The 57671-nt window shown below is 37.2% G+C and carries 51 protein-coding genes and 1 tRNA gene (2 of these 52 running past the window's edge); 18 read left to right on the plus strand and 34 right to left on the minus strand.

Annotated features, from left to right (window positions below; all coding sequences use genetic code 11):
• On the plus strand, window positions 1–438 hold the 3' portion of the coding sequence (locus LOK78_RS02025; protein WP_232633336.1) for a M23 family metallopeptidase. The gene continues 189 nt to the left of window position 1, outside the view; only the last 438 of its 627 coding nucleotides appear in the window; the start codon falls outside the window, past its left edge; it ends in the stop codon at window positions 436–438.
• 67 nt (window positions 439–505) lie between these two features.
• On the opposite strand, the gene LOK78_RS02030 is transcribed toward LOK78_RS02025, so the two are convergent.
• Window positions 506–577 (minus strand) — tRNA-Arg (locus tag LOK78_RS02030).
• 491 nt (window positions 578–1068) lie between these two features.
• Between LOK78_RS02030 and LOK78_RS02035 the strand changes: the two genes are divergently transcribed.
• Window positions 1069–2724, plus strand: a complete 1656-nt coding sequence (locus LOK78_RS02035) for a sodium/sugar symporter (RefSeq protein ID WP_166957864.1) — start codon at window positions 1069–1071, stop codon at window positions 2722–2724.
• A 239-nt stretch (window positions 2725–2963) separates the two neighbouring features.
• Complete coding sequence (locus LOK78_RS02040; RefSeq protein WP_232633337.1) at window positions 2964–3536, plus strand: hypothetical protein; 573 nt, start codon at window positions 2964–2966, stop codon at window positions 3534–3536.
• Window positions 3537–3768: 232 nt separating this feature from the next.
• Here LOK78_RS02040 and LOK78_RS02045 read toward each other — a convergent pair whose 3' ends face one another.
• From LOK78_RS02045 to LOK78_RS02105, 13 genes are all read right to left on the minus strand, one after another.
• The gene (locus tag LOK78_RS02045; protein WP_232633338.1) at window positions 3769–4413 is read right to left on the minus strand and encodes a hypothetical protein; all 645 of its coding nucleotides are present in this window, start codon (window positions 4411–4413) and stop codon (window positions 3769–3771) included.
• A gap of 291 nt (window positions 4414–4704) precedes the next feature.
• Window positions 4705–6060 (minus strand): glycoside hydrolase family 28 protein, encoded by a 1356-nt coding sequence (locus LOK78_RS02050; RefSeq protein ID WP_232633339.1) that lies wholly within the window; start codon window positions 6058–6060, stop codon window positions 4705–4707.
• Window positions 6057–6941, minus strand: coding sequence for an alpha/beta hydrolase (locus LOK78_RS02055; protein ID WP_232633340.1), 885 nt, complete (start codon window positions 6939–6941; stop codon window positions 6057–6059). Before LOK78_RS02055 ends, LOK78_RS02050 begins: the two co-directional genes overlap by 4 nt.
• A gap of 40 nt (window positions 6942–6981) precedes the next feature.
• The gene (locus LOK78_RS02060) at window positions 6982–7776 is read right to left on the minus strand and encodes a rhamnogalacturonan acetylesterase (protein WP_255673731.1); all 795 of its coding nucleotides are present in this window, start codon (window positions 7774–7776) and stop codon (window positions 6982–6984) included.
• Window positions 7763–9781, minus strand: a complete 2019-nt coding sequence (pelA, locus tag LOK78_RS02065; RefSeq protein ID WP_232633341.1) for a pectate lyase — start codon at window positions 9779–9781, stop codon at window positions 7763–7765. The genes LOK78_RS02060 and pelA overlap by 14 nt, the downstream gene beginning before the upstream one ends.
• 20 nt (window positions 9782–9801) lie before the next feature.
• Window positions 9802–10926, minus strand: coding sequence for a sialidase family protein (locus LOK78_RS02070; RefSeq protein ID WP_232633342.1), 1125 nt, complete (start codon window positions 10924–10926; stop codon window positions 9802–9804).
• Window positions 10927–11000: 74 nt separating this feature from the next.
• Window positions 11001–12611, minus strand: coding sequence for a glycoside hydrolase family 43 protein (locus LOK78_RS02075; RefSeq protein ID WP_232633343.1), 1611 nt, complete (start codon window positions 12609–12611; stop codon window positions 11001–11003).
• Complete coding sequence (locus tag LOK78_RS02080; RefSeq protein ID WP_232633344.1) at window positions 12608–13651, minus strand: Gfo/Idh/MocA family oxidoreductase; 1044 nt, start codon at window positions 13649–13651, stop codon at window positions 12608–12610. Before LOK78_RS02080 ends, LOK78_RS02075 begins: the two co-directional genes overlap by 4 nt.
• Before the next feature lie 9 nt (window positions 13652–13660).
• Window positions 13661–14890 carry a glycoside hydrolase family 88/105 protein gene (locus LOK78_RS02085; protein WP_232633345.1) on the minus strand — a complete coding sequence of 410 codons (1230 nt, stop codon included), beginning with the start codon at window positions 14888–14890 and terminating at the stop codon, window positions 13661–13663.
• 1 nt (window position 14891) lies between these two features.
• Window positions 14892–15317 carry a cupin domain-containing protein gene (locus tag LOK78_RS02090; RefSeq protein WP_232394120.1) on the minus strand — a complete coding sequence of 142 codons (426 nt, stop codon included), beginning with the start codon at window positions 15315–15317 and terminating at the stop codon, window positions 14892–14894.
• Window positions 15317–16333: a DUF4861 family protein gene (locus LOK78_RS02095; protein ID WP_232633346.1), complete on the minus strand. Its 1017-nt coding sequence runs from the start codon at window positions 16331–16333 to the stop codon at window positions 15317–15319. The genes LOK78_RS02090 and LOK78_RS02095 overlap by 1 nt, the downstream gene beginning before the upstream one ends.
• A gap of 5 nt (window positions 16334–16338) precedes the next feature.
• Window positions 16339–17247: an alpha/beta hydrolase gene (locus LOK78_RS02100; RefSeq protein WP_232633347.1), complete on the minus strand. Its 909-nt coding sequence runs from the start codon at window positions 17245–17247 to the stop codon at window positions 16339–16341.
• Window positions 17248–17352: 105 nt separating this feature from the next.
• Entirely contained in the window at window positions 17353–18789 is a 1437-nt protein-coding gene (locus LOK78_RS02105; protein ID WP_166957890.1) for a glycoside hydrolase family 28 protein, read from the minus strand.
• 301 nt (window positions 18790–19090) lie between these two features.
• Here LOK78_RS02105 and LOK78_RS02110 point away from each other — a divergent pair, with 301 nt between their 5' ends.
• From LOK78_RS02110 to LOK78_RS02130, 5 genes are all read left to right on the plus strand, one after another.
• On the plus strand, window positions 19091–20101 hold the full coding sequence (locus LOK78_RS02110) for a LacI family DNA-binding transcriptional regulator (protein ID WP_232633348.1): 1011 nt from the start codon (window positions 19091–19093) through the stop codon (window positions 20099–20101).
• A 323-nt stretch (window positions 20102–20424) separates the two neighbouring features.
• Window positions 20425–23685 carry a SusC/RagA family TonB-linked outer membrane protein gene (locus LOK78_RS02115; protein WP_232394125.1) on the plus strand — a complete coding sequence of 1087 codons (3261 nt, stop codon included), beginning with the start codon at window positions 20425–20427 and terminating at the stop codon, window positions 23683–23685.
• A gap of 18 nt (window positions 23686–23703) precedes the next feature.
• Window positions 23704–25491, plus strand: a complete 1788-nt coding sequence (locus tag LOK78_RS02120) for a RagB/SusD family nutrient uptake outer membrane protein (RefSeq protein ID WP_232633349.1) — start codon at window positions 23704–23706, stop codon at window positions 25489–25491.
• A gap of 25 nt (window positions 25492–25516) precedes the next feature.
• Complete coding sequence (locus LOK78_RS02125; protein ID WP_231628652.1) at window positions 25517–27070, plus strand: DUF5123 domain-containing protein; 1554 nt, start codon at window positions 25517–25519, stop codon at window positions 27068–27070.
• A gap of 72 nt (window positions 27071–27142) precedes the next feature.
• Window positions 27143–28462, plus strand: a complete 1320-nt coding sequence (locus LOK78_RS02130; RefSeq protein ID WP_232633350.1) for a pectate lyase family protein — start codon at window positions 27143–27145, stop codon at window positions 28460–28462.
• Window positions 28463–28473: 11 nt separating this feature from the next.
• Here the strand turns inward: LOK78_RS02130 and LOK78_RS02135 are convergent, their stop codons facing one another.
• From LOK78_RS02135 to kduI, 12 genes are all read right to left on the minus strand, one after another.
• On the minus strand, window positions 28474–29946 hold the full coding sequence (locus LOK78_RS02135; protein WP_232633351.1) for a right-handed parallel beta-helix repeat-containing protein: 1473 nt from the start codon (window positions 29944–29946) through the stop codon (window positions 28474–28476).
• Window positions 29947–29969: 23 nt separating this feature from the next.
• The gene (locus tag LOK78_RS02140) at window positions 29970–31586 is read right to left on the minus strand and encodes a UxaA family hydrolase (protein ID WP_232633352.1); all 1617 of its coding nucleotides are present in this window, start codon (window positions 31584–31586) and stop codon (window positions 29970–29972) included.
• Between the two features lie 14 nt (window positions 31587–31600).
• Window positions 31601–33067: a tagaturonate reductase gene (locus LOK78_RS02145; RefSeq protein WP_232633353.1), complete on the minus strand. Its 1467-nt coding sequence runs from the start codon at window positions 33065–33067 to the stop codon at window positions 31601–31603.
• Window positions 33068–33077: 10 nt separating this feature from the next.
• The gene (locus LOK78_RS02150; protein WP_053971177.1) at window positions 33078–34373 is read right to left on the minus strand and encodes a TRAP transporter large permease; all 1296 of its coding nucleotides are present in this window, start codon (window positions 34371–34373) and stop codon (window positions 33078–33080) included.
• 2 nt (window positions 34374–34375) lie between these two features.
• Complete coding sequence (locus LOK78_RS02155) at window positions 34376–34837, minus strand: TRAP transporter small permease (protein WP_053971176.1); 462 nt, start codon at window positions 34835–34837, stop codon at window positions 34376–34378.
• Between the two features lies 1 nt (window position 34838).
• The gene (locus tag LOK78_RS02160; protein ID WP_232633354.1) at window positions 34839–35819 is read right to left on the minus strand and encodes a TRAP transporter substrate-binding protein; all 981 of its coding nucleotides are present in this window, start codon (window positions 35817–35819) and stop codon (window positions 34839–34841) included.
• Between the two features lies 1 nt (window position 35820).
• A complete protein-coding gene (locus tag LOK78_RS02165; RefSeq protein WP_053971174.1) occupies window positions 35821–36489 on the minus strand; it encodes a bifunctional 4-hydroxy-2-oxoglutarate aldolase/2-dehydro-3-deoxy-phosphogluconate aldolase in 669 nt (222 codons plus the stop codon).
• Between the two features lie 86 nt (window positions 36490–36575).
• A complete protein-coding gene (locus LOK78_RS02170) occupies window positions 36576–37616 on the minus strand; it encodes a sugar kinase (protein WP_053971173.1) in 1041 nt (346 codons plus the stop codon).
• Window positions 37617–37634: 18 nt separating this feature from the next.
• Window positions 37635–37973, minus strand: coding sequence for a cupin domain-containing protein (locus tag LOK78_RS02175; protein WP_232394133.1), 339 nt, complete (start codon window positions 37971–37973; stop codon window positions 37635–37637).
• A gap of 14 nt (window positions 37974–37987) precedes the next feature.
• Window positions 37988–39388, minus strand: coding sequence for a glucuronate isomerase (gene uxaC, locus LOK78_RS02180; protein ID WP_232633355.1), 1401 nt, complete (start codon window positions 39386–39388; stop codon window positions 37988–37990).
• A gap of 13 nt (window positions 39389–39401) precedes the next feature.
• The gene (locus tag LOK78_RS02185; protein WP_232633356.1) at window positions 39402–40184 is read right to left on the minus strand and encodes a gluconate 5-dehydrogenase; all 783 of its coding nucleotides are present in this window, start codon (window positions 40182–40184) and stop codon (window positions 39402–39404) included.
• A 4-nt stretch (window positions 40185–40188) separates the two neighbouring features.
• The gene (gene kduI, locus LOK78_RS02190) at window positions 40189–41025 is read right to left on the minus strand and encodes a 5-dehydro-4-deoxy-D-glucuronate isomerase (RefSeq protein ID WP_232633357.1); all 837 of its coding nucleotides are present in this window, start codon (window positions 41023–41025) and stop codon (window positions 40189–40191) included.
• A 163-nt stretch (window positions 41026–41188) separates the two neighbouring features.
• Here kduI and LOK78_RS02195 point away from each other — a divergent pair, with 163 nt between their 5' ends.
• The 10 genes from LOK78_RS02195 to LOK78_RS02240 all read left to right on the plus strand — a co-directional run bounded on the left by LOK78_RS02195 (window position 41189) and on the right by LOK78_RS02240 (window position 46721).
• Complete coding sequence (locus LOK78_RS02195; RefSeq protein ID WP_232633358.1) at window positions 41189–42004, plus strand: SDR family oxidoreductase; 816 nt, start codon at window positions 41189–41191, stop codon at window positions 42002–42004.
• 258 nt (window positions 42005–42262) lie between these two features.
• Complete coding sequence (locus LOK78_RS02200) at window positions 42263–43597, plus strand: DUF5723 family protein (protein ID WP_232633359.1); 1335 nt, start codon at window positions 42263–42265, stop codon at window positions 43595–43597.
• A gap of 13 nt (window positions 43598–43610) precedes the next feature.
• Complete coding sequence (locus LOK78_RS02205; protein WP_232633360.1) at window positions 43611–43805, plus strand: hypothetical protein; 195 nt, start codon at window positions 43611–43613, stop codon at window positions 43803–43805.
• A 20-nt stretch (window positions 43806–43825) separates the two neighbouring features.
• Window positions 43826–44242 carry a hypothetical protein gene (locus LOK78_RS02210; protein WP_232633361.1) on the plus strand — a complete coding sequence of 139 codons (417 nt, stop codon included), beginning with the start codon at window positions 43826–43828 and terminating at the stop codon, window positions 44240–44242.
• 106 nt (window positions 44243–44348) lie between these two features.
• The gene (locus LOK78_RS02215; protein WP_232633362.1) at window positions 44349–44702 is read left to right on the plus strand and encodes a DoxX family protein; all 354 of its coding nucleotides are present in this window, start codon (window positions 44349–44351) and stop codon (window positions 44700–44702) included.
• 10 nt (window positions 44703–44712) lie between these two features.
• Window positions 44713–45285, plus strand: coding sequence for a TMEM175 family protein (locus LOK78_RS02220; protein ID WP_232633363.1), 573 nt, complete (start codon window positions 44713–44715; stop codon window positions 45283–45285).
• 6 nt (window positions 45286–45291) lie between these two features.
• On the plus strand, window positions 45292–45498 hold the full coding sequence (locus LOK78_RS02225; protein ID WP_166958176.1) for a (4Fe-4S)-binding protein: 207 nt from the start codon (window positions 45292–45294) through the stop codon (window positions 45496–45498).
• Window positions 45499–45505: 7 nt separating this feature from the next.
• Window positions 45506–45790 carry a GNAT family N-acetyltransferase gene (locus LOK78_RS02230; protein ID WP_232633364.1) on the plus strand — a complete coding sequence of 95 codons (285 nt, stop codon included), beginning with the start codon at window positions 45506–45508 and terminating at the stop codon, window positions 45788–45790.
• Window positions 45791–46014: 224 nt separating this feature from the next.
• The gene (locus LOK78_RS02235; RefSeq protein ID WP_232633365.1) at window positions 46015–46287 is read left to right on the plus strand and encodes a hypothetical protein; all 273 of its coding nucleotides are present in this window, start codon (window positions 46015–46017) and stop codon (window positions 46285–46287) included.
• A 56-nt stretch (window positions 46288–46343) separates the two neighbouring features.
• A complete protein-coding gene (locus LOK78_RS02240) occupies window positions 46344–46721 on the plus strand; it encodes a hypothetical protein (RefSeq protein WP_232633366.1) in 378 nt (125 codons plus the stop codon).
• A 37-nt stretch (window positions 46722–46758) separates the two neighbouring features.
• Here LOK78_RS02240 and LOK78_RS02245 read toward each other — a convergent pair whose 3' ends face one another.
• The 8 genes from LOK78_RS02245 to LOK78_RS02280 form a co-directional block, all read right to left on the minus strand.
• A complete protein-coding gene (locus LOK78_RS02245) occupies window positions 46759–47400 on the minus strand; it encodes a hypothetical protein (RefSeq protein ID WP_232633367.1) in 642 nt (213 codons plus the stop codon).
• Between the two features lie 333 nt (window positions 47401–47733).
• The gene (locus LOK78_RS02250) at window positions 47734–48984 is read right to left on the minus strand and encodes a T9SS type A sorting domain-containing protein (protein WP_166957938.1); all 1251 of its coding nucleotides are present in this window, start codon (window positions 48982–48984) and stop codon (window positions 47734–47736) included.
• Window positions 48985–48999: 15 nt separating this feature from the next.
• The gene (locus LOK78_RS02255; protein WP_232633368.1) at window positions 49000–50865 is read right to left on the minus strand and encodes a cellulase family glycosylhydrolase; all 1866 of its coding nucleotides are present in this window, start codon (window positions 50863–50865) and stop codon (window positions 49000–49002) included.
• A gap of 26 nt (window positions 50866–50891) precedes the next feature.
• Window positions 50892–51239 carry a hypothetical protein gene (locus tag LOK78_RS02260; RefSeq protein WP_166957942.1) on the minus strand — a complete coding sequence of 116 codons (348 nt, stop codon included), beginning with the start codon at window positions 51237–51239 and terminating at the stop codon, window positions 50892–50894.
• Window positions 51240–51287: 48 nt separating this feature from the next.
• Complete coding sequence (locus LOK78_RS02265; RefSeq protein WP_232633369.1) at window positions 51288–53012, minus strand: Calx-beta domain-containing protein; 1725 nt, start codon at window positions 53010–53012, stop codon at window positions 51288–51290.
• Between the two features lie 151 nt (window positions 53013–53163).
• Window positions 53164–54636, minus strand: a complete 1473-nt coding sequence (locus tag LOK78_RS02270) for a sulfatase (RefSeq protein ID WP_232633370.1) — start codon at window positions 54634–54636, stop codon at window positions 53164–53166.
• A gap of 87 nt (window positions 54637–54723) precedes the next feature.
• The gene (locus tag LOK78_RS02275; protein WP_232633371.1) at window positions 54724–56409 is read right to left on the minus strand and encodes a sulfatase family protein; all 1686 of its coding nucleotides are present in this window, start codon (window positions 56407–56409) and stop codon (window positions 54724–54726) included.
• Window positions 56409–57671, minus strand: the 3' portion of a protein-coding gene (locus LOK78_RS02280) for an endo-1,4-beta-xylanase (RefSeq protein WP_232633372.1). Its footprint extends 495 nt past the window's final position; 1263 of the gene's 1758 nt are visible here — the last part of the coding sequence; its start codon lies off the right edge, out of view — the gene reads right to left on this strand; it ends in the stop codon at window positions 56409–56411. Before LOK78_RS02280 ends, LOK78_RS02275 begins: the two co-directional genes overlap by 1 nt.

Genomic DNA, 57671 nt, shown 5'->3' on the forward strand with positions numbered 1-57671 from the left:
CCAGATGCAAAAGGTTATTACAATGCTCAAAAATTTACTAAAAATAATCACCTTGGGGATGATTGGAATGGTAATAAATATGGAAACACTGATTTGGGAGACCCTATTTACTCAATAGCAAATGGATATGTGGTTTTTTCTGAAAACATTGGTGGTGGCTGGGGCAATGTTATAAGAATTGTTCATTTTATTGATGATGACAAACAGGTTGAATCTGTTTATGCTCATTGTCAGGAAAGATTAGTAAAGGTTGGTGATTATTGCGACAAAGGGAAATTAATAGGAACCATAGGTAATAATGACGGAGCATATTATGCCCATCTTCATTTGGAAATTAGAAACCGTGTTGGAATGCCCATTGGTAGTGGATACTCAATTAACACTGATGGTTATTTAGACCCAACTAAATTTATAGAAGAAAACAGAAAACGACACTAAAAACGCCGCATTTTTAAAAACCTAAAACATATATATTTGTTTTACAGTGTCTTATGTTTTTTATTTGTAGCCCCACCAGGACTCGAACCTGGATCTAAAGTTTAGGAAACTTTTATTCTATCCCTTGAACTATGAGGCCGAAAACAAAAAAGCATCCCAATTCTCTCTAAGAGAAGAAAAGGAAAGCTTTCCATTGGCGTTGAGCTCATTACAAACTCTCCAACCTTTTACCCCATCTTAGACGGGATAAACAACACAACTTCTTTATATTGGAATATTTTCGTCAACCAATTGAATAACAAATATACTTCTAAATATTAAATAAACCAATTTCAAACTTCCACTATTTACCTCCTGGTAGAAATGCTTTTAAAACAAAATCGAGATTTCCTATGACCTTTGAGTATTAAAACTGGTTTAATAAAATCTACATTTGAAATTCCTAATAACTAAAGTGCTAAAATCCTCTATTTTTCAACAATAATGCCTCATGATATTTTATCAATTAATTACAATAACATACATTTACAAATTATAAAACATATGCAACACTTGGGGCAGCTACCCATTTCCACTAGGTTCATTGCATTGGAAAACTTTTTCTAAACCATTTTAATTAATTAAAAACAGATGAACACTACGCACTTTGAATTTTTAGATTACGCAGTATTTATCGCCTACGCCGTACTGATTTTAGGAGTAGGCCTTTGGGTTTCCAGACGCAAAAAAGGAGAATCCAAGAGTACCGAAGATTACTTTTTAGCAGGCCGATCACTGCCTTGGTGGGCTATTGGAGCTTCCCTAATCGCAGCAAACATCTCTGCGGAACAGTTTATTGGGATGTCTGGGTCTGGTTTTGCCGTAGGATTAGCGATAGCTTCCTATGAATGGATGGCCGCCTTGACCTTAATAATTGTTGGAAAATACTTTCTTCCCATTTTTATTGAAAAAGGAATTTATACCATTCCTGAATTTGTTGAACAGCGCTATTCTACCAACTTAAAAACCATTTTAGCTATCTTTTGGATAGCCCTTTACGTATTTGTAAACCTAGCTTCTGTACTATATTTAGGAGCTTTGGCGCTTGAGACTATTATGGGAATCCCTATGATGTATGGAGTTATAGGTCTTGGCTTATTTGCTGCAGCCTATTCGCTTTATGGTGGTCTTTCAGCTGTAGCTTGGACTGATGTGATTCAAGTGGTCTTCTTAGTTTTGGGAGGACTAGTTACAACATATCTAGCTCTTAATACCGTATCTGGAGGGGAAGGTGTTGTTGCAGGATTTGAAACTATTTTTGATCGTGCGCCCGAAAGATTTGCCATGATCTTAGATAAAAGCAATCCGTATTATAAAGATCTACCTGGAATTGGGGTCTTGATTGGTGGAATGTGGATTGCCAATTTATATTATTGGGGATTCAACCAATACATCATCCAAAGAACTCTTGCTGCAAAATCATTGAGAGAATCTCAAAAAGGAATCGTATTGGCAGCCTTCCTTAAATTAATCATCCCATTAATTGTTGTGATTCCTGGTATTGCAGCTTATGTAATGGTTAATGACCCAGAAATCATGGCCAAATTGGGAACCATGGCTCAACATAATATTCCTTCATTAGACCAAGCAGACAAAGCATATCCATGGTTGTTGCAGTTCTTACCTGTAGGACTTAAAGGTGTAGCGTTTGCAGCTTTGGCTGCAGCCATTGTTTCATCTTTGGCATCTATGTTGAATTCTACCTCAACCATTTTCACAATGGACATCTACAAGCCTTATATCAATAAAAATGCCAGTGGAACTTCCTTGGTAACCGTTGGTAGAATATCTGCTGCAGTAGCCTTGGTTATTGGAGGTATTATGGCACCATTATTAGGTGGTATAGACCAAGCCTTCCAATTTATCCAAGAATATACGGGAGTTGTGAGTCCTGGTATTTTGGCGGTGTTCATTTTAGGATTATTCTGGAAAAAAACAACCAATCAAGCGGCTATAGTAGGGGCTTTAGTTTCTATTCCTATTGCTATGTATTTTAAAGTTGCACCTAAAGGCTGGTCTGACAGTTCCATTTTTGTTGACCTTCCGTTTATGGATCAAATGGGAATCACCTTTTTATTGACAGCTATCGTAATCATTGTCATTAGTATGTTACAGAACAAAGGACAAAATGATCCTAAGGGCATCAAACTTAATAAAGAGTTATTTAAAACATCTCCTTTATTCAATATTAGTGCCTTTGCCGTTATGTTGGTGCTAGTGGCCCTATATGCCTATTTCTGGAAATAAAATTTATTTCTAATTATAATAAACTCAAAAGCCCAAGTATTAACTCTTGGGCTTTCCTTTTAATAGCACATTTTTAATTTACCCTTAAAAGACCAAATATCTTGATAATTGAATCAATTTAAATATTAAATACTGGAATTAAGTGGTAGGGAAAAAGTCACTAAACTTCAACTTTGATTTAAGAAACATATTTAATTGCTAGCTACAAAAACATATATTTATGTAATCATATAAATGAAATGAAAAAGTCAATAAACCTCATATATTTCATCCTACTGATAGTCTCCTCTTGCCATACGGCTACCTATATACATGACTTGGAATCCACACCTTACGGAATAGACTACAGAGAGGGTAAATGGCTACTTAATGATCCGAATGTGCCTTACAGCATTCAGAGAAAACAAACTAAAATAGCCTATAAATTCTTTTACAACCAATTAGGAAGTCACCTCGTTGTTGCCGATAGCCTTCCTTATGCTTTACCACATTTACCAATTAACCCGGATACCCTTCGCCTCGAAAACTTTAAAAAAATAACCCATTTTGACTATGTGATCAATATTGAAAGTAAAAGTATTGAAGATGACATAGGCAGTTTTAAAATTGGCAAACCCTATGGAAAAAGCAAGAATAGAGCCTATACCATACTACAAGTTTACGATTTGAATACTTTGGAAACCATCTACTCGAGGAAAGTCTTAGGGCAAGTTACCTTAGATGAAAAGGACAATAATGACTTAACTATAGTAAAAAGCACTAATGGTTTAATGGTAAGCGCCCTAAAAAAGATCCTCCGGAAAATCAAATAACAAGCTTGTTTTAATGATCTTCTAAGGATTGGATCAAAGACTTAAACCCACCATAAATCATCCTACTCGCATCAAAAATCAATTTCCCAGGTAATACCAATGGCGCAACAAGATCTTCCATTCTGGGGTCCAATGGGACTTTTTCATTGGCTTGGTCACGTATTATTTTGGAGGGAAAAACCGCCCTTTCTGATGGGAAGAACATCTTACTCTTACCTGTACATTACTTCCATTACAAAAAGCATTCTCCAACACCACCTTCATCTAAATAGATACTCTTAACCTGCTGATTGTCATCAAGAATGACTACAAAAGATTCAAAAATAGCAACATTCAGCAATTTATTTTTCAAAAGATATTGATAACTATAAGGGCGTTTTAAATCAAATTTCCGTTGCCTTTTCTCAGGTTCAATCAACCTTAAATAATGAAGGAAAAAAAAGTGATCTGTCATATGAGAAAATACATATATCGTTTTAATGCTATCATACTCCTCTAATAAAAGTTTCTTATCTACCCAATTTTTCCTTCTTGCATCCATCAATTTATCATAATCATCATAGGTTAGATCAATTTCTTTTAAAACGGAGTCTTTTATTTTGATACCATAACTTGTAGGATTAGAATTATGACCATCCCTATTATTTGAATAATACCAAAATTCAGGTGGAAACGCATCGTAAAAAACTTCGCTACTGTCTAAATAAATTTTATAATTTGATTTCTCAATTAAAATATCCTTTACTTGATTTAAGTAATCTGTTTTTTTTGAAATATTGGTTTTCTTTTCAAGATTATGACATGAAAATGTCAAACCAAGAAAGAGCAGAAAGAAAAGAATCTTCCTACTCAAAATACCTTGGTGATCTGTATTCATACTTAACTTTAGTTTCATAGCTGGCGCGAGCATCTTGCTCGTACCTTCCTTTTTAATTCACATTGGAAAGTAACAAAAAATCCCTCAATCACCACCAAACTTGGGCAAGTCATTATAGAAACACTGTAAATGGTATCAGGATTTATTCAATAACCTGTATAGCTATTTTAGGACGGGTCAAGGACGGGTCAACCCTACGGATATGCCATGGATAAAGTATGGATAGTGTATGACAAAGGCATCATGGAAAGAACAAGACAGAACGGAAGCATGTGGCAGAAATGGCAAAAATCAATTCACGGCACTAGGCACCGTTTGCTTTTCACCAATCACCACTTCGTTCACTTGAACGTTCTTACTTTTTGAAACGGTCATTCCGTTTTTCGAAGAACCCACCTCAACAAAATCAAAATAGATGTTTTCAACAGGTTTTTCTGGGTACCCCTCCACAACAATAGCTGTATTAGAGGCTTTGGTAAAACTTAAATTGGAAAAATAAAGATTGGAAATTTCCGAAGGAAACAATCCGCTTCCTTCCCCATGGTAATTGGAGGTAATGTAAATAGCATCCTCTACATCTTGAAAATCCAACTGATTGAAATGGATGTTTCTTATATATCCACCACGATCGGAATTGGTTTTGATATAAATGCCTCTTTTTAAATAACCACTCGCTTTACAGTTATAGGCATAAACATCTTCCACGCCAGAAGACATTTCACTACCAATCACCAAGGCATGAAGTCCTTTGAATGTGCAATCTCTTACTATAATTTGCTTAGAGGGCATATTGGCATTCCTACCATCATGATCCCTTCCTGCCTTAATAGCAATATTATCGTCACCATTATCAAAGCTCACCTTTTCTATAAGTACTAATTTGGAGTGCTCTATATCAATACCATCATTATTTTTGTTATGTGCATTGTATTTTAAATCTCTAAGGGTGATGCTGCTGCTTTTCAGTATATGGACACACCAAAAAGGAGCATCCTCAATGGTTATCCCTTCAATTAATATATTTTTGGATGAGACAAATTGAATCAATTGCGGTCTTAAATAAAAACCCTCACCAAAAACACGTGCCTCAAGCGACTGTTCTTCATGGTTCATCTTTCGGCTCAAATCCTTTCCATCGCCTTCCTTAGACTTCCAAGTTGCCCAAACACTGCCGCCATCTCCATCTATGGTTCCTTTTCCAGTAATACTGACATCTGTTAGATCTATTCCATAAATGAAGGGACTGTGATTGTATAACATGGTGCCTTCCCAACTAGTCAAAACATTGGGATAATCTTTCGGATTGTCTCCAAAAGTAATTTTTGAACCCTCTTCCAAATGAAGATTCACATGACTCACAAAATGAATGGGCCCATTTACCTTGAAGTTTCCCTTCGGAACAACTAACATACCTCCGCCATGTTTAGATAGATAAGCCATGGCCTTATCAAAGGCTTTTTTGTTATTAAACTTTCCATCTCCCTTAGCGCCGAAATCCAATACATTAATTTGATAATTTGGAGTTTGAGGCAGTTTAATCTGCTTTTCTATATTGACAATCACAGAATCCTGCACATTTGTTTGTGAATAGCATAAATTAATCATGCCAATCCAAAAAACAAACACAAATGACTTGAATGCCTTCATAAAGATTTTGTATCCAATAAATGGTTTGCTTTCATCCAGGCTTCACATTGCTTTGGCCAACTTGTGTGCGTTCCTTCCCTGCCCAATCCAAATCCATGACCACCATCCTTATACACATGCATCTCAGCTGAAATGCGATGCTTTCTTAGCGCCATATAGTAATTGATACTGTTTTCAACAGGCACAGAACCATCATCGGTGGCGTGTACTAAAAAAGTCATGGGCGTGTTGGCAGTTACTTGTAGCTCATTTGAATATTGCTCCACATCCACTGCTGAAGCATTGGCACCTATCAATCTCGATTTAGATCCGGCATGGGTAATACCATCCTTCATTGAAATAACCGGATATATTAAAATAGAAAAATCTGGTCTAGCGCTTACATTATCATGTTTATAAACCTCTCTATCATATTGTGTGGACAAAGTAGAAGCCAGATGTCCCCCGGCTGAAAAACCTATTATCCCGATCCTTTTTTCGTCTATACCCAAATCAGCGGCATGCTTTCTCACATACCTTACAGCCTCCTGAGCATCTTGTAAGGGGCCAATTCGTCTATCAGTCATAATCGCATCTGAAGGTAATCGGTAATTTAAAATGATAGCGGTGACTCCCAAGTCATTAAGCCAATGGGCTATTTTCACTCCTTCTTTCTCACTAGATAAATACTCATATCCACCTCCTGGAAAAATGATAACAGAAGTACCATTTGCCTGCGCTGGTTTAAAAATTTGAAGGGTGGGCGTAGATACTTTAAAAGTTTTCGTCTTCACCGTGTCTTCAAAATCATAAGTTTCTTGATAGTTGTTATCTTCTATGGAATTTGGGACTTCCTGAGCCCATAAATTAACCTCTTCGGTTTGACTATTCACAAGATTCATAAATATCATAAAAAACAATATAGAAATTCGTCTAAACATCTTACTCCTCTTCTTTTATAAAATTAGTAAACTCTGGAACCTTATTTTTTAATTCCGCCACTGCCAATCTTGCAACCTCTGTTGCTCCTTCAATTGATAAATGGGTATCGTCCTCTTTTCCTTCTGGATAATAAGCGATTTCGTTTGGCGCATAATATAAATGTAATTTTTTGGATGCTTCAACCCCATAACGTTCTTCCATCTGTTCGGTGGCATATTGCAAGTCGATAAATGGCACCTCAAATTCTTGGGCAACTAATCTTACTTCCATGGGATAATCTCCATGGGTATCGACCAAGGTGCCATCTTCATTAAAATTACGTCTTACTATGGAAGAAAACAATACCGGATGAGCTCCCTTTTCTCTTGCCTCTTGAACAAATTTGATTAAATTATATCTATAAGCGGTATGCGGATTTGTATATCGTAGTGAATCATTTTCCTTCTGGTCGTTATGGCCAAATTGGATAAAAACGTAATCACCTCTATTTAATTTGGAATATACTGAATCCCAGCGTTTTTGTTGGATAAAGCTTCGAGTACTCCGCCCATTCACCGCGTGGTTTTTCACAACCGCTTTGTCATTCAAGAAAATGGGCAGTAACTGACACCAACCCCTTTCAGGGTTTTCTTCCGGATTCACTTTATCGGCCATGGTGGAGTCACCTATGGTGTGAATGGATACCGTTTCTTGGATTTCCTCAGTTAAAACTGGTTCAGGAACTTGCTCTTGTTTACATGCTATAAAAAGTATCAACACCAATAATAAGCTCCATTTATAATTATAATATTTCATACCATTCTTTTTTGTCGTTGGGGAGTCCGTTCCCCAAAACATGTTTTAATGTATATTGTTCTGCTTCCTTACTTGTTAATTGATGTGACCATTGCACACGCTTTTTAGGTGCAAATCCTTTTCCTGAGTTGCTATATTCCCCATAAAAAGCTGTTTGCTCCGCTTCTGGTTTGGACCAATTGTGCCAACCTTCTGGTAAAATATGGCTTCCCAATGTGCAATTGATGAATACGGTTTGCGCATAAATTCGCCAAGGCCTGCCTAAATAAACCTCTGTAACTCCGGCGTCGGCAGTTAACTTACAGTCTTTAAAAACATATCCAAATTCTGATTCTTGAGGCGTGGAAGCTGCAGTCACATAAGAATTCTTTTTGCTATGAATTTGACAATTTTCAAAATAGGCGGTGGCACTTCCAAAGATAAAGTCTGTGGTACCCTCTATATAACAATCCTTATAATATTGTTTCCCTTTGCCAGAAGCATAAAGGGTATCCTGATTTCCTAAAAGTTTGCAATTGATAACAGCTACCTCATCAGAAAAAACAGATAAAGCCACGGCTTGTCCTACTTCGCCTGAAGAATTTTCAATAGTCAAGTTTTTAAGCACTACATTATTGGCTTCCACCAAAAGCGTATAAGTATAAAAAGTGCTATTTCTACCAAGACCTATTTTATTAAAATAATCATCATAGGTAATAATGGTACCTTCCTTACTTTCTCCAATAATTGATAAGTTGGTGTTCCACTCATGTACCTTAATTTTTTCCTTGTACACTCCATTTTTGATAAAAATTGTTAGTCGATCATAAGGAAATGCCTTGGTATTGTTTATAGCCTCTTGAATGCTTGTATAATCTCCAGTACCATCCTTTGAAACTACTATCTCATGTGAACTTTGAGTTCCTTTAGATTTGGAAAACACATATTTCTTTTTCCAATTTGGGTAAACTTCCAATACCATTGAAGGCGCATCTGTATACCATCGATAACCATTTCTTCTTTCAGCACCAATTTCTGAAAGCTTATATTTTTTAACACCATCCCGATCGCAGAAAAAAGGTGTATTGTCATCCAACTCCATAAAACGTCCCCATAATGGTGGAGCATCCTTATCAGCAATCATGACTTTATCAACTACCCGGCCATTGGCATCATAGGTTCGTTCTTGGCGAAGTCCCAAAACTTTATTGTTTTCAAACCAAGTGACTGCACTGTTTACTGCGTTAATAACTTCTATGGAAGGATTTTCAACTGACATTAATAGCTTTACAATTCCCACAGACTCAGCGCCACTCAAAGAAGGTAATTCATAGGCTCTCGCTTTGGCAGGTTCCAAAGTCACCGCATCATGTTGGGCACACCAACCTGTAAGAATCCCATTTTGTTTGTATTGCGTGTTGAGAATACAATCAATACCCTTCTTAAAGGCTTCATTTACCCTTTCCAATTGTTCTTTTGAAGGTTTAATAGAGTAATAATCGGAGTTATTTCGTAATTCCAATAACAAATTCATGATATGAACCATGGAGTCGTCATTATAGGTAATATGTGAATAATACCCTTTTTTTAAGGGATAAAATTGTGGCCACCCCCCATTCTCATACTGCGCTTCCAAAATATAACCCAATCCCTGCAAAAAGCTCTTCTTATAACGCTCATCAGCAGTCTGAGCATACATCTTAGAGAGGAACAACATCTCTTGGGTTGTTGCTCCATTATCCGTGGTGGCTTCCAAACCGGTAGATTTTAAGGCTTCCAATTCCTTCTTTTCTGCATTGGAAAGCGTTAAATGCATGGGTACATTTTTAGGCCACCCACCTATATCCCTTTGATAAAGCAATACATTTTCAGCAACCTGTTTGGCTTCATTGGTGGCAAACCAAGAAACTTCCTTTTGGTAAATAACCTGTTTCCATAAGCGATCATGTACTTGAGCCATCAAGCTTGAAACACCCATAAAACCAAATATTAAAAGCCATATATATTTTGTGAATTTCACTTTCATGTTCTGTTTTTAAAGTTAAGCTAATTGCGGCTTTCAATCATTTCCAAACTCCCAATAGGAACCCTGGTAAATTCCACTTCTTCTTTATTGACTGAATAGGACACATAAAGAAATCCTTCATGTACCATAGATTTGGGATAATGATATCCCAAGCGCTTGTATTTTCCTTGATAACGTAGGGGCTGAATAACACCTTCTCCCTTTCGCAATAAAAAAGCTGTATCAAAATGCTTTCCATTTTTGCTCAAAGTGATTACTAAAGGCATGCGCACTTTGGAACGAACAGGATTATTCACCAAATAGGCTGTACCGTTAGGTAAATTCCCTGCACTCTGTTTTGAGCGCGAATCCGGCATAATCGTTAATTCTGGCTGAGACCAAGTTTCTCCAGAATCATCACTGAAGGATGCCATAGAATAAAAAGAACTAAACTGATCTCTAAACATCATGACCAAGGTGCCGTCTTCTTGTACAAAGGCACTAGGCTCAATTTCTCTAGAAACATCATTTTTAATTGCATTATTTGTAAACTCACTGCGCTTCCAACCACCAACACCAGAAGCATCATCTGTATAAATGGGAGAAGCATTTAATCCAGGTTGAAAGTGAGCTGCATTGATAATACGACCATTTTCTAAAGCAAACGGATCTTGCTCAAAAATTCCTTGAATAGGTTCTCCATCGCTCATCAAAACGGGCTCTCCCTCAGACCAATGAATCCCATCCAAACTAGTTTTATAATAGGCATATCCTCCTTCTGGAGTCAACTTAGATGGCCAATAATTAAAATAGGCTATCAAGGTATCTCCGTGTTTCCACCAGCCTCCAGATGTACTGTAACCTTCGTCTTGGGATTCTTGAAGGACCATAGGTTCAGTCCATGTTTTTCCATCTAAACTTCTACTATAGGCCACCCACGTATCTTCGGAATCTTCACCCGTTTGGGAACTTTGCCATTGACAGTACAAATACCCTTTGAATGCAGTCATCACGGCTCCATTGCTGAAGTGATCTGAGCTATCTGATGGTTTAAACACTGTAAAAGTTTCAATTTCTTTGGGATAATTCAATCCTAAATCAGCCACCTTTAAAGAGTCAAACAAATCCTCCTTCACGGTAAATGCAAGCTCTTTTGGTTTATGCATTTGACAACTTTGAAACAAGAGAAGACAAACTAAACAAATTGTTATGCTATATATAATACGGTGTGACTCCTTCATTATTTTGTAAATCGAATCCAGTCAATATCTAGACTCCCCGAGTCATTAATAATGCCCTCACGCAATGCCATGAAACCTACCTTGGCTCCTATCCATTTACCTTCTCTAGCCGTAAACGTTTCTCCAAGTTTTGTAAACTTTTTATTATTTAAACTGTAATAAAAATCACAGTGACCTCCTTCACTCACTCGCACCTGCAGATATATGGTATTCGTCTTCAATTTTACTTTTTCACCAGTTCTCTCCTTAGTCCCTTTATCAGCATCCATGCAAGTTACCTGAGACAGAAATAAGTCTCCATTCTCCTGTTTCATTTGAAGATAACTGTAATCCAACCCCATAACCAGGAAACCAACTTTTTCGCCATCGTGACGTGCATTAAAAGTCACTTTTGAAGTAGCTGTAAAAGTTTCCGCCGGGAATTTTTGTAATAATAAATTGGGCACCTCATGGATATTGTTGGCCTCTTCAGAAAGGGGTCTACAATACATGGTAAAATGTCCCATCGATGTTGGAAATCCCCAATACACCTGGTTATTTGCCTGCCACTGCCATTGCAACCCTACTTTTGGTGTGTTAAATTCATCTGAATCTGGCGGTGTAACAATGTTATATGTCTTACCTACATTGGGCTTTTTATACGTAGTTACAGGCTCCCCAACACCATCCTTGGATTGATTGACTCCCATTACTGGCCAGTCCTTTTCCCAATGCATGGGTTGCATGTGTACAATACGTCCGTAAGCCCCTTTATCTTGAAAATGGATAAACCAATCCTCTCCAGTTTGGGTTTCTACCCAAGCTCCTTGATGCGGACCATTAATGTCTGTTGCTCCTTGATGTAGAACTTTCTTCTTCTCATAAGGTCCGAATACGGATTTTGACCTTAAAATGGTTTGCCAACCGGTAGCTACCCCTCCTGCGGGTGCAAAAATGTAGTAATAGCCATTTCGTTTATAAAATTTAGGCCCCTCAATGGTATCTTCTCCATCATGGCCATCAATAATCATCACTTCATCATCATTGGTTTTGGTTCCTTCATCGTTCATAGAAGCGATAACCAAAAGGCTTTTAATTCCAGCGCGACTTCCTGCAAAAGCATAAGCCAAATAAACCTGACCATCATCATCCCATAGCGGGGTAGGGTCAATGAGTCCGCGACCTCCTTTAACCAAAACAGGTTCAGACCAAGCAGCTTTTGGGTCTTTGGTTTTAATCATATAAATTCCAAAATCGGGATCTGGATAATAAATATAATACTCCCCATTGTGATATCTAATACATGGTGCCCACACGCCTTTACCATGTTGGGGTTTGTCAAATACATCCAATGGCACTTGTTTAGGAAGTGCATAATTCACCAAATCCCAATTCACCAAATCCTTGGAATGAAGAATGGGTAAACCCGGAGTACAGGTAAACGACGAAGCCGTCATATAATAATCATCTCCCACACGCACCACATCGGGATCGGAATAATCGGCGTGCAAAATAGGATTGGTATAAGTTCCATCGCCATTATCGGAAACCCAAACCTGTGACACATTCTTTGTTTGGGAATATAAATTCCCTATTATAAATAAACTTGCTAGAACAACTATTTTTTTCATAAATCTATGATACGTTTTTCTTGATGACTCCTAAGAGCAGCCTCAATAATTTTTATAACCAAGGAAGCTTCTTCTGCTGTTACAGGAAGGTTTTCCTGATTTTTTATGGCTTTTGAGATTTGGTCATAATAAGCCATATAATTGCCTATTTCGGTCGCTTGATGAGTTTTAATGGATTGACCATTCTTCATATAATGCAGCCAACCTTGCTCTTTTTCAGGCTCCACACCCCAGTATTCGGTATTTGGTTTGACACCCTTTTGAAGTGCAGCTTCTTGTATATCGGCCTTCGATTTCAAAAAAGACCCCTTGGTTCCATGAACACTATAGGCTGGCAAAGGCTCTCTAACAAAATAGCTTGATTTTAAAGTCACGTAATGATGTGGATAATACAGTTTGACATCAAAATAATCAACCACTTTCGAGTGCTCTCGGAAACCATCCAAAGTAGCAAACACACTTTTTGGCATCCCGAAAAGTTGAATCGCCTGATCGATAATATGGGAGCCGAGATCGTACAAGCTTCCCACTCCTTCGGTCGGGGTCTCTTTATGCACCTTATAACTCAAGGCAGGCTCAAAACGGTCATAATGAAATTCGGCCTCAACTATATCTCCTAAAACTTCTTGTTCAAGAACTTTCTTTACGGTTAAAAAATCACTATCCCATCGTCTATTATGAAAGACCGAAAGTAATACTTGATGTTCTTTCGCCAATGCCATTAACACTTCAGCTTCTTTAGAGGTGACAGTAAATGGTTTTTCAACAACCACATGCTTCCCCGCCAAAATGGCTTTTTTGGTGAATTCAAAATGGGTGATGTTGGGTGTATTTACAACTACCAAGTCAACCTTCTCATCAGCTAGAAGTTCCTCTAAAGTTCGAAAAGTTTTGATGCCTGGATAGGTTTCTTCTGCCAAATTTTTTGATCGCTCCAAGACCCCATATAAATTAAAATCGGGATGTTCTTCAATAAATGGTGCGTGAAACACAAGTCCACTCATTCCAAAAGAACATAAAGCAGTATTAATGGAAGCCATGATTTGTTACTATTTACCCAATTCTAAAGCGGCCATGATAAATGGGCCGGTCCCTTTTGGGTCATTAGATCTTATTTTCTCTCCAATATAATATTCAAAAGTTCCATCACGATAAGGGTTACCACCCAAACCAGCTACTGAACAACATTGATTTAGATTAACCACACCTGAATCTTCAACTGTAATAAAAGTATCCAGAATTCCTTGAAAACCTTTGTCGGCATATGCTTTAAAAGATTCAGGAAGATACCCCTTATTAACTCCTTTTGCCAAAGTATAAGTAAACATAGAAGTTCCGGTAGCTTCCAGGTAGTTTCCTTCTCTATCTGGGAGATTTAGCACTTGATACCATGCCCCACTTTCATCTTGATACTTCACTATGGCTTCTGCGTATTGATTTAGGTAAGTAAGCAAACGGTCTCTACCTTCATAATCTTCTGGTAAAACATCCAAAACGTCTACCATGGCCATTCCATACCACCCCATACCTCGTGACCAGAAATGTTGCGATAAACCGGTTTCTTTATTCGCCCATTTTTGTTCTTTACTTTCATCCCATCCATGATAGTACAAACCAGTTTCAGAATCCCGGCTGTGCTTTTCAATTAAATCAAACTGAAGCATTATTTTATCGTAAACCTTTTTGGCTTCTTCAGGACTCATAAAGGTTTTGGCATATTTGGTATGAAATGGTTCTGCCATATAAACACCATCCAACCACATTTGAAATGGATAAACTTTTTTGTGCCAATATCCGCCTTCAGAAGTTGTAGGCTGTCCTTCTAATTGTTTATGAAGGGTATCCATGGCTTGTTTAAATCTAGGTTCTTGTTTGTTTTGATAGAGATAATAAATGGCATCTCCGGACTTAATCATATCCAAGTTGTAGTTTGATATCTTATAGGTTTCAATTGAGCCATCTTCATGAATCATTCTATTTCCATAATCATAGATATAGTCATAGAGTTTTTGATTGTGAGTTTGCTCATAAACTCTAGACATGGCCTGCAATACCAAGCCATTGGTATAACTCCATCTAGGTTTTTCTCTAAAATCGAGTAAGGTAGGATCTGGAAAACGTTCAATCTCTGAAAGCGCCATTCGTTCTGACCACTTCAAGGTATCAGCCACGATTTGTTCAGATAAAGATTCCTTTGTTTCAACTTGCTTTTTTTGGTCCTTACAACTTAAGAAAAGACCAAGGGTTAAAACAATTGCTACCGATAGTTTATTCATCATCTTAATTTTGCTTTTTATCATACTTTTTGATAACCAAATATTTCAATTCTGTTTCACCAGCATTACTAATACCATGCATGCTATTTGACGGACAGTATAAACTTGTATTAGGTCCAACGACTTGTTCTTTTCCATTTAAATAGAATTTAGCTGTCCCTTCCAAAACATAAAAGAATTCATCTTCAGCATGTTTGTGAGGTGCATGGGTTGATTTTCCAGGAGAAACCACACTCATTTTTATGGTTCGTCCATCCAAAAAATCCTTGTCGGCAAACCAATATTGATATCCAACTTTGGTAGGAACCGCTTCCTCTTGTGAAAAAGTATTGACACAGTCTTCAATAGTCCATTGTTTTTCTTGGGCACACAAGAACTGGATTCCTAAGGATAGACATCCAACAAGAAAAATTTGGACACTCCTTTTCATTACATCTTATTATTAGAATTCAATTCTGCCAACAACCCATCTAAATAGGCCTCAAACTCTTCTTTGTTTTTGATACCATCGGATTCCTGTTCCCAAGCACCTAAAAAGTAAAAGGAAATAGGTTCTGTTGTTGGTTTAAATTCTACCAAATAATCAAACTCTCCTTTTTTGACTTCCGCAGTAGTTGCGACCTCATAAAAAACCGCCATCCCTAATTTATCGGGCACCAAAGTTTGTTCGCCATAAGTAGCAATATATCCCCATTTTTTGTTATCACTTAGTTTTTCCAAATAGTCCACTTCGTGATTGATAATTCCTGTTACAATACCATTTACTGCTTTAGAAGGTTTAATGGTGTGCTTAGTATATCTTTTATCTGGCTGAATACTCAAGGTAGATTTCAAATCAATACTTTCATCACCTGTTTTCCATCCAAAGTAATTGACATGAACAGTAGATAAGGCATCAGAATTTTCTACGGAAGCAAAGGTTGAATCGACTTCTTGGAAATGCTGCACTTCATTATTGACTAATCTACCTAGGGAACCTACTCCCAAACCTTTGCCAACCTTAAGTATATCTTGCCCCCAGGGTTCTGGCTCATGATAGGAATCAAATCCATCTTGCCCCACTTGGGCCAAAACCATGGTATCGGTTTTTTTACCAAAAATATCAATAGCATTTCGCCAATCTAAATACAATCTATACCCTACTTTGTTACTCTCCCAACCTGGACCTTCATATCGAATGTACCACGAGTGATCAGTATGTTGTTCTGGAACTTTAAGATTATCAACATTTTTAAAAGAGGTGCCATTGGCATATTCCTTATGGCCTCTCGGCCCATCCACCCATTCACCTCCTTGTGCAATGGCAATTTCGGCATAGGTTTTAGGGATAGACTTTTCCGCCTGTTCTACTACAACATCTTCATCAGGAGTTTCTTTCTTTTCATTTTTACAAGCCAAGAACAAAGCTCCAAGACATATTACAACAATATAATTTCGTTTTTTCATAGGGTTTAATTTTTCTTTAATGTCTTATCTAAAAATACACTAATATGGTTTAAAGTCTTCTCAAACCATGGGTGAAACAACCAGAAAGAATGAGGACTCCCTGGCAATGTATAATGATCACTAAAAATATTATAGTTATCTAATTTTTTAGTCATATCGTCCCTTCCAGCATGGAATCTGGGAAACGAACTACTGATAAACAAAATAGGCGGGGAATTTTTGGAAACATGGTTAATAGGGGAAGCATTTTCCCAATTTTCTTGAGCCTCTTCATAAACACCTCCCAACCAAAAGGCTGCCATATCTCCTTCTGATGATTCTGGATGCCTAAAAGCTAGCACGCCATCAATATTCACAACAGCTCGAACTAAATCAGCTTCCAAATAACCTACCAAAGTGGCTATTTGAGCCCCAGCCGAAGCTCCTAAAACGACTATATTGTCTTTATTAATTTGATATTCTTTAGCATGTTTTCTAATAAAACGAAGTGCTTCTGTAACATCATCTATAGCTGCCGGGTATTTAGCTTCATCTGATAGACGATATTCCACGGCAAAACATTGGTATCCTTTTAAAGCTAAGTGGGCTGCTAAAGGCGCCATCAATTTTTTATCTCCCGATTTCCAACCTCCACCGTGAACCAAAATAATAGCAGGGGTATTGGATACAGATGTATTCTCATAACGATCTAAATGCAACTTTCGGTCACCTATGGTTCCATAAACCAAATTTTTCTGAATTTTCAAATTAGGTGCTTCAGGTATTGCCACCTCTTTGATATCTGGATGCTTTTTAACCAATTTCTTGTAGGTAGAGGCTACAGTATAGGATGTATCCTTTTTAATTTGCTGAAAAGCCATTCCATAGGAAGTCAACAACATTATCAAACATATGATTGGAAATTTCACTTTCATACCATTTCATCTAAAAAATAAGCCTGACAGCTATCAGGCTTATTTAAAAAACAACATTTCAATTCAAACTAATTTATAGTAAACTCAATTGCTAAAAATTCAACTTCAAGGTTTGGCGGACTCAATTGGAGATTCCATAAGTTCACCATTAATTTTTGTATTTATTAATTTCAGATTTTCCACAGACTCCATAGAAAAAGGTTCTTCGACCTGATCTATAACAACATCTTTAAATGTAATATTGGAAATAGGTGATTCAGCATAACCTTTGGCTAGAATTCCATATTTACCACCATTCTTTACTTTGACATTTTCTAAAAGAATGTTCTTCACCTCTGGTATGAATTCACCTTCCTGTCCAGCATAAATGCCATAAAATAAATTGACTCTCAAAACGGCTTCTTTAACTTGTCCGACATTTAAATTCCTGACATAAACTCCATCAACTACACCACCTCTTCTGGAATTGGTTTTAATTCGAATAGCTCTATCCAAATTTGGACTATCCATTTCACAGTTTTCAACATAAACATTGGATACACCTGCTGACATTTCACTTCCAATTACCACACCACCGTGTCCATCAATCATTTTACAATTCTGAACAATGATGTTTTCGCTTTTCATTCCTACTCGCCTACCTTCATTATCACGACCTGCTTTAATAGCAATACAATCATCACCCGTATTAAATGTGCAATTCTTTATCCACACATTTTTGGAGTATTCTGGATCGCAACCATCATTATTAGGCCCATGACTTTCAACAGTAACACCATCGACAATCACATTTTCAGATTTGATAGGGTGTATAACCCAAAAAGGAGCATTCACGATTTTCACCCCTTCAATCAACACATTTTTACATTCAAAGGGCTCAATAAATGTAGGCCTCAAATAATGCCCATCTCCAAAAACTCTATCTTTAAGAGGTACACCTGCCTGCCCCATCTCCATCAATCTTGGCAAATTCAAACTATCTCTTTGAGAAGGTTCCCCTTCTTTCCAACCATAAACATCCTTTTTACACCATGGCCACCAATTGGTTTCATTCGCTTGCCCATTTAAAACTCCAGAACCTGTTATAGCCACATTTGTTTTTTTGTAAGCATACACCAATGGCGAGTAATTCATCAATTCTATTCCTTCATAAGAGGTATGTACTAATGGCAAATAAGCCTTAGGATCGGTTTTAAATAAAATTTCAGCATCCTTATCAAGATGTAAATTGACATTGTCTTGAAGATGAATAGGGCCTGTGAAAAATTTACCTTCCGGTATCACCACCTTGCCCCCTCCAGTTGAAGAACAAAGGCGAATTACCGAATCAATAATTTTTGTGTTGTCGAAAACACTATCTCCCTTTGCTCCATAGTCCATTATATTATATACTTCATTCTTAAATTCTGGTGCCTTTATAGTTTCCAAGACCGCCTTCATATCACTCCATGGATTAAAAACGACCGACTCCTTTTTATCAGAACATCCCAAAACAGAAACCAGCATTAAAAAAAGTAACCCTAAAAAATTTCTTACCCTCATAAAGAACAATATAAAATGAATTCAAAAACTTATCGAAAAGCAAAAATGCAATCGATTACCAAACCTAAAAAATTTCAAAATACTTTCCAAGTAAATATGCAAAAAGCTCTATCTTTTATTGCGTTATTGAAAAAAAACACCGTATTTTTATTCTATATTAGGATTTTTAAAACCCTATTTTGTTGTAATTTACAATTATCAAAAGGATATTTATTTTATATTGTAATCGATAACAAGATTTCTGAAAAGAAAAAATAATTATATTTGTCGACCCATTTCTTCACTAATATTTTCTAATTCAATGGCGAAAAAGACTACGATTTATGATATAGCCAAAGAGCTAAACATTACGGCTGCCACAGTGTCAAGAGCCTTAAATAACAATCCAAAAATTAGTGAAGCTACAAGAGCCCTCGTCTTGGAAACTGCATCTAAAATGAATTACGAGCAAAACAAATTGGCTTTGGCCTTAAAAAGAGGACGAAGCCATAATGTAGGAGTTGTGGTTCCAAGAGTAGATAGTAATTTTTTCGGCTCAGTCATTAGAGGGATTGAAGAAGAATTGAACCCTCATGGATACCACGTAATCATTTGCCAAACTCACGAGAGCACGGAAAGGGAATCTGCCAATATTGAAACCTTATTAAATGCCCAAGTAGATGGTATTTTAATTTCAACTTCATATACCGAAACCAAACCCTTCAAAAAGGTCTTAGATAAAAATGTTCCCCTTATCTTTTTTGATAGAAAGTTGCAAATGGACGGAGTTAGCTCAGTTACCATCAATGACTTTGAAGGAGGCTACAAAGCAACTAAACACCTCATTGACATGGGATATAAACGAATAGCCCATGTTGGAGGAGACCGCTCCCTTCTTATCTATAAAGATCGTTTTTCAGGTTACAAACAAGCACTACTTGATGCAGGCCTAGAAGTCAATGAATCATACATCATTGAAACAAAAAGTAGCCTGCAGAATGGAGCCATGGCCATCCAAAGCCTAATCAATCTCGACCCCAAACCTAATGCACTTGTGTCATCAAGTGATTTTGTTGCCTTAGGCGCCATCCAAGAATTAAAAAGATTAGGCTATAACGTCCCTCAAGACTTTGCGGTGGTAGGCTTCAGTAATGAACCATTTACAAAATTCATGGAATCCACTATTAGTACGGTCAACCAATTCCCTTTGGAAATGGGCAGAATGACCGCTAAAGTATTTCTGGAGCAAATAAAAAATGCCTCAAAAGTGAAGATTGAAAAAAAGGTTGTTTTGGATCCAGAACTTATCGTGAGGGACTCCTCCAAGAGTTAATAAAACTTAGAAACAAGAATTATTTTTCAATCCTATTTAGGGGCACCTCGGTTTTAATTTAGTCACTTACGATAATTTATATACTTATTGCGTATAATCATTCGCCCTATTAAACCTCCCTTCATTGCTTTCCACTAACACAACTAATTCTTATTTAACACCTTTACAACAGGCATCGAATTACTTTTGTTAATTCTTCATTTAAAGTTATTAAAATTGCGATATTCAAATTTTTATCAATAATTAATTGCGTAATTCAAAATTAATAATAAATTTGTGTAATCGATTACATGTTTATTACTAATTTTTTTAACTAACTTTTTATGCACAACAATTTAATTGATGACTTGTTTTCCAAGTTTTTACATTGGAAAACATTTGGAATTTTGAAAAGTAATTCACGGTCGGTATTCCTCCTTTTTCTTTTTGTTTTGAGCACCTCTTTTATTCAGGCTCAAACAAAACAAATTACAGGAACGGTAACCGATGGTGAATTAGGAGGTCCTTTGGTAGGAGCCAATATTTTGGTAAAAGGAAAGGCCAAAGGAACAACTACCGATTTTGACGGAAACTATTCCCTAGACCTCGACGATTCTTCCGCAATTTTAATTTTTTCATACACTGGATTTATCTCTCAGGAAGTCCCAGTAAATGGTAAAACAACAATTGATGTCGTTCTACAACCAGACCAGGAGGCTTTAGACGAAGTAGTTATTATTGGATATGGTACTACCAAAAAATCTGACCTCACTGGATCGGTTGTTGCCATAGATGGAGATGACCTTGCTGCACAACCAATTGCCAGCGCAGCTGAAGCACTGACCGGTCGTTTAGCAGGGGTTCAAGTAACCTCAACCGAAGGATCTCCAGACGCAGAAATAAACATTAGAGTTCGTGGAGCAGGATCTTTAACTCAAGATAGCTCACCCTTAATTATTGTTGATGGATTTCCTGTTAACAGCATGAGTGATATATCCCCATCTGACATTGAGAATATCAGTGTTTTAAAAGACGCATCTTCTACCGCTATTTATGGATCTAGAGGTGCTAATGGGGTTGTAATTATCACAACCAAAAGCGGAAAAACAGGAAAAATATCAGTTAACTTCAATATGTTTTATGGTTTCAAGAAGCTAGCAAACACTATTGATGTTTTAGAACCAGAAGACTATGTAAAATGGCAATATGAATATGCCCTTTTAAGAGACAATATCGATTCTTACGAAACCTATTTTGGATCCTATTCTGATTATGACCAATACGTAGGAATGCAAGGAAATAACTGGCAAGAACAAATTTATGGTCAAACAGGAGAGGTTCAAAGTAGAGACTTATCGGTACGTGGTGGTACAGATAAAATCAACTACAACTTCAATTATGCCCATTTTGATGAAAAGGCAATCATGGTTGGTTCTGATTTCAAAAGAGACAACTTAACGTTAGCTTTAAAAGGAAAAGCAAGTGATAAGGTTGACCTTTCATTTACAGTACGTTATGCCGACACTGAAATTAATGGTGGTGGTGCAAACGAACAAAATGAGGTGTCCTCTGCAGATGCCCGTTTAAGACATAGTGTTGGTTACTCTCCAATTCCTTTACCTGGATTAACAACAACCAATACAGACGAAGCACTATCCAGCTATTTGGTTAATCCTTTTGTAGCCGTAAATGACAATCAAAGAAGACAAACAAGAAAAAACTTAAACATGATAGGTAGTTTTTCTTGGGAAATCATTGATAACTTACAATTTAAAAGTGACTTTGGTTTGAATAATAGATTTGACTTAGACTATCGCTTTTATGGTAGATCTACATATTATTCCAACAACAGACCTCCAGCAGAATATCAAGGTCTTCCTTCTTTATTAATTAGAGATAGAAAAAGAGAAGATTTCAGAAATGCAAATACAATTAACTATGATTTTGCAAACCTTATTAAAAACGATAATCACCGACTAAAAATTCTTTTAGGGGAAGAGATGATTGTTGCCAAGAACAACTTAGTTACCAGTGAGATTCAAGGATTTCCAAAAGATTTTGATTTCGGAACATCCATCAATTTAACTACTCAAGGAACACCGCTTTCCGTAGACAATTTCTACAGTCCTGATGATAAATTATTATCCTTTTTTGGAAGGTTGAACTACGATTTATTTGATAAATATCTTTTGACCGCAACTTATCGTATGGATGGTTCCAGTAAGTTTCTTGGAAGCAATCGCTGGGGATACTTCCCTTCTGCGGCCTTGGCATGGAAAATGTCTGAAGAACCATTTCTTCAAAATACAGACTGGTTAGATCTATTGAAACTTCGTGTAAGTTATGGAGAAGTAGGTAACAATAATATTCCTGCAGGACAAACGGTTCAAAGTTTTGAATCTTCAAACACGGCGTATTTAAATGACATCAATAATTATTGGGCGCCTTCAAGTATTATGGCTAACCCAGATTTGAAATGGGAAACTACCGTATCTCAAAACCTAGGTTTGGATTTCGGATTATTTAACGGACGTTTAGATGGAGCTGTAGAAGTTTATAGAAACATTACTCAAGACCTATTGATTAGATTCCCTACTCCTGGTACTGGTTACGATAGCCAATACCGAAACATGGGAGAGTTGGAAAACAAAGGTTTGGAAGCTTCCTTAAATATTGCCGCCATTCAAAAAGAGGATTACGGACTGAACCTATCCTTTAACGTGGCTATGAATAGAAACAAAGTTAGATCGTTAGGAATCATGGACGATTTTGGAACCAACACTAATTGGGCTTCTACTCAAATAGGAAACGACTACTTTATACAAGTTGGAGAACCAATAGGTCTTATGTATGGTTACCAAAGCGATGGAAGGTATGAAATTTCAGATTTCAGCTATGATGCGACAACTGGCACTTACACGTTGCTAGATGGAGTTGCAGACAGCAGCCCTGTTGTAGGTGATGTTCAACCAGGTATGATGAAATTAAAGGATATTAATGGTGACGGTGTTGTAGATGTTGATGATAACGACGTCATAGGAGATGCTAATCCAAACTTAACAGGAGGTATGGTTCTGAATGCTTATGCTTACGGATTTGATTTGACTGCAGCATTTAACTTCAGCGTTGGCAACGACGTATACAATGCTAATAAAATTGAGTTTAATACGGCAAACCAGAATGGCCAATATAGAAACCTTTCTTCAGAAATGGCTGATGGCGTAAGATGGACAAACTTAAACCCAACGACTGGTGAATTGGTAACAGACCCACAAGAATTGGCTGCTCTTAATGCCAATACTACCATGTGGTCACCATACATGCAAAACTTTGTGTTTAGTGATTGGGCTGTTGAAGATGGGTCGTTTTTAAGATTAAATACCTTAACTTTAGGGTATACCGTTCCAAATTCGTTATTAGAAGCTGCTGGAATTACCAAATTAAGATTCTATGCCACTGCAAACAACGTATTTATAATAACGAATTATTCTGGTCTTGACCCAGAGGTTTCTACAAGAAGAAGAACACCTCTAACACCTGGAGTGGATTATTCTCCATATCCAAGAAGTAGACAACTCGTATTTGGTTTAAACCTAAACTTTTAATTCAAAATGACTATCAAGATGAAACATATATATAGAATAGCTGGAATTTTGCTCATTGGGCTGTTTTTCAGTTGCCAAGAATTTGAGGAAGACTTTTTAGAGGCTCCTGCCCAATCCACACTGGATGAATCCATCATCTTTTCAACCCCAGGTTTAGCCAAAGGGGCTATAGATGGTATTATGGAACCCATGGGGCAAACAAACTCTTATAGAGGTCGTTTTATTCCTTTTTACGGATTCAATACCGATTGTGAGTTCCATTACAGCTCAGATGATGCGGGAAGTTCACAAGGGGAGTTGATGGACTATAGCATGACTCCAACCAATTCACAAATGAATTCCAACAACAATGCTTGGGCCATGATGTATTTGGGAATTGAGCGTGCTAATATTTGTATTAGAGGTTTGAGAACTTATGGTAACCCAGAGCCGGGTACAGAATTGGGGCAGCTTTTAGGTGAGGCACTTACTTTGAGAGCCATTTATTATGCTGATTTAATGAAGGCGTGGGGAGACGTTCCTGCTAGATTTGAACCAATTACCACAGAAACCATTTACCTTCCAAAATCAAGTAGAGATATCGTTTATAAACAAATCATCGAAGATTTAGGAGAAGCCTCTACTCTTGTAGCTTGGCCAAATGAATCAGCATACACTACTTCAGTAGAGCGAATTAACAAAGCGTTTGTAAAAAGCTTTAGAGCTCGTCTTGCTATGGTAGCTAGCGGTTACCAACAGTACCCTGACGGAATAAGAAGAAGTAATGACCCAGACCTTTCTGTTGACAACATGTATGCCTTAGCTTTAGACGAGGCTACTGATGTGATAGAAAGTGGAATGGCTCACTTAGAATCTTCTTTTGAAACATTCTGGAGAAATTATAATGAAGAGGTACTTACAGCTGGAGGTGAATCCTTATGGGAAATCCCTTTCTCTCCTGGTAGAGGTCGTGTCTTGTTTTCATTTGCAGTTCGTCACAGAGGCGTTGACCAACACACAGGTCAAGCTCGCGGTGGAGCAGCCGGACCATTACCATTTGTCTTTTATGATTTTGATGAAGATGATACCCGTAGAGATGTCACTTGTGTACCTTATCAATGGGGTAATCCTACTGATGGTTTTTCTAAGCAAGAATTGGTCAACCTTGATACTTGGTATTTTGGAAAGTACCGTTACGAGTGGATGAATCGCTATGTGACTTCAACCAACGATGATGGTGTTAACAAAATTTACATGCGTTTTGCTGAAGTATTACTAATTGCTGCAGAAGCAGCCAATGAACTTCAAGGACCTGGAGCAGCAGCACCATACTTAAAAGAAATAAGAATGCGAGCTTTCCCTTCTGAATTGCACGCTGAGAAAGTAGACAACTATGTGAATGCGATTTCAAGTTCAGATGCCATGTTAGAGGCCATTCAAATGGAACATTTCTATGAATTTACTGGAGAAATGGAACGTAAACAAGCTTTAATTCGTTGGAACATGTTAGCATCTAGCTTAGATGAAGCAAAAGTAAAAATGTTCAATTTAAGAAACAGAACTGGTGAATATTCAAATGTTCCTAGTACCGTATATTATCGATATGAAGAGGACGAAGAAACGTTAGATATCTATGGTTTAAATCGTGACGAAAATACCGACCCAGGACCAGAATATTCAGCATTTGACTGGACTATTTTGGCTGATGAGACCATTAATTCCATTTACGAAGAAGGTATCAATCCAGACAACAGACAATTTTGGCCAATTTGGCAAATATTTATTGATGGAAGTAACGGACAATTAGTAAACGATTATGGATATTAAAAAAAACCGAAAGAACACTTTTGTTATGAAAACAACCAAAATAATCAAACCCTTTTTAGCCGCTTTGGCATTACTTCTTGCTTTCAATAGTTGTGATAAGCCAGATGAATTGATCGAGGAACTTCAAGTGAGCAGGGAGTTTGCACCTATAAACCTGACTGCCTTCATTAGAAATCAAGTGAATGTAGAACTTAACTGGACTGTCGATGATAATGTTGACACCTATTTAGCGGAGTTTAGTGAAGATGAAAATTTCAACAACATTGTAGAATCTGTTACTGTAAGCTCTGACGAGTTACCGGTTCTAGTTCCATTAGAAGGCGAAACTTTGTACTACATAAGAGTTCAAGCACTAAGCAGTAGAGGGTTGGAAGACTCAAAATACACTTATATTACTGCTGAAACCCTCACAGAACAGTTGTTTTTACCAATTGAGCCAGGAGACATTCTAGCCACCGAGGCCACCTTACGTTGGTTGCCAAACAGTGCGGTAACCCATATTACTATTGAACCAGGAGGAATTGTTCATAATATCACTCCTGAAGAGCAAGCTAGTGGTGTTGCAATCATTTCTGGACTTACAGGAGAAACCGATTATACAGCTCAAATTTTTAACAATGCTACTTTAAGAGGTGTCCAATACTTTACAACAGGAATTGACATTGGAGACGGGCAATTAGTGACTCCTGATGATGATCTTTTCCAAATGATTGCTGACGCTGAACCAGGTGCCACTTTAGTTTTGGATGCTGGAGATTATACAGCTCAATCTGGTTCTGTAACATTAGATAAACCAATTACCATCCAAGGCTTATACAGCTTTGACAAACCTTTATTAAAAATTGGATTTGTATTGGCAACAGGAGCTACCGAAGTTAATCTTGTAGATTTAGACTTAACTGGAGACTTAGCCAATAGCGTAGTTGAAGTTTTAAAATTTGATGGAACAGGAAGTTATGACAGTATTCTTATTAGTGGTTGTAACATTCATGATTATGACAAAGCGCTTATTTACGGTAATGTAACGGGGGCGGTTCTAAACTCTTTCACAGTAGAAAATAGTATTGTAACAAATGTTTTGACGAATGGAGGTGATTTTATCGACTTTAGAAACTCAGATGTTTTAAATATCGATGTAAATACTAGTACTTTCAATAACTGTGCACCAGGAAGAGATTTCTTTAGAATTGATGCGGCCGGAGATTCTAATGGTGTAGGCTTGACAAGCAATATTAATTTAGCTAATTGTACGCTATACGCCTGCTCAAATTCTGATAGTAGAAGAATCTTTTACGTAAGATTTGACAGTAATGATATTACGGTTACCAATAATTTGATTACTGATACTGCCGTAGAAGGTTATTCGGATAGAAATGAGACAGATGAAACCATCACATTTGCCAACAATAATTACTTCAATGCACCTACATTGTATGATTCATCAGTAGCTAGATATGATACCTCTACTACCTACACAACAGTAGACCCTGGATATGTAGACGCTGCAAATGGAGATTTCACAGTAACCACTCAATCGTTAATCGATTTTAATGTTGGAGACCCACGTTGGCTTCAATAATAAGTTAGTTTGAATTAGTCTATAAAGGGAGGAGTGAATAAAAATCACTCCTCTTTTTTTAATTTTATACACATGAAACTTTTAGCACCTCTTTTTATTTTTACCCTCTTTTTAAATTTTAGCACCTCTTGCTCCTCTCAAGATTTGGCATTCCCATCGGCTGAAGGTTTTGGTAAATTTGCGTCAGGAGGAAGAGATGGCATTGTTTACAAAGTCACCAACCTAAATGACGACGGAGAGGGTAGCCTAAGAAAGGGTATTTTAAAAAGCGGCCCTCGCATCATCATTTTTGACGTATCTGGCACCATTGAATTAAAGAAAGATTTGGATATCAACAAAGGAGATTTATCCATATTGGGGCAAACTGCTCCTGGCGATGGAATTACAATTAAAGGATATCCCGTTACTATTAAAGCGGACAATGTTATTGTTAGATATTTAAGATTCCGAATGGGGGATGTCAATCAGGTTGAAGGTGATGCATTAGGATGCAGAAAAACCAATAATGTGATTATAGACCATTGCTCCATAAGTTGGGGGACCGATGAAAATGCCTCCTTTTATAACAACAAAAATTTCACCCTTCAATGGTGTATCATCTCTGAAGCTTTAAATCGTTCTGTTCATCACAAAGGAGCACATGGATATGGCGGCATTTGGGGCGGTGTAAGAGCATCTTTCCATCACAACCTATTAGCACACAACAACAGCAGAAATCCGCGTTTTAGCGGCTCTGAAACAACTCAAAATTCGGAAAATGAATTTGTAGATTTTAGAAACAACGTCATCTACAATTGGGGTGAAAATAGCATTTATGGAGGAGAAAAAGGTCGCTACAACCTTGTCAACAATTATTTTAAATCGGGTCCTGCAACAACCTCATCTAAATTGAATCGGATTGTAAGTCCTTCTGAACCTTATGGTCAATTTTATGTGGATGGCAATTTTGTATATGGCTACCCAGCCATTTCCGAAGATAATTGGAATGGCGGCGTTCAATGTGAAAATCCGAATAAGGCTAAATTAATAGAACCGATTGCTATATTTAACAATACGGTTACTCAAACGGCACTAACTGCTTATGATTGCGTATTGACAACTGCAGGAGCTAGTCTACATAAAGATGCCGTAGACTTAAGAATAGCGAGCAATGTACTTCATGGCGAAGTGTCTTACCAAAACGGGATTATTGATTCCCAAATGAATGTTGGAGGTTGGCCTAAACTCATTTCGAAAAAAACAGATAAAGATTTGGATGAAGACGGCATACCAGATGATTGGGAGTTACAAAATGGCTTGGATCCAAATCAAAAGGATTCCAACCAAAAATCGATAAACCCCAACTATTCAAACATTGAGGTTTATGCCAATTCTCTAATAAGTATAGAGTAAATTATTCTTAATTAATCCTGAAATTCAAAGGCTCCAATATCGGGAGCTGTCCCTGAAAAAGGTAATCCTACATCCGCTCCTTGATCAATTAAATCACTCGTAGAAACAAGTTTCAGAAAGTCAATATCTGGCAAACTTCCATCAGCATTTCTGGGTGAGGCCAAAAGATTAATATCCACACTTACAAAATCGGAAGCATCGGTCACCAAACCTGATTGCCAACCGTTATGGCTAATGTCTGTTTGGGTGGCTGAATAGGAATCAGAATTAACGCCTGAAAAAGAAAGGGTATTTTTAATCAAAAGGAAATTAGCAATATTGGTACTGCTGAAATTAATATTTCTTCCATTGTTGTAGGCCGAACAATTGTATAATTCGACATTTCCTCTATTACTATTATGATCAAAGCCGTCGTATATATTTCCTGCTGCAATACAGTTTTTATAGACACCATGATGCTTTAAGGTCTTGTCATCGCTACCCCCAGTTTTAAATCCGTTACCATCACCGGCTCCTGGGGTACCGTCCATTAAGTAGCCATTATTAAAGGCCCAACAGTTTTCATAATAAGTGGTGATATCATCATTATCCCTTAAATAGCCATCCCAGCCATCATCTAAATTTTGCCAAGCCCTACAACCAATAAACTTATTATTGGAACCAGCAGTAAGCTTACAAGCAAATCCATCGGCATTCTCTAAGGTCGAATCAGCATTATAATAGGAGTCGCAATTCAATATAGTATTGTTACTTCCTCCCGAAGAAATTTGTAACCCAGAGTCGGCATTCTCACTAAAGGTGCAAAACTCTATTAGATTGTTATCCCCCGTGATATACATACCGTTATCACCAGCTCCAAAAATATCAATACCCTTAATGTGCCAATAGTCTCCAGAAAGATAAACCCCTCTATTATTTGAGTTTTCAGTCATAGAAGAAAAATTAAACTTGGGACGTTCTGTAGCTTCAGGGTTAGCCAGCAAAATGATGGGATTTCCATTTGTTCCTGATCCAGAAATTTGAATGGTGGAACTGAATTCATATTCCCCTCCTTGGATGTAAATAATATCTCCTGCAGAGGCATTAGCAATCGCTTGAAGAATTTCTTGGCTGGTTTGCACTATATTATCAGGAATAGAACCCACCCCCGATATTGAAAAGGATCTTTCTCCATAAGCACCAGACCCATCTTTAGCTATGGCTTGGACCACAACAGATCCATTGGACACAGCTGTTAGTAAACCAGAGTTAGAAATAGTCGCCACGGCTGTATTGGAAACCCACCAATTGACAGATTTATTGGTCGCATTGGTTGGTACTACCTGAACCGAAAGCTGACTGCTGCCTCCATCCGTTATCGTTTCTCCAGCAATGGTTATGGAACTCACTTTGACATCGTTTTCCTCACTAGGGGAATCCTCACTACAGCTCGTATAACAGAAAGCCAAAGTAAAAATCAAAATTTGGGCAAAAAATCTTTTCATGGCATGTATAAATAGGTTAAAAACTACAAAGAAACCCCTCGTTTCCAAGGAATAAAGTCATCTTGATTTAAAAGTTTAGCCTTGGCTTGCTTTGTGCCACTGGCAATTTGTATAATCTCCTCCAAAGTTTGCTCAGCCATTTCTTCAATGGTCTTTTCGCCTTTAATAATGCCTCCGGTATCGATATCGATGATATCATTCATTTTCTCAGCTAATTCGGAGTTGGAAGATACTTTTATAATAGGAGCAATCGGATTACCCGTTGGTGTTCCCAATCCAGTCGTAAAAAGAACCACATTGGCTCCGGATCCTACCATAGCCGTCGTACTTTCCACATCGTTTCCAGGTGTACATAACAGATTCAATCCAGATTCAGTCACATATTCTCCATAATCCAAGACATCTACAATTGGCGAAATACCGCCCTTTTTGGCAGCTCCAGCCGATTTCATGGCATCTGTTATTAAACCATCTTTTATGTTACCAGGTGACGGATTCATATCAAATCCAGAGCCGGCATTAACCACTGACGCTTCAAAATCTTTCATCAGACCCAAAAACTTATCAGCCTTTTCTTTAGTCACACAGCGATTAACCAACTCCTGCTCCACGCCACATAACTCTGGAAATTCAGACAGTATCGCTGTCCCCCCTAAGGCTACCAAAAGATCAGACGTATAGCCTAAAGTTGGGTTTGCAGAAATACCTGAAAAACCATCCGAGCCGCCACATTCCAAACCTAATCTTAACTTGGATAGCGGTGCTGGCTTACGTTCTATTTTATTAGCTTCTTTAATGCCTTCAAATGACTTTTTAATAATAGCGGAAAGCATTTCATCAACCGTTCCCATTTTTTGTTGTTCATACATTAAAATGGGCTTCTTATTATCAGGGCTGATAGCTTCCAATGCTTGATTAAATATGTCTATCTGTAAATTTTGACACCCCAAACTCAATACCGTAGCTCCGGCCACATTGGGGTTTTTTACATATCCAGCTAATAAACGGGCTAAGGTTTCAGAATCTTGTCTAATACCTCCACAACCACCAGCATGGGTAATAAATTTCACTTCGATATTGTCAAATACATTGGTTGTTACCTCATGCGTTTCTGTCGCTACCGAGCTTTCCCCATCATTCACCAAAGAACGCAACAGCATTCTATGGCTATTTGTTTTTTGGGTTAAAAGTTCCTTTTCAAAAACTTCTTTTAGGATTTCAATATTTCGATTTTCACAGAAAACCAATGGGAAAAACAACCAAACATTGGCTGTACCTACTTGACCATCTTCACGATGATATCCCATAAAAGTGCGGTCTTTCCATTTATCTATATTTGGTGGATTCCACCCAATACTATCCGTTTTGCCAAACACCTTCTCACTTTGATGGGTTACATTACCCGTGGTAAGAACCTCGCCCTTTTGAATTTTAGTATTGGCTTTTCCAACCAAGACCCCATACATGATTATTTTATCAGATGGCTCCAAATCGGTTAAAGCAATTTTATGCTTTGCTTTAACATCTGAAACCAACAAGATTTCTTGCTCTTCTAAAAATGCATTTTCACCCTTAGAAAGGTTGATAAGTGCCACAGCAACATTATCAGATGGATGGACTTTTATTAATTGTTTCTGCATAATCCTGAATCTTTTTATAAGGATTCTTTAAAGTTCTTGAATCCTTTCTCTACACCATGTTCTTCAATTTCCTTCAGTGCCGTAGCCACTGCCTTTGACAAGTTGGGCACTTGATTTAAATCTTCGTCCCAAAAAGCAACTTGACCTAACACATTTTCCACAAGTTTGTCATAATCGTTTTCCTTCCAAGCATTTTCAAAATATGCAACGATATCTGCACCATCTTTAACCGGAAGAGTAGCTCCATTCCATGTGCCTCTATAGAATCTTATCAAACAAGCAAATGCAAATGTTAAATGAGCTGGTAAGGCACTTTTTCTTTGGGCATATTCCAGCAAACTGGGGAGTACACGAACCTTAAATTTTGATATGGAATTCAAGGCAATGTCTGCCAATTGGTGTTTAATAAATGGATTTCTGAAGCGGTCCAAAACTTCATGGGCAAACTCTTGCAATTCGGTCTTGTCCATATCCAAAGTTTCAATGATTTCATCAAAAATCGCTTTATTGACGAAATCTCCTGTAAAATCATTATCCACAGTTTCCTTCACCGTGGTATTTCCATAAAGTAAAGAAAATGGCACCATGGTAGTATGGGCCCCATTTAAAATTCGAACCTTTCTAGTTCGATATGGCTGCATATCTTCCACGATTTTCACATCCAATTCGGTTTTATCGAATGGAAGTTTGGCCTTTAAATCGGCTCCTCCCTCTATGACCCAAAGGAAAAAAGCTTCAGCTGTTACAACCAAATTATCGTGATAATCTAATTCAGCCAAATAAGTATCAATATCGTCCTTTGGATATCCTGGAACAATGCGGTCTACCAACGTATTATGGAAAGTACATGCTGTATTTATCCATGTTTTAAAACCATCTCCCAATTCCCAATCATTACAATAATCCAAGATGATTTTCTGAAGTGTATCGGCGTTGTAATTAATTAATTCACAAGGTATGATGGTAAGCCCTTTTTCTGGATCACCAGAAAAATGTTCAAAACGCTCCCAAAGAAATCTTGTTAGTTTAGCCGGAAAGGAAGTTGGCGGCGTCATATCTGCACGATCATCTACTTGATAAGCGATTCCAGCTTCCGTAGTATTAGAAATAATAAATTGTAAAGAGCTTTCTCTAGCTAGAGCCAAATAAGACTCATATTGGGTATAAGGATCGATACCTTTGACAATATTGGTTATCAATTCACTCTGATCAATGACCTGCCCTTTTCGTAATCCTTTTAAGAATAGTGTGTAAAGTCCATCTTGATCATTGAGCATAGATACCATACCACGATCAATAGGTTGAACTACAGCGATTCCTGCATTAAAATCTACTGCTTGATTCAGCTTTTGAAATGCGTATTCCACAAAAGCCCTTAAAAAATTGCCTTCTCCAAATTGAAGGACTTTAATAGGAAATGGGTCTCCCACAGAGACATTATTTCTATTTAATGGTTGTTTCTTATCTATATTTTGTGCCATTCCTAAACAATTACAAATTAAACAATCGAGGTAACCACAAGGTCAACTCAGGAAAATAGGTTACCAAAAACAGGGCAACAATCATTGCCAAGAATAAAGGAACCAAAGGTTTTACAACTTTTTGTATGGTAGTTTGTGCCACACCAACACCTACGAACAGCACCGATCCTACAGGTGGTGTACAAAGCCCAATACAAAGGTTAAGCACCATGATAATTCCAAAATGAATGGGGTCCATACCCAATTTGGTTACCACTGGTAAAAAGATGGGCGTGAATATTAAAACCGCTGGAGTCATATCCATAAAAATCCCTACAAACAAAAGCAGCAAATTAATAATCAATAAAATGACAATCTTATTGTCACTTATAGATAATAAAGCAGAACTGATATCTTGGGGTATGTTCTCATAAGACATTACCCATGACATACTCATAGATGCTCCAATCAATAACATAACTACAGCCGTAGTAGACGAAGAATCCAACAAGATCTCTGGAAGCGATTTAAAGGTGATTTCTTTGTAGTAAAATCCGAGAAGCAAGGTATACAACACGGCAATGGCAGAGGCCTCTGTAGCTGTAAAAATCCCGCTAACGATACCTCCAATAACTACTACCAACAACATCAAACTTGGCAAAGCCGCAATAAAGGTCTTTGTTACCTCCTTTAAAGAGCTACGCTCTCCTTGCTTATATTTTTTCTTTTTGGCCCAAAACGATGCCACCAACATTAAAAACAATCCTGTCAATATACCGGGAATATATCCTGCCAAAAACAGAGCTGCAATAGATACACCCCCACTAGCTAATGAATAAACGATTAATACATTACTAGGAGGAATTACCAATCCTGTGGTGGCCGAAGTAATATTTACGGCAGCACCAAACTCTTTTGAGTAACCTTCTTTCTCCATTTCAGGACCCAAAATACTTCCCATAGCTGAAGCCGAAGCCATAGCCGAACCCGCAATAGCACCCATTAACATGGCGCCTATAACATTGATTAAGGCTAACCCACCTGGAAGTGATCCAACCAAGGTTTTCGCAAATGCAATAAGCCTATGGGCTATGCCCCCTTTATTCATTAATTGGCCCGAGAGTATAAAAAACGGAATTGCCAAAAGGGCAAAACTATCCAAACCAGTACCCATCCTTTGAGAAACCGTGGTAAGTGCTGGTAAGCTAGGAATACTCACCAACATGGTTAAAACAGATGAAATAGAGATACTCCAAGCGACTGGTGTTCCTATTGACAATAAGGCAATAAAACTAAAAACTAGTACAATTACTGGGAAATAATCCATGGTTAGTTAAGGGTTTTAATATCAGAAATCTTATAAAAAATAATCAATAGGCCACTCAAAGGGATACAAGAATAAACCCATGCTAATGGAATTTGTAAGGCTGGCGAATGCTGTCCCAATACAGAGGTAATGTAAACAAGCCTAATCCCTCCTATCACCAAACAAAAAAAGGCAAATGCAATAATCAAGATATAGACTATGCGTTTTATTTTTTTCTGGGTTTCGGTAGTTGCTTTTTGAGGCAAAACATCAATTGCCACATGCATGTTTCTACCTGAAACATAAGCTGCTCCCAAAATTCCCAACCAAATCATAAGATATCTTGCCAATTCATCTGTAAATGAACTTGGGGTCCCAACCACAAACCTGGTAAAGACCTGCCATAAAACATTCACGACCATCACCGCCATAATGGTGATAAGTAGTCTACCCAAAATCAAATCAATTCTGCTTCTAAGATTCATATTATCTGTTACTTTTTATTTGATCTATCAATTCTTTGATTTCGGGATCCTGCTCATATTGCTTGTAAACCGATTTCGTTTTTTCTGAAAAAGGCTCCTTGTTTGGCAAAATGACCGAAACGCCAGCTGCCTTAACGGCCTCTAGAGCTTCTTTTTCCGAATCTTCCCAAAGCACTCTTTGATAAGTCACAGATTTGTCTACGGCCTCTTGCAACCAAACACGTTCCTGGTCTGATAAATGATCCCATGTATGCTTCCCAATGATTAAGACATCAGGAAGTAAGGTATGTTCATCTAAACTGTAGTATTTACAAACCTCATAGTGTCTAGACAAATAAAAACTAGGAGGATTGTTCTCTGCCCCATCCACAACGCCTTGTTGTAGAGAGGTGTATAATTCACCCCATGAAATGGGTGTTGGAGAGCCTCCTAAACTTTTAACCATTTCAATGGCCGAGGCACTTTCCATAACCCGGATTTTCATTCCTTTTAAATCAGATGGTTCTTCAATGGGTTTTTCCTTGGTATAAAAACTTCGGCTACCAGCATCATAATATCCCATACCCTTAATCCAATAATCCTCACCTTCATCCAAAAGTTGTTTCCCGATAGGACCATCTAAAATTTGAAAAGCATGTTCTTTATCCCTAAACAAATAGGGAAGACCAAACACTTTCATTTTCGGCGCAAAATTTTCCATGACTCCAACAGAAACTTTGGTCATGTCTAAACTTCCTATTTGCAGCAATTCAACACATTCCCTTTCGGTTCCTAATTGTTGACTTGGATAAATTTCCAATTCCATTTTACCACCTGAAATTTCGGCGAGATCCTCACCCATTTTCACCATGGCTTTATGTACCGAATGATTCACATCCAGTCCATGACCTAGTTTAATAACACGGTGTTCCTGTGTATTATCACAGCCCATGAAAATTAAAAAACCAAGTAACGATAATGCTGCAAGAAGTTTGTTTTGCATCTTATTTTCTAACTTTCTTAATGATGTCTAAAGCGTCTTTCACCTTTGCTTCCAACCCTTTAAAATCTTTATTTGCTAAAATATCTTTTGAAATAAGCTTAGAACCCATTCCTACGCAGGTAACACCTGCGTCAAACCAAGCTCTTAGGTTGTCTTCTTCTGGAGAAACACCTCCTGTAGGCATAATCGATGTCCAAGGTTGTGGCCCTTTAACACCTTTTACAAACTGCGGTCCGTAAATATCACCCGGGAATAACTTGACAATTTCGCAGCCTAATTCCTCTGCTCTAGCAATTTCAGTCAAGGAACCACATCCTGGAGACCACAATACTTTTCTACGGTTACATACCACAGCGATATCCTCTCTCAAAACAGGAGTTACAATAAAATTGGCTCCCAATTGCATATATAGGGATGCTGCTGCTGCATCGGTAACTGATCCTACTCCTAAAATCATACCTGGCAATTCTGCCGAAGCATACTTTACCAATTCACCAAAAACCTCATGAGCAAAGTCACCTCTCGCGGTAAACTCTAGCAAACGAGCACCTCCATCAAAACAGGCTTTTAAAACCTTCTTACTTAATTCTATATCTCTATGAAAAAACAATGGAATCATTCCATTCTCTTTCATTACTTGAGCCACCTCAAGTCGTGTATATTGTGCCATAATCTGTTATGTTATAGTCCTGTGAATGCTGAATGACCCGTTCTTTTCATTACAGCATCCACATGAACCCATTTAAATATTGTTAATTAGCGAGCCACTCTTCCAGAAGCGTCTCCTCCCATAAGTTTTTTCACCTCATCAATAGTTACCAAGTTGGCATCTCCCTTGATGGTATGTTTTAAACAAGAAGCTGCAACAGCAAAATCCAAGGCATTTTGATCATCATCAGGATAGGTCAATAAACCATAGATAAGACCTCCCATAAAGGAATCACCACCTCCTACACGGTCAACAATATCTGTAATTTGATATTGTCTGGTTTCAAACATTTTCTCTCCGTTGTAAAGAACTCCAGCCCATGTGTTATGTGAAGCCGAGATTGATCCTCTTAAAGTTGTAATCACTTTTTTAGCTCTTGGGAACTTCTCCATCATCTGTTGACAAACAGACAAAAAGGCCTCAGCTTTGACATTGTGCCCTTCTGTTTGCACAGAAATACCTTCTGGCTTAATTCCAAAGTGCATTTCAGCATCTTCTTCATTTCCAAGAATGATATCACAGTATGACGTCAATTCGGTCATGATAGCTTCTCTATCGCCACCATATTTCCATAATTTAGCACGATAATTCAAGTCGGTTGAAATGGTAATACCCTTTTTACTAGCAGCCTTAACAGCCTCTAGACAAACGTCTGCTGAACTTTGTGAAATAGCAGGAGTAATTCCTGTCCAGTGAAACCAATTGGCTCCCTCAAATACCTCATCCCAATCAATCATGCCTGGTTGAATCTCACTCATCGCAGAATGCGCTCGGTCGTATACCACCTTAGAACCACGTGATACAGCCCCAGTCTCTAAGAAGTAGATTCCTAAACGGTCTCCACCCCATACGATCTTATCTACGCCTACGCCTCTCTTTCTCATTTCCATCATGGCACATTCACCAATGTCATTTTTTGGTAATCTGGTCACAAAATCTACAGGTACACCATAGTTTGCTAAAGAAACAGCTACATTTGATTCTCCTCCTCCATAAACGACATCAAAATTATTAGCTTGTGAAAATCTTAAAAATCCTTGTGGAGCCAATCTTAGCATGATCTCTCCAAATGTTACTACTTTGCTCATGTATTCTAGTGGTTATAATTATTCTTTAGTTATAAAATCTTCTCTCATGGGACTAAACACATCTACCAGCAAACCGCTTTCTAGACAGCTTACCCCATGAATAGTATTTGAAGGGATAAAAAAGCAATCCCCTTTGCTTAATTCTTTAGTTTCATCACCAATGGTCACTTCAAACTTACCAGAAGCGATGTGGGTTACTTGAGAATGTGGATGATGGTGTAAGGCACCAACGCCACCCTTTTCAAAAAGCACGTGAACCATCATAAGGTGATTATCATAACTTACAATCTGCCTTTTAATTTTAGGTTCTACCTGCTCCCAGGACGCGGACGATTGTTCAAAAAACAACGGATTCATTGCTAGATTCTTTTTTAAAATTTGAAATAATCTTTGGCGTTGTAATAGCTGATATCCTGAACAATCTTTCCAATCCATTCCATATCATTAGGAAGTTCACCTCGTTTTATCTCATCTCCCAAAATCTGACATAACAACCTTCTGAAATATTCGTGTCTTGGAAATGAAAGAAAACTTCTGGAGTCTGTCAACATTCCAACAAAGCAACTTAAAAGACCCATGTTGGATAAGGCGTTTAACTGTTTGGTCATTCCATCCTTTTGGTCTAAAAACCACCAGCCCGAACCAAACTGTACCTTTCCTTTAACGCTACCATCATTGAAATTACCAATCATGGTCGCCATCACTTCATTATCTGAAGGATTCAAATTATAAAGTATGGTCTTGGTTAGTTTATCTTTACTATCAAGAGCGTTTAAGAAAGCAGATAGATTCACTGCCTGCGGATAGTCTCCTATGGAATCCCATCCCGTATCAGGTCCTAATTGCCTATGCATTCTTGCATTATTGTTTCTCAAAGCTCCCAAGTGGAATTGTTGCACCCAACCATTGCTATGGTATGTTTCTGATAAAAACATTAAAATAGCTGTATGGAATTTTTGAATATCTTCTACTGACAAGGTCTCTCCTTGTAATTTTCTCGTGAAAATTTGATTAATTTCCTGATCGGATGCTGGTAAATAATCAATATAATTGAGTCCGTGATCACATAACTTGCATCCATTTTCATTAAAATATGCAACTCTTTGTAACAAAGCATCACACAAATCCTGATAGGATTGAATCTCAATCTGGGTAACTTCTCCTAACTTTTGCAGGTAGTCTGTATAGCCCTCAGCCTCAATTAATATAGATTTATCTGGCCTAAAGGCAGTTGATACTTTTACTTTGAAATCACCACCGCTCAATTGTTTATGATACTGAAGATTATCAATAGGGTCTTCAGTAGTGCAAACCAACTCGGCATTCATCTTTAGCAATAGGTTCTGACAACTGTAAGCCTCTGAACTTAATTTCTCTGAGGTTTCTTCATAGATACGATTAGCCGTTTTTGGGCTCAACAAATCGTACTCCCCAAAATACCTTGCCAATTCTAAATGTGTCCAATGGTATAATGGATTTCTTAAGGTATATGGCACCGTTTCGGCCCATTTCAAAAATTTATCCTTGTCTGATGCCTCCCCTGTAATGAAGTGTTCATCAATTCCTAAGGTTCTCATGGCTCTCCATTTGTAATGGTCACCATTGATCCAAACTTGAGATAAATTTCCATATATTTTATTATCAACCATTTCCTGAGGTGGTAAGTGGTTGTGATAATCTATAATAGGAAGCTCCTTAGCATAGTTATGATACAACTCTTCCGCATAAGAGTTCTCTAACAAAAAATTATCATGAATAAAATGTTTGCTCATACAGTTATGACATTTAGTTTTCGTTGGCTGGCTTCCCTATGGTTGCCAAAATACCTCCATCGACATAGATGATTTGTCCGTTGACAAAATCACTTGCCTTGGAAGCCAAAAACACGGCAGCACCTTGTAAATCTGATGGATCTCCCCATCGGGCAGCTGGTGTTCTATTAATAATGAATTCGTTAAATGGATGGCCATCAACTCTTATTGGCTCTGTTTGGGAAGTGGCAAAATATCCAGGACCTATTCCATTAACTTGAATTCCATGTTTAGCCCATTCGGTTGCTAAATTTCGAGTCAACATTTTTAAACCTCCTTTAGCAGAAGCATAGGCACTCACGGTATTTCTACCAAGTTCACTCATCATAGAGCAAATATTGATGATTTTACCTTCTCCTCTTTTGATCATACTTCTTCCAACCAGTTGAGACATGATAAAAGCCCCTACCAAATCAACATCAACAACTCTTCGAAACTCCTCAACCGACATATCTTCAGCAGGAACACGTTTGATGATACCCGCATTATTCACTAGAATATCAATTGGCCCTTCCTCTTCCATCAAAGCCACCTGTTTAGCCGATTCCTTTTCATCAGTCACATCAAACAAATATCCAGAGGCCTGAAACCCCAATTCCTTGTAATAGGCCAAGGCCTTTTCCAATTTTTCGGGGGTGGTGCTGGTTATAATAAGTTCGGCACCAGCCTTTCCTAAGCCTTCAGCCATGGCCATTCCCAATCCGTGGGTACCACCAGTGACTAAAGCTCTTTTATTTTTTAAACTAAAAAGTTCCATGCTTTTATTTTAATTCGTTTGGAGGACACACATCCATATCTCCATAATCCAAATTCTCTCCGGCCATACCCCAAATAAATGTATAGTTAGATGTTCCTGCTCCAGAATGGATAGACCACTCTGGCGAAAGCACTGCTTGGTGATTGTTCATGAAAATGTGCCTTGTATTTTGTGGCTGCCCCATAAAGTGACAAATGGTTTGATCTGGATCCAAATCAAAATAGAAATATGCCTCCATCCTTCTCTCATGAGTATGTGCTGGCATCGTATTCCACACGTTACCTGGAAGCAACTCAGTCATTCCCATTTGCAACTGGCAAGTTTCCACTATACTATTAACGATAAGCTTATTTAAGATACGCTTGTTGGCTTGTTTTTCATCTCCTAACTCGATAATCTCAGCATCTTCACGACCTATTTTTTTAGTTGTAAAACTTTGATGCGCCGGAGCTGAATTGATATAGAATAAAGCTTGCTCCCCATCATGACTTGCAAACAACACGTCTTTATGACCTTTGGCTACGTAAAGCGCCTCTTTTGTTTTCAACTCATAGATCGTTCCATCAACCGTAACAGAACCTGTTCCGCCGATATTGATGATCCCCAATTCTCTTCTATCCAAAAAGTTTTCAGACTTCAAATAAGGAATGGTTTCCAATTTTAAGGATTGCCCTACTGGCATCACACCACCTACAATCAATCTATCGTACATGGAATAGGTCACATTGATCTGATTTTCAACAAATAAATTCTCAATTAAGAAATGCTCACGCAACTCCTCAGTACTATATTTATTGGCATCTGTAGGGTTGGCAGCATATCTAAAGCTATAATTCATCATAATTTTCTATTTTCGCATTGTAATCGATTACACAAATATAAAATATTTTATTTTAAATATCATAAATTTTTATTTTTACAATTTAATAGGTGCTTTTTTAAGGAATTAGCAACGGTGATTTCGAGTAGCAACCCATTTTAAATCAATAAATTACATCAATCTCATGAAAATTGCACACAATTATACAGGAAAAGTTGCTGTCATTACTGGTGGTGGCGGAGCCCTTGGAGGCGCTATGGCTCTAGGCTTAGCCCTAGAAGGTATTACAGTGATATTATTAGGAAGAACCCAACAGAGTCTGGACGAGCAAGCCAAAAAAATAGGCAATCTAGGCGGGCAGGCAGTTGGGATGGTTGCAGATGTTTTAGACAAGGAGAGTTTAGAAACAGTCAAAGAAGAGATTCTTGAGCGCTTCCATAAAATTGATATTTTGGTTAATGCGGCAGGAGGCAATATCAAAGGAGCTGTCATCCAACCTGAAGAAAGTGTCTTTGATATGGACATGGCCGATTTTGACAAGGTTGTAGACCTTAATTTGAAAGGTTCCTTATTACCAACTTTGGTATTTGGTAAGGAAATGTCTAAAAATGCTCATGCGAATATTATTAATATTTCCTCTATCGCTGCCCAAGAGACTTTAACTAGAGTCCTGGGTTATTCAGCTTCTAAGGCTGCCATTGAAAACACTACAAAATGGTTAGCCGTAGAATTTGCCAAGAAACATGAAAATCCGATAAGAGTCAATGCCATTGCGCCTGGTTTTTTTATTGGCGAACAAAACAGAAACCTGCTTCTAAATGCTGATGGAAGTCTTACTGAAAGAGGGGCAACCATTATTCAAAACACACCTATGGGACGCTTTGGAAAACCAGAAGAACTTATTTCCTCGCTTCTCTATTTAGTATCTGACGCCTCGAGCTTTATCACAGGAACTGTACTATATGTAGACGGCGGATTTAAAACGTTTTCTGGGGTGTAAAATCAATCGATTTTGTGATGTTATTCGTTTTGTTTGGCAAAAATCACAGTCCTTTTTTTTAGCAAACTTAAAGACAGAGCTTTTCGAAAAATTTGCCTTTTAAAAAGTTTTAATATAATTTCAAAGACAGCAACCAAAACTTTTTAATATCAAGCCCTTTAAAGACTAGAAATTATGAAGCGGTGTTTTTGAATTGGAAACCAAATACTTTTTCATTTCAATGGAATTAAAAAAACAGCCAATTTTAACTCTCATTACATGAAACCACATCCGATAAGTTATTACTTCATTTGCCTCGTTTTATTATGTACTACTGGGATGAGTGCTCAATCATACATAGGAGCCACAACAGATCATTATTCAGGTATACATGGGGTGATTTTAAACCCTGCCTATATTGTCAACACGCCTTATAGGGTGGATATCAATTTGGCTTCAGCAAGCGCTCTTGGTGGCAGTGATTATTTTGCAATCAATGTGGGCGATATCTTAAAATCAAATGGCGGCTTTGATTTTGATGAAGACGTTGACAAATTTCCTAAAGACGACAACAACTTCTTTTTCAATGCTGATGTATTAGGACCTTCATTAATGTTTAATTTAAACGGTAAAAGCAGTTTTGGTTTTTCAACAAGAGCAAGAGGATTTTTAAACCTAAATAACATCAACGGTCAATTGTATGAAAATCTGGAAGACGGCTTTGATAATTCCCAAGATTTCAATTTCAACTTGGAGGACTTTGTTGGGAAGGTTAACGCCTGGGGTGAAATAGGGTTCACATATGCTAGAACCCTTATACAAACGGACAAAAATATCTTTGCGGGAGGTATCACACTTAAATATTTAATGGGTGCAGGTTCAGCCTTTTTCAATACGCCTATGTTATCTGGACAATATGACGCTACCTCTAACACCCTATCTACCAATGGGTCTTTAAGTTACGGATTGAGTCACCCAGATTTTTCACCCGAAGACATCAAGTTCAACCACCTAACCTCAGGTTTTGGTGCCGATTTAGGTATAAGCTACCAATGGAATGAACAAAATGCAGATGGTATAAATTCTGAGTCTTACATCCCATACAAATTAAAATTGGGGGTTTCGATAACGGATATCGGATCAATTAATTACAAAAATGGCGAAGTCACGCAATATGACATGAACAACATTGTGGATGCTGACATTTTTGATGAAGATGACTTTCAACAAGTTTTGGAAGATTATTATAGCGGAGAGACCACATCTAGAAATATTAAAATCAAACTACCTACGGCATTTCACCTCATGGCAGATTACCATATCAAGAATAATTTTTACGCGAGTATCAACGGAGATTTTTCTCTGATTTCAAGTAAAAAACATAAGGTAAGTCACATAATAAACAACTTCACCCTTACACCAAGATTTACTACCAAATGGTTTAGCGTCTATAGCCCATTTAGCTTAAGAGAATATGGGAATTTTGCTTGGGGCTTTGGTTTTAGGGCCGGTCCTCTTATGGTAGGATCTGGATCAGCATTGAGCAATTTGATTAGCAATAACTCAAAATCTACGGATATTTATGTAGGTTTAAAGGTCCCTTTGTATCTTTAAATTATAACTTGGTATGAACCTTACACAAAACAATGCAAAGAAAAAAAAGGTTAAAATATTAGGGTTTATTATTCTTCTCATTGGAATCATCACGCAGTTTGCTTTTCAAGCAAAAATTATTGATATGGTTGCCAGCATGTTGATAGGCGGAGGTATCGGATTACTCGTGGGAGCATGGGTAGGGAAAAAACAAGAAACCAGTAATTAACCCTTTTTAAAAAATTCGCAATGACCAAAATCAGATATAGCAAAAAAAGATTGAAAAGTTATTTCCTCCTGGGGCTTTTCATGATTATCATCGGCATCCTTTTTCATTTACTTTCTATATTTTATGAAACGTGGAGCAAACCTCCATTAGACACTCTAGGTATCGGACAGGTGTCAGCCGGTATTTTCTTTTGGGTGATTTCTCTTTTTGAAAACACGAAACAATACCTAACTATAAAAAACGAGGTATTAATAAAGCACACACTTTTTGCAAAAAAGATAAACTTAAACGACATTACTGAAATACGGGAATTTGCAGGGGATTTAAAGCTGATTACCAACCAGACAGAATTTGTTATCGACACTCAAATCGCGGATCCCGATTCTCTTCAGGAACTCAAAAAAGCATTAAAACAATATAATAAAGCTTGGACCTAAAAAAATAGATTCTCAAAATATTCCATTTAAAAAAGATGCCATAAGAAAAAAGAAAGTAACTTACTCTTAATATTTGGATTCTAACACCTATTAAAACAATTGTAAGTTGATTAAAACCATCCTTTTAATACTACTGGGACTCTTTTTTATTCTTAATGGAATAAACCACTTGATTAACACCCATACTTATAAAGAATATGCAGATAAAAAAGGGTTGATTTCACCTAGATTAATGGTTAGGATAAGTGGTATCGCTCTTATTTTTGGTGGACTATCTATTGCCTCGGGATATTTTTTATTGATTGGCATCATTGGGCTTTCTCTTTTCCTGGTTGTAGCCTCTTTCACCATTCATCAATTTTGGAAGGAGTCCAATACCGAAAAACGGTTGTTGGAAGGAATGCACTTTGCAAAAAATATGGCCATCTTAACAGAATTAATTTACATCGCCTACTCTTAAAAACCACAAGATGAAAACAAGCCGTTTAGAAGCCTTTAGTGATGGCGTTCTTGCCATAGTAATAACTATCATGGTTTTAGAATTAAAAGTTCCAATTGGATCTGACTTTGAAACATTAAAACCACTCATTCCCAAATTTTTATCTTACATCCTTAGTTTTGTTTATTTAGGTATTTACTGGAACAACCACCACCATCTTTTCCAAGCTATAGAAAAAGTAAATGGTCAGGTTCTTTGGGCTAATTTAGCCCTTCTCTTTACTCTATCCATGGTTCCCTTTACGACCGCTTGGATGGGTGAAAACAACTGGGCTAAAAATCCAGTGGCACTTTACGGAATCAATCTTCTGTTGAGCGCCATCGCTTTCTTGGTGCTTGAAAGAACAGCCATAAAACATGAGGGAAAAGCTTCTAAAATTGGTTTGGCCATAAAAAATCACAAAAAGAAAATCCTATCTATTGCCTTGTATATTGTGGGCGTAATCGGTTCCATAAAATTTCCTATTTTAGGAATCCTATGTTATGCCCTGGTCGCCCTCATTTGGCTAATACCCGACAGTAGGATTGAAAAACAATTAAAATAACTAGTTATGACAACAAAAGAATACACCAACGGAGAGGTTACCATACTTTGGAAACCAGAAAAATGCATCCATTCAGGAATTTGTGTAAAAACACTACCCAAAGTATACAACCCAAAAGAAAAACCATGGGTCAAGCCTGAAAATGCATCAAGTGAGGAGCTCATAAATCAAGTGGCTAAATGTCCTTCTGGGGCTTTAAGTATTAAAAAATAAAAATTATATGGTAACCATTGAAAGAGAGGAAACAGGTAGCAAAGGAAGGTTTGTGATTTATGAAGATGGTGTTTTTGCTGGAGAAATGACCTATACGTGGGCAGGTTCTAACAAATTCATTATTGACCATACAGGTATCGAACCGGGATTTTCTGGAAAAGGTTTTGGAAAAAAAATGGTTTTGGAGGCAGTCGAAATGGCTCGAAAACAGAACGTAAAAATCTTACCACTTTGTCCCTTTGCCAAAGCTGAATTTGACAAAAACAAGTCCATTGCAGATGTGAGATTCTAGGGAAAATTCCTCTAAAAAAGATAAAAAGTTCCAATTTCTTGGAGCTTCGTCCATTTTTGCGGTCTTGATAGTACACAAATTTTCAGCTTATAAAAACTATACCCATCTTACATTTTATTTTATAATGAGTATAAATGCAAATGTAATCTGTAACATTAATGATTGTAACTAGACCTATGTTTTAAGCAATCAATTTTATTTTAAAATTCCCTTACTAAAACCAAATGATTATACTACTCATCCTTACCATAGCTGGATTTATTATTTTGGATATATTTCTTTTTGCCAAACTATTTAGGTTGTTCTTTAAAGAGAAGGACTCCTTTAACGAGTCTGTTTGGTATTCATTTAAACCTGACCTACTCTCATTTTTTGATGGAGAGTTTTGGCGGGATAAAGCATCAGAAACAAAATTAAAGCTCTTCCTATTCCTTTGTTTCGTCATTATTGCTGGAGAATTTATTATTTTAAAACAGATAGGACTATTACCTAATTAAAGTTAATTTCGGTAAACCTGTGTTTAGAGAAGAAATTTGTTTTTAGATTAAAAAATATGATAGAAATTAAGTCCTTATTTTTATTTGCTTTTTTCCTTATTACATCAATTGGATTTGGTCAAGATGACATAAAAATCAAAGAAAGGGACACAATAATCGTTGTGTCAAGAAGTATTGGAAAATGCGGTTATTTAACAGACGATTTTTATTCAGCTACTGGTTTGATTAAGGGACACGTGCATTCGGCCTATTATTATAAAAATCTAAATTCAGATGCATTGGAATCTATTCCGATTGATGATAATACGTTTAATTATAATTATTATCGTAAATACTACGGCAACAAAAAATCAGAAAAAATTATGGTGAAATTAATCATCGACAATTATTTTTTAGAAGGGAAAACTTATAGTGTTTTAAACCATATAGAATAAAAAATGTTTCTCATAAAAATTAATATTTCCTTATAACCTAATTTGAGATATTATCCTCATCCCCTTGTGTCACAAATATATTTTCCCTTATCCTGTACTCATTGAGCAATACTCTTGAAGCTGTAGAATCATTATATTGGTAAGCATCTAAATAAATCTCCTCATCCAAAATCATACCCACATATTGTTCTCCTTGTTTTCTTGGGGTTACTGAAAAAGGAATTTTTAAGGTGTCATTTAACCTATTGGTCCCATCAAATAATGAATCACACTCAAACCTTTCTATTTTATGATAATCTTGATTCGGATTAAAAATTTTTAAATAAGTAATAGTAAATTTCTCTTCACTATTAATGAGTTTTATACTATCATGTAAGGGGTGGAATAATTCTATTATTCCTTCATATTCTCTATTAAGAACTAATGTATCCTTCAGATAAACCTTTAGAAAAAGTTCTTTGTAAATTGAGTCCTTCTCACTGATAGCATCCCGCACTCCATTATCAAATTTTCTATCATTCTTGCAACTAAGTGAAAACAATAATAAGATAATACAAAACAATGCTTTGTAATTGCTTTTAATCAAAGGAAAATCTTCCTTTAAGTTAGAATCATCGTTAGGACAGGAACAGAACAGAAAAATGCTAAACAATAAAAAAATGTTTCTGAGTAAATTCATAATACAATAATAAAGATTCCCGTGTGAATCGCAACCTAAAAAAAATAGAAGAAAGCATCTATTTTTAAATACGGTTTTAATTTAAATATAATCTTTAGGAATGGGGAAGGGGAGCAAACGAGGACTTACAAAGGAGGAAAAAAGACTACTTTCTTGAAACTTATAGAAATAAAAAAAGCCCCAATTTCTTGGAGCTCTTTATTTGCTTATAACTTATCTATAAAGATTCTAATCTAAATAGAATTTGCTACCCTAAGTTATCAAGCAATTGCTATTAATAAATTGACTAAAACAAATTCGAAAAGACTCCATGGAGCTTTCTTTATATGACAGTTATTTTACAACGATTCTTTTCACTAATCTTTGCCCGTAGATATCCTCTATAGCCAATAAGTAGATTCCTGTTTTCACAGATGAAACATCTAACCGTCCATCAATCAACTGGTTTGACTGTAATACTTTTTTTCCTGTAACATCAAATAAAGTCACTTTATCCACAACTACACCAGAGATATTGATAACCCCATGACTTACTGGGTTAGGAAATATTTGTGCCTGTAACACTGAATTTTCTTCAACATTTAAAGTACCACCAGAGCTAAATACGATCCTGTCGATTACAAAATCTCCAGGAGATGAAGCATTACCATTATTTGTATCTCTAATAATAACTTGAATATTTTGTGTCATCCCTAACCAATAAGCAACACCTCCATTCAGCTCTTGGGAAAGATCAACGGAGAATGTTGCAAAATTACCCATAGATGTAGCCATGTCGTAGGATTTTCCTTTATATGAACTATAATCATCAACGGGGCTCTGCCATTGCACTCTAAACTGGTTATTAAGAGAAGATTCATTTTTATATACCATGTGCATCCAATGATAAGAATCTGCATCTATGGTTCCAGGATAAATAACCTTTCCGTTTTCCCCAACATTTGGAGTTATGGTCATATTTCCACCTGCCACAGAAATAGTTGAGCTGTTTTCTTCCCATCCTTCAGAATCACCATCTGAGTTAAATTCAAAAGCTACTTCTGTTCCAGGCTCCGTATTCTCCGCCACTATTTCAATCTCATCAATTTTTAGGCTTCCAGAAATAGTTGGACCTGATTTAATTCTTAGACCCAGACGAGAAATATCACCACTGGCATTTGGACTTGATGGAATAGTTATGACATACTCATTAAATCCAGATCCGTAAGGAATTTCAAAATCCTGTTTCCCAGCTGAACCCCAACTAGTACTTCCTGTTGGAAGATTACCTAATTGGAACGTTGTATGTTGAGCTCCATCAACCATGATTAAATTCTCAGCAATAATCCTAACCGTCATGTATTCAGAAGAAGATAATTCTGGGCTAAAATCAGAATTTTGATTCATACCTGCATATCCTCCAGGGAAATCACCTCCGCCATCGCCTTGAAGTGTATAGATACCTCCTGAAACATCCCAACCTGGAGCTCCAGAATTTGCCCAACCTTCATTATCACCATCGGTGTTGAAATCGTAAACTATTGATTGAGCCTGTGAAACCATAGCAACAAACAACATTGTAAATAATAAAGTAATTTTTTTCATAATATTAGTATTAGATTATTGGTTAATAATTAGTTTTTTAATTTGCGTATCCCCCTGCTTTGTACGCATTCTTATAAAGTAAAGCCCTCGGTTTACATTTGGTAGTGTTACCAAATTCCCGTTGAAGGACAAAGGAAATACTTGCCCAGTTACCGAAACCAAATCCATGTTTTCAACATGCTCTAGATGCTTTCCAGAAATATGCACATAGTTTGAGGAGGTGGGGTTCGGATAAATTTTATATTCATCTGTCATTTGCAATTCTGCCACCGATAGAGAAGACAAATCTGTCATTGAAAAATCATCAAAGTAATAGGTCCCTTGGTCCCTTCCACACAAAACTTGCAATTGTAAGGCCGTAACAGCTGAAGGAATTTCAAAATCACTTTCAAAATATTCAAAAGTTGAGGACAAGGTATTTATCGAACCAAACAGATAACTAGTACCTGTTCCTTCAACAACCTTCAATCGTATTCTGAAAGCTTGATCCTCAACAGATCCTTTAGCAAAACATGAAAATCGTAATGTGGTATCCCCATAAGTGGAGGCATCAACTTCCAAATTCCTTAACATAACAGAATTCCAAGCGCCTGAGGCAGAAGCCACATCTACTTGCATGGTCAATCCGTAATAGGAATTAGCTGAAGTGGCATTTTCATTAGTGGCTTCAGACACTCCTTGAACAAAAAGATCCCACCCCGTATCATATCCACATTCAACATCAGCATTGGTAATAATCCCTGAAGTTTCGCAAGCTTCAGAATTTTCTCCTAGCAAAGCCTCTTTTACATCTTCTACCCAGGTTTGTGAACTCACTAAATAAATGGATTTATTGGCCTTTTCACCTGCATCCCAGGCAGTAAAACTGAACCCTCTGCTAATAGCTGCCTCTGCTACATATTCATGATATAAAACTCTAGAGGCGTTATCGGGTCCGCCATAAGGACTGTAAGTACCATTGTAATAATTGTAGCCTTCGACATTATCGGCTCCAAACTCGCCAAGAAACACAGGCACATTATTGGTAGCAGCCCAATTCATTACCTGATCAAAGTGGTTATCTATATTAGCCATATCGGCTTCTGTTCCCCAATCAAAATCATTCCAATTCTCTTTGGAAGAACTCGTAAATGCAAACGGTTTATAATAATGGAAGGTTGGTATCAAATAGTCATCACTAGCCAAAAAATCAGTAGGCAACTGCAAAGGCGCTTCCCATGAGTTGACACCGCCCCCATTTACAATGACATTTCGAGTAGGATTGGTTAATCGAATGATATCTAAAATTTCCTGATTTATAAAATTAACTTCATCAGCATTCATACTGAAATAAGCTTCATTCATAATCTCAAATAGCAGATCTTCTGATTTGTTCTGAAACCTTTCAGAAATATCTCTCCAGATGGCTCTAAAGCGATCCTCTGCTGCCAATCGGTCATTTCCTATACGGTAATAATCACTTTCTTCATCATAGCTTTCCCAAAACCAATGGTCGCCGTGAACATCAATAATGGCCACCAATCCATGGTTGAGAGCCCAATCAGTTACTTCCTCTATTCGATCTAAATAAGATTCGTTAACCAAATAATCGTCCGGACTCCCAATATAATTCCCTCCACCGTCTTCATAGGTCACCTCATCAAATGGCGTGGTTTGGGTATCAAACCTAATGGGAATTCTTACCGTTTCAAATCCAGCGATTGCCACGTTTTCAAAATAACTTTCTTCAACAGGGTCTGCCCAGTTCCCCTCATATGGAGCACTTAGGGTATTCCCAAGGTTAATTCCTCGCCCCATCCTTTCTACCATTTGAAATGGTGTGGCTTGAGCAAATCCTATAAAAGGACTTAAAAAGTAAACAATGGCAATCAAATTTTTCACTAGTCTTTTCCTTTTTAAATGACTTATTAGTCTTCAGACATTTGGTCCTTACCTTTTTTCCTTGCCTTTTTTTGGTCTTTAGTCAGAACGTCATTAAAGATTTGCTTAAAATACTTTTTGTTTATAGCTTTCATTTTATCCTGATCTCCCCCTGCTTTTCGCTCTATTTTTAACTCTTGTAAACGAGCCAAGTGTAATTCATAAACCTGATCTTTTTGTTCTTTTGACAAAGCCAAAGATTTATCCCCTTCAACTATTTGTTCATTCAATTCATTGACTTTTTCCATGGCCTTTTCCTTCATGTTATCAGATTGCGAAAATCCAGTAATTGTGAGTCCCAGAATTAAAATAAAAGTTGTTATTATTTTTTTCATTTCTATTAAATTTAAATCAGTTGTTGATAATATTAGTTTGTTGTGTTATTAATTAAAAACCTTCAAGTTGTCTAACCTCCATTGTGTTTTCCAATAAGTATCATCAATCGTTTGGAAAACCCTAACTGAGACATAAAAATTAGACTCAGGTGAAATATTCATTTCCTTTCTTTTGTAATTACTGATAGCATATCCCTCAGACTCCATATCCATAGCAGTTTCTACATCTATTTCAATCCAATCACCTTCATTCCAGACTCCAGAACCCGTGTAAGATGTAGAATAGTAAAAGGTAACCACTGCATTATTAAATTGTGGCGCTTGATTATAAGTTAAATCAAGAGATACGGTCACGTCTCCAGAAACTTCCATTAGAGGAGAAATCACCACGTTATCAATAACACCATTTCCATTCTGAGCATTACTATAAAAAAGGACCAAGCCACCATCCGATGTTTGAGTGACATCATCCACATCGGCATACTTCCCAGCGTTAATATTGTATTTAAATTTTTTAGTATCAGGTAAGTCTTGAGTAGGTAGAGAAAATGCTTCAAAACCTACCTCTTCTAGTTGTGAAACGGTGGCATCTTCAAACGTTTGAAGAAAATTAAAGGATGCGAAGTCATTATCCTCTATCGTCATGGTCATTTCCTGAACATTTACCCCTGGTAATAAACCTCCCGTAACTGAAGTAATAGTTAAGACAATATCCTCGGCCTCTTCTAAATCTGAATCATCTAGTATTTCTAAATTCAAAGTGGCAGAACTAGAACCAGCTGGAATCATTAGCACATACGGATTTGTAGAACCTCCATCTACCGTAAAATCTGAACCTAGAGTAGCATCTCCCGAAAAACTGATTTCAACAGTAGCATCAGCTGTAGTAGTTCCTGATATATCAAACAACACTGCTACTGTACCATCCCCTTCGTTAACAGACATTGATGACGTAGTAAAATCCATCACCGGATTGGGGCTTGCGTCATCATTTATAATGGTCACTACAGTTTGTGAAGTGGCCCCAATAGTTAGTCCGCCATCTACTTCTGAAATAGCAAAGACAATATTCTTATCTGCTTCAAATTCATCATTATCAATTGAAAGTATATTGAAGTTTGCGGAAGTTGCACCTCCTGGCACGGTTAAAGTGAAGGTATTTGACGATTGTCCTTCAATCGTATAATCTGTACCATAAACCGCATCTCCTGTAGCTTCTATGGTAATTGCACCTCCATCTGTGGTTGCTTGGTCAAATGATAAATTAACAGTAGTCGGTAAGGTATCATTCTCATCCATTTCTTGAGAAACACTCTCAAAATTCACAAGAGCTATGTTTGGGTCATCATTTTCTATTATCCTGAAGGTTAAAACATTTTGTTCTCCTACCTGTAAACTACCAGAAGCTTCACTTATGGTTACGGTCAAATATTTATCCTCCCCAATGACATCATCGTCAATAGGTTTTATGGAAAATGTCGATAACAATCCACCTGCAGGCACCTCCATTGTGAAATTGGAAGCGTTGGCACTCGTTTCATAATCTACGCCATATTGAGCGCCTGTTATATCAATGGTATAAGAACCACCTCCATGGTACACATTGTCCATACCAACATTTATAGATAAGGCGGCCGTAGCATTTTCAATTTCAACCAATTCTTCTAATGAAAAATTAACGTTTGCTGTTCCCCCATAGTTGGACTCATCATCCTCACAGGCAAACAGAATACTCGTAATTATCAATAGTGTTGTTAAAAGCTTGCTTTTCATAGTTTGTGTTAATTTTGCATGATAAAATTCCTAAAATTTATAAAAATCAAGGTTTAATAATTGTCAGATAGGGTTCGAAAATTGTGATAACTGTAATTTTTACAGTGTAAATTTGAATAAAGAGCAATAAATTAGGGTTCCTATTAAAAAACTAATACCCCTCGATATTCATTCTATATTGCGTATGCAAAACGGAATGAAGTTGCTTTACGATATCCTGATAGGCAAGTTTACCCACCACATTTTCATTTTCATCGGGATCCAAATTAAGGTCGTAAAGCATACTATCTATTAAAGACCCATCTTGGAGATTAATGTATTCGGTATAGCTATAATTTGGAGTTTGCAATGTAAAGCCATTGCCTTTTTTAATCAAAATATAATCCTTCCCTGGTAAGTTTGGATTCTCTAGAATAGGGACCAGACTCTTACCATCTAACTTATCTTTTGGCATTTGAAGTTCACACAATTCTGCCAAGGTCGGATAAATATCTACAAGCTCTACAAGTGCATTGGATGATGTTCCATTATTTTTTGAAAATGGATTGTAAATAATCAGTGGAACTTTGGTAGATGTGCGGTAGTTGGTAAATTTGGCCCATTGGGTATGCTCTTGCAAATTATAACCGTGATCTGAAACCAAAACAACCAAGGTGTTGTCATCAAGATTTTGTTCTCGTAATTCCTTTAAAATTTTCCCAATCAAGGTATCAACATAACTTACCGTTGCATAATAACCATGTATAAGATCAACTGCCAACGAATCGCTCACTTGACCTTCTTTTGGAATCCCAGAATAAGCTCTCATTTCAGGCCATTTGCTTATGGATATGCTCGGTGCATTCTTGGGTACAAAATTATTGTAAGGTTGCTTAACACTATCCCTTGGATATAAATCCCAATATTTTTTAGGAGCATTAAATGGTAAATGCGGACTAATAAAGCCTGCTGTCAAAAAAAATGGAGTCTTCGAATTCTTTAATTTCTTCAGATCTCGTATAACCTTTTCCGTCATCAAACCATCTATATAAATGGAATCATGGACTGCTGCACTTTCAAAAGCTGGTCCTGTATTTGTCAATCGGTATTCCTCAATGTTTTCTGGCAATTGATAATCTTTCCAAAGCGATTGCCAATAATCAGTTGGAGATAATCCCAAGTCGTTCTCATCAAAAGCATATGGCCGCCATATTTCATCCCAGTCCTCTTCCCTATCATCGAGATGATGATAAATTTTTCCATTGGAAATAGTAGTATAACCATTCATCCGAAACAATTGAGGCAAAGTAACGGCATCAGGTGTTTCTTCTTCCACAAATGTATTATAATTCAGAAACCGATTCTTGGTTGGCAATAATCCTGTTAACATACTGGCTCTTGAGGCACCACAGACTGGCACATTACAATAAGCGTTATTGAACTTTATACCATTGGCAGCTAAATTATCCATGTTAGGTGCAATTACAATGGGTTGTCCATAGGCAGCCCATTCTGGACGCAAGTCGTCCATATACAACAAAAGCACATTAGGTTTCAAATTTGCTGGTTGAAATAAGTCCCCTTTAAAACTCATGAAAATCAAAACCAACGACAACGATGCCAGTCCAATTATCTTTCTACGCATGTTAATAGTTTTCTACTATGATTAAAATGATGAATGTCTTCAAACCTTCCTTTTCTAAAATCAATATTAAACAAGAAAAACTCTTATCTATAATTTATACCTTTTGATATCACTTTCTTTGTATCCGATTCTTTGTGACATTGTATAAATGTAAAATCCTTGTTTTACATCAATTGGTTTAGAATACAACTTCCAGCCACTATCAAAATCTAATTTCTCATCAGGATTTTCTGAAATATAGTAGGCTACGGATGCTCCTTGTGTATCACAGTCTAAGGAAACTTCTCCATTTTCATAATTCAATTTAACGGGCTTGGTTATAGGCTGTTCAAATTGGGGCCACATGGCGGCAATCAATTCACTCTCTGGCATGGTGCCTAAATCTGGTCTATCCTTTTGAAATTCCTCCAAAGCATGTCTCATTTTGATTAGATCTTCTGTGTAGGTAGAATCCAATGCCAAATTATTGAGGTTATGAGGGTCCTTTTCCACATCATATAATTCCTCAATTTTTTTGGTTTCAAACCACATTTGTTCGATGGAATCTAACTTACCTTGTTCTTGAAGCCCTAGAAAAACTGGCATCATTGGGATTTGTTTTCTGTACCCAACATCTTTGTATTTCGTTAGCTCTGGAAAATCATTTCTTAAGTAAAGAAACCGTTTATTCCTTATCGCCCTAATACGGTCTGAAAATTCATCAAATCGGTCAGAACTGCCGAATACAAAATCTCTTTCTTTTGACTTGTAATCACCCATAAAAGCATGTCCCTCCATATAAGGCTTTGGTTTTTCGCCAATAAGGCTTAACATGGTAGGCGCCAAATCCACAAACGAAATCAGTTGGTCAGTTCTACCTACCGCACCATTAAGATTCTTTACCATAAAAGGAACCTTTAATCCTGAATCGTAAATTTCACGTTTTTGACGTGGTAGCGGCCCGCCATGATCACTGTAGAAAAAAATAATGGTATTGTCATAAAGGTTGGCATCTTTCAATTCCTTAATAATCTTACCAACCTTAGCGTCCATAATCTCTATATTGCTGTAATTTCTTGCCACTGTTTCCCTTGTAGCCTTGTTATCTGGCAAATAAGGTGGAACAGGAACACTATCTGCATTTACCGTTAAGGGCATATCTTCATGTTTCCATAATTGACTTTCATGGGTTTCATTTATATTAAAAACAGCAAAGAATGGTTGATTTTTGGATCTGTTTTTAAAATGGGCTTTGGGTCCATTTTCATCCCAAGCCGTAACTGGTGCCGCAAATTGATAATCCGTTTTTGGATTGTTTGTACAGAAATACCCCAATTCTCTCAAATATTCTGTAAAACATTTAACATCTGGCGGAATCACGGCAGCATATTGTCTTATAGGATGACCTTCAAGATCATTCGTTTGATATGCTTCAGCAGATTTATATTCACGCTTTCCCCAACCTTGAACATCCATTCCAGTTCTCATATGCATGGTCCCAATACTGGTTGGGTACATACCCGTAATAATACTCGATCTGCTTGGAGCACACACCCCTACTGGAGCAAAGGCGTTGTCAAAAATCAAACTTTCTTTTGCCAATCGGTCTAAGTTTGGTGTTTGTGCCGTTGAATCTCCATAAAATGACAAGGTAGGACTGATATCCTCACAGGTTATCCAAACAATATTTGGTCTTTGTTTGCCTTCTTGTACCGAATTTTGACCCTTTTTTGTATCAAGATTTTCACAAGTAAACAAAAGAAGGACCATCAAAAAAATACTTCCTAGTCTCACTATATATTGATTTTGAATGTTGAATTTTTACGTGGCAATAAATCAAAAGTTCCTTTGATTACTTTTCCATCTTGTACAAAAGAATATTCATAGGTTCCAAAAAACCCTCTCCCAGATACTTCCCCATTTTCATTGGTTTCACCATAAACATTGGTTTTCCATTCCTCATGAACCAAGGAGAAAAAAGCCTTCCCCATAACTCCTATTTGCCCATCTTCTGTATAGATATCTACTTTATCCCTGTCATCATCTGTACAACCCCAAAATAGAAACTCACTCACATAAGGGTGGCTAAAAGCTGCAATCATAAAATCTCTTGTGTACTGCTCTCTGATTTCGGGATCCTGAACATCCATGGTGAATTCAGACACTCCGATTTGTTTCCCAAGAGATGCGTAATAATTCAATAGTTCCAAAACCCTTTCTGGAGGCGTTAAATCACTTCCTATATGACATTGAATTCCGATACCTTGAACCAATCCGCCAGTGTTGGCATCAATCCGTTTGATAAAATCGTAATACCATTGTTGCTTTTTGGTATCAATTCCCCCTTTGCTTATGATCCCATATTCGTTGGTGTACCTTAAAGCTAGAGGTTGATGCTTTTTAGCTGCTTTAAAACCATCATACAGAATTTGTTCAGAACCTGTGATTTTCTGTAAGTCTTTATTGGTATAAGCCTCATTCACGACATCCCACTTAAAAATGCGGCCTTTGGTAACTTCAAGCAGATTATTGACGTGGGTTTCCACAATCTCAGAAACCTTTTCAGGATTGTCTCTGTTTTGTCTAACCTCGGGAGTCAAATATTGAAACCCGGGCCAAATTAAAACATGTCCCTTGACATCAATATCATCTTTCTCCAAAACATCCAAAGCTTCTAAGGTTACTTTTCTTTTATTCTCTCGATTCCAAGCTTTGATTTTTAAATCGTTTGCCAAAACCGTGTAATGAAACGCCTTTTTGAAGTTTTCATATTTAAGGTTTCCTTCAACTATGTCTTGTGCATCCATGGCTGCACCAAATGGAAATGCATGTTTAACCAATTTAATACTGATATTTTGGTGGGCAGCCGGTTGACCATCCTTAAGTAATTGAACCGTGAACTTGCCTTTTCTCAGCATCTCAATGCGCTCATTGGCTTTTTGGCGCCATTCGGCATCGGCTTCCATCCCGGCATAAGAAATTTTAGTTTTGGGTAAAGAGGTTACCTCTGTTCCTTCTGGATAAACTTGAAATTTAATATCCTTAATTAAAAATTC

Origin of the sequence: Mangrovimonas futianensis, assembly GCF_021245805.1 — a bacterium.
Lineage (GTDB): Bacteria > Bacteroidota > Bacteroidia > Flavobacteriales > Flavobacteriaceae > Mangrovimonas > Mangrovimonas futianensis.

Bases quoted from the DNA above. Each gene is read 5' to 3' on its own strand.
- LOK78_RS02035 (WP_166957864.1), top strand. From the start codon at position 1,069: ATGAACACTACGCACTTTGAATTTTTAGATTACGCAGTATTTATCGCC.
- LOK78_RS02040 (WP_232633337.1), top strand. From the start codon at position 2,964: ATGAAAAAGTCAATAAACCTCATATATTTCATCCTACTGATAGTCTCC.
- LOK78_RS02045 (WP_232633338.1), bottom strand. From the start codon at position 4,413: ATGAATACAGATCACCAAGGTATTTTGAGTAGGAAGATTCTTTTCTTT.
- LOK78_RS02050 (WP_232633339.1), bottom strand. From the start codon at position 6,060: ATGAAGGCATTCAAGTCATTTGTGTTTGTTTTTTGGATTGGCATGATT.
- LOK78_RS02055 (WP_232633340.1), bottom strand. From the start codon at position 6,941: ATGAATCTTGTGAATAGTCAAACCGAAGAGGTTAATTTATGGGCTCAG.
- LOK78_RS02060 (WP_255673731.1), bottom strand. From the start codon at position 7,776: ATGAAATATTATAATTATAAATGGAGCTTATTATTGGTGTTGATACTT.
- pelA (WP_232633341.1), bottom strand. From the start codon at position 9,781: ATGAAAGTGAAATTCACAAAATATATATGGCTTTTAATATTTGGTTTT.
- LOK78_RS02070 (WP_232633342.1), bottom strand. From the start codon at position 10,926: ATGCATAAACCAAAAGAGCTTGCATTTACCGTGAAGGAGGATTTGTTT.
- LOK78_RS02075 (WP_232633343.1), bottom strand. From the start codon at position 12,611: ATGAAAAAAATAGTTGTTCTAGCAAGTTTATTTATAATAGGGAATTTA.
- LOK78_RS02080 (WP_232633344.1), bottom strand. From the start codon at position 13,651: ATGGCTTCCATTAATACTGCTTTATGTTCTTTTGGAATGAGTGGACTT.
- LOK78_RS02085 (WP_232633345.1), bottom strand. From the start codon at position 14,890: ATGATGAATAAACTATCGGTAGCAATTGTTTTAACCCTTGGTCTTTTC.
- LOK78_RS02090 (WP_232394120.1), bottom strand. From the start codon at position 15,317: ATGAAAAGGAGTGTCCAAATTTTTCTTGTTGGATGTCTATCCTTAGGA.
- LOK78_RS02095 (WP_232633346.1), bottom strand. From the start codon at position 16,333: ATGAAAAAACGAAATTATATTGTTGTAATATGTCTTGGAGCTTTGTTC.
- LOK78_RS02100 (WP_232633347.1), bottom strand. From the start codon at position 17,247: ATGAAAGTGAAATTTCCAATCATATGTTTGATAATGTTGTTGACTTCC.
- LOK78_RS02105 (WP_166957890.1), bottom strand. From the start codon at position 18,789: ATGAGGGTAAGAAATTTTTTAGGGTTACTTTTTTTAATGCTGGTTTCT.
- LOK78_RS02110 (WP_232633348.1), top strand. From the start codon at position 19,091: ATGGCGAAAAAGACTACGATTTATGATATAGCCAAAGAGCTAAACATT.
- LOK78_RS02115 (WP_232394125.1), top strand. From the start codon at position 20,425: ATGCACAACAATTTAATTGATGACTTGTTTTCCAAGTTTTTACATTGG.
- LOK78_RS02120 (WP_232633349.1), top strand. From the start codon at position 23,704: ATGAAACATATATATAGAATAGCTGGAATTTTGCTCATTGGGCTGTTT.
- LOK78_RS02125 (WP_231628652.1), top strand. From the start codon at position 25,517: ATGAAAACAACCAAAATAATCAAACCCTTTTTAGCCGCTTTGGCATTA.
- LOK78_RS02130 (WP_232633350.1), top strand. From the start codon at position 27,143: ATGAAACTTTTAGCACCTCTTTTTATTTTTACCCTCTTTTTAAATTTT.
- LOK78_RS02135 (WP_232633351.1), bottom strand. From the start codon at position 29,946: ATGAAAAGATTTTTTGCCCAAATTTTGATTTTTACTTTGGCTTTCTGT.
- LOK78_RS02140 (WP_232633352.1), bottom strand. From the start codon at position 31,586: ATGCAGAAACAATTAATAAAAGTCCATCCATCTGATAATGTTGCTGTG.
- LOK78_RS02145 (WP_232633353.1), bottom strand. From the start codon at position 33,067: ATGGCACAAAATATAGATAAGAAACAACCATTAAATAGAAATAATGTC.
- LOK78_RS02150 (WP_053971177.1), bottom strand. From the start codon at position 34,373: ATGGATTATTTCCCAGTAATTGTACTAGTTTTTAGTTTTATTGCCTTA.
- LOK78_RS02155 (WP_053971176.1), bottom strand. From the start codon at position 34,837: ATGAATCTTAGAAGCAGAATTGATTTGATTTTGGGTAGACTACTTATC.
- LOK78_RS02160 (WP_232633354.1), bottom strand. From the start codon at position 35,819: ATGCAAAACAAACTTCTTGCAGCATTATCGTTACTTGGTTTTTTAATT.
- LOK78_RS02165 (WP_053971174.1), bottom strand. From the start codon at position 36,489: ATGGCACAATATACACGACTTGAGGTGGCTCAAGTAATGAAAGAGAAT.
- LOK78_RS02170 (WP_053971173.1), bottom strand. From the start codon at position 37,616: ATGAGCAAAGTAGTAACATTTGGAGAGATCATGCTAAGATTGGCTCCA.
- LOK78_RS02175 (WP_232394133.1), bottom strand. From the start codon at position 37,973: ATGAATCCGTTGTTTTTTGAACAATCGTCCGCGTCCTGGGAGCAGGTA.
- uxaC (WP_232633355.1), bottom strand. From the start codon at position 39,388: ATGAGCAAACATTTTATTCATGATAATTTTTTGTTAGAGAACTCTTAT.
- LOK78_RS02185 (WP_232633356.1), bottom strand. From the start codon at position 40,184: ATGGAACTTTTTAGTTTAAAAAATAAAAGAGCTTTAGTCACTGGTGGT.
- kduI (WP_232633357.1), bottom strand. From the start codon at position 41,025: ATGATGAATTATAGCTTTAGATATGCTGCCAACCCTACAGATGCCAAT.
- LOK78_RS02195 (WP_232633358.1), top strand. From the start codon at position 41,189: ATGAAAATTGCACACAATTATACAGGAAAAGTTGCTGTCATTACTGGT.
- LOK78_RS02200 (WP_232633359.1), top strand. From the start codon at position 42,263: ATGAAACCACATCCGATAAGTTATTACTTCATTTGCCTCGTTTTATTA.
- LOK78_RS02205 (WP_232633360.1), top strand. From the start codon at position 43,611: ATGAACCTTACACAAAACAATGCAAAGAAAAAAAAGGTTAAAATATTA.
- LOK78_RS02210 (WP_232633361.1), top strand. From the start codon at position 43,826: ATGACCAAAATCAGATATAGCAAAAAAAGATTGAAAAGTTATTTCCTC.
- LOK78_RS02220 (WP_232633363.1), top strand. From the start codon at position 44,713: ATGAAAACAAGCCGTTTAGAAGCCTTTAGTGATGGCGTTCTTGCCATA.
- LOK78_RS02225 (WP_166958176.1), top strand. From the start codon at position 45,292: ATGACAACAAAAGAATACACCAACGGAGAGGTTACCATACTTTGGAAA.
- LOK78_RS02230 (WP_232633364.1), top strand. From the start codon at position 45,506: ATGGTAACCATTGAAAGAGAGGAAACAGGTAGCAAAGGAAGGTTTGTG.
- LOK78_RS02235 (WP_232633365.1), top strand. From the start codon at position 46,015: ATGATTATACTACTCATCCTTACCATAGCTGGATTTATTATTTTGGAT.
- LOK78_RS02240 (WP_232633366.1), top strand. From the start codon at position 46,344: ATGATAGAAATTAAGTCCTTATTTTTATTTGCTTTTTTCCTTATTACA.
- LOK78_RS02245 (WP_232633367.1), bottom strand. From the start codon at position 47,400: ATGAATTTACTCAGAAACATTTTTTTATTGTTTAGCATTTTTCTGTTC.
- LOK78_RS02250 (WP_166957938.1), bottom strand. From the start codon at position 48,984: ATGAAAAAAATTACTTTATTATTTACAATGTTGTTTGTTGCTATGGTT.
- LOK78_RS02260 (WP_166957942.1), bottom strand. From the start codon at position 51,239: ATGAAAAAAATAATAACAACTTTTATTTTAATTCTGGGACTCACAATT.
- LOK78_RS02265 (WP_232633369.1), bottom strand. From the start codon at position 53,012: ATGAAAAGCAAGCTTTTAACAACACTATTGATAATTACGAGTATTCTG.
- LOK78_RS02270 (WP_232633370.1), bottom strand. From the start codon at position 54,636: ATGCGTAGAAAGATAATTGGACTGGCATCGTTGTCGTTGGTTTTGATT.